Origin of the sequence: Sphingorhabdus sp. (assembly GCF_044338195.1) — a bacterium.
Classification (GTDB): domain Bacteria; phylum Pseudomonadota; class Alphaproteobacteria; order Sphingomonadales; family Sphingomonadaceae; genus Sphingorhabdus_B.
Genome location: NZ_JBIIMC010000005.1, coordinates 1 through 57,671, shown reverse-complemented (window position 1 = coordinate 57,671; position 57,671 = coordinate 1). Strand labels below are relative to the sequence as shown.

The 57,671-nt window shown below is 56.1% G+C and carries 52 protein-coding genes and 1 tRNA gene (1 of these 53 running past the window's edge); 18 read left to right on the top strand and 35 right to left on the bottom strand.

Annotated features, from left to right (window positions below; genetic code table 11):
* From ACIQZK_RS02760 to thyA, 3 genes are all read right to left on the bottom strand, one after another.
* On the bottom strand, positions 1-355 hold the 5' portion of the coding sequence (locus ACIQZK_RS02760; RefSeq protein ID WP_397574807.1) for an alpha-ketoacid dehydrogenase subunit beta. 674 nt of this gene lie to the left of the window's left edge; only the first 355 of its 1,029 coding nucleotides appear in the window; the start codon lies at positions 353-355; its stop codon lies off the left edge, out of view.
* Positions 355-1,641 carry a thiamine pyrophosphate-dependent enzyme gene (locus ACIQZK_RS02755; RefSeq protein WP_397574806.1) on the bottom strand — a complete coding sequence of 429 codons (1,287 nt, stop codon included), beginning with the start codon at positions 1,639-1,641 and terminating at the stop codon, positions 355-357. The genes ACIQZK_RS02760 and ACIQZK_RS02755 overlap by 1 nt, the downstream gene beginning before the upstream one ends.
* A 109-nt stretch (positions 1,642-1,750) precedes the next feature.
* Positions 1,751-2,683, bottom strand: coding sequence for a thymidylate synthase (gene thyA, locus ACIQZK_RS02750; protein ID WP_397574805.1), 933 nt, complete (start codon positions 2,681-2,683; stop codon positions 1,751-1,753).
* Positions 2,684-2,822: 139 nt separating this feature from the next.
* Here thyA and ACIQZK_RS02745 point away from each other — a divergent pair, with 139 nt between their 5' ends.
* The 4 genes from ACIQZK_RS02745 (at position 2,823) to ACIQZK_RS02730 (ending at position 8,752) form a co-directional block, all read left to right on the top strand.
* Complete coding sequence (locus tag ACIQZK_RS02745; RefSeq protein WP_397574804.1) at positions 2,823-4,964, top strand: putative bifunctional diguanylate cyclase/phosphodiesterase; 2,142 nt, start codon at positions 2,823-2,825, stop codon at positions 4,962-4,964.
* Positions 4,961-5,905: a response regulator gene (locus tag ACIQZK_RS02740; RefSeq protein WP_397574803.1), complete on the top strand. Its 945-nt coding sequence runs from the start codon at positions 4,961-4,963 to the stop codon at positions 5,903-5,905. The genes ACIQZK_RS02745 and ACIQZK_RS02740 overlap by 4 nt, the downstream gene beginning before the upstream one ends.
* Before the next feature lie 180 nt (positions 5,906-6,085).
* On the top strand, positions 6,086-8,299 hold the full coding sequence (gene katG, locus ACIQZK_RS02735) for a catalase/peroxidase HPI (protein ID WP_397574802.1): 2,214 nt from the start codon (positions 6,086-6,088) through the stop codon (positions 8,297-8,299).
* A gap of 123 nt (positions 8,300-8,422) precedes the next feature.
* Positions 8,423-8,752: a c-type cytochrome gene (locus ACIQZK_RS02730; RefSeq protein ID WP_397574801.1), complete on the top strand. Its 330-nt coding sequence runs from the start codon at positions 8,423-8,425 to the stop codon at positions 8,750-8,752.
* A gap of 43 nt (positions 8,753-8,795) precedes the next feature.
* Here the strand turns inward: ACIQZK_RS02730 and ACIQZK_RS02725 are convergent, their stop codons facing one another.
* A complete protein-coding gene (locus tag ACIQZK_RS02725; protein WP_397574800.1) occupies positions 8,796-10,469 on the bottom strand; it encodes a M20/M25/M40 family metallo-hydrolase in 1,674 nt (557 codons plus the stop codon).
* A gap of 127 nt (positions 10,470-10,596) precedes the next feature.
* Positions 10,597-10,686: transfer RNA gene (locus tag ACIQZK_RS02720), tRNA-Ser, on the bottom strand.
* A gap of 132 nt (positions 10,687-10,818) precedes the next feature.
* On the opposite strand from ACIQZK_RS02720, the gene hspQ reads away from it, so the two are divergent.
* A complete protein-coding gene (hspQ, locus tag ACIQZK_RS02715; protein ID WP_397574799.1) occupies positions 10,819-11,169 on the top strand; it encodes a heat shock protein HspQ in 351 nt (116 codons plus the stop codon).
* On the opposite strand, the gene ACIQZK_RS02710 is transcribed toward hspQ, so the two are convergent.
* The 6 genes from ACIQZK_RS02710 to ACIQZK_RS02685 form a co-directional block, all read right to left on the bottom strand.
* Positions 11,163-12,179 carry an SO2930 family diheme c-type cytochrome gene (locus ACIQZK_RS02710; RefSeq protein ID WP_397574798.1) on the bottom strand — a complete coding sequence of 339 codons (1,017 nt, stop codon included), beginning with the start codon at positions 12,177-12,179 and terminating at the stop codon, positions 11,163-11,165. The genes hspQ and ACIQZK_RS02710 overlap by 7 nt on opposite strands.
* On the bottom strand, positions 12,179-13,384 hold the full coding sequence (locus ACIQZK_RS02705) for a parallel beta-helix domain-containing protein (protein WP_397574797.1): 1,206 nt from the start codon (positions 13,382-13,384) through the stop codon (positions 12,179-12,181). The genes ACIQZK_RS02710 and ACIQZK_RS02705 overlap by 1 nt, the downstream gene beginning before the upstream one ends.
* 163 nt (positions 13,385-13,547) lie before the next feature.
* Positions 13,548-14,930, bottom strand: coding sequence for an NAD(P)(+) transhydrogenase (Re/Si-specific) subunit beta (locus ACIQZK_RS02700; protein WP_395635933.1), 1,383 nt, complete (start codon positions 14,928-14,930; stop codon positions 13,548-13,550).
* Positions 14,931-14,961: 31 nt separating this feature from the next.
* Positions 14,962-15,243, bottom strand: a complete 282-nt coding sequence (locus tag ACIQZK_RS02695; protein WP_397574796.1) for an NAD(P) transhydrogenase subunit alpha — start codon at positions 15,241-15,243, stop codon at positions 14,962-14,964.
* Between the two features lie 9 nt (positions 15,244-15,252).
* A complete protein-coding gene (locus ACIQZK_RS02690) occupies positions 15,253-16,383 on the bottom strand; it encodes an NAD(P) transhydrogenase subunit alpha (RefSeq protein WP_397574795.1) in 1,131 nt (376 codons plus the stop codon).
* Positions 16,384-16,518 (bottom strand): aa3-type cytochrome c oxidase subunit IV, encoded by a 135-nt coding sequence (locus ACIQZK_RS02685; RefSeq protein WP_395628427.1) that lies wholly within the window; start codon positions 16,516-16,518, stop codon positions 16,384-16,386.
* Between the two features lie 154 nt (positions 16,519-16,672).
* Here ACIQZK_RS02685 and ACIQZK_RS02680 point away from each other — a divergent pair, with 154 nt between their 5' ends.
* Entirely contained in the window at positions 16,673-18,091 is a 1,419-nt protein-coding gene (locus tag ACIQZK_RS02680; protein WP_397574794.1) for a sigma-54-dependent transcriptional regulator, read from the top strand.
* Here the strand turns inward: ACIQZK_RS02680 and ACIQZK_RS02675 are convergent.
* The 6 genes from ACIQZK_RS02675 to glmM form a co-directional block, all read right to left on the bottom strand.
* On the bottom strand, positions 18,088-18,507 hold the full coding sequence (locus ACIQZK_RS02675; protein WP_397574793.1) for a DUF2177 family protein: 420 nt from the start codon (positions 18,505-18,507) through the stop codon (positions 18,088-18,090). The two genes, ACIQZK_RS02680 and ACIQZK_RS02675, sit on opposite strands and share 4 nt — an antisense overlap.
* 75 nt (positions 18,508-18,582) lie before the next feature.
* Positions 18,583-19,674, bottom strand: a complete 1,092-nt coding sequence (gene folP / locus ACIQZK_RS02670; RefSeq protein WP_397574792.1) for a dihydropteroate synthase — start codon at positions 19,672-19,674, stop codon at positions 18,583-18,585.
* Positions 19,671-20,801: a DNA methyltransferase gene (locus ACIQZK_RS02665; protein WP_333569431.1), complete on the bottom strand. Its 1,131-nt coding sequence runs from the start codon at positions 20,799-20,801 to the stop codon at positions 19,671-19,673. The genes folP and ACIQZK_RS02665 overlap by 4 nt, the downstream gene beginning before the upstream one ends.
* A 211-nt stretch (positions 20,802-21,012) precedes the next feature.
* A complete protein-coding gene (locus ACIQZK_RS02660; RefSeq protein WP_397574791.1) occupies positions 21,013-21,594 on the bottom strand; it encodes a ribonuclease HII in 582 nt (193 codons plus the stop codon).
* Entirely contained in the window at positions 21,591-22,733 is a 1,143-nt protein-coding gene (gene thiD, locus ACIQZK_RS02655) for a bifunctional hydroxymethylpyrimidine kinase/phosphomethylpyrimidine kinase (RefSeq protein ID WP_397574790.1), read from the bottom strand. The genes ACIQZK_RS02660 and thiD overlap by 4 nt, the downstream gene beginning before the upstream one ends.
* A complete protein-coding gene (gene glmM / locus ACIQZK_RS02650; RefSeq protein ID WP_397574789.1) occupies positions 22,733-24,073 on the bottom strand; it encodes a phosphoglucosamine mutase in 1,341 nt (446 codons plus the stop codon). The genes thiD and glmM overlap by 1 nt, the downstream gene beginning before the upstream one ends.
* A 96-nt stretch (positions 24,074-24,169) precedes the next feature.
* Between glmM and ACIQZK_RS02645 the strand changes: the two genes are divergently transcribed.
* Together ACIQZK_RS02645 and ACIQZK_RS02640 are read left to right on the top strand one after the other, a co-directional pair.
* Positions 24,170-25,414, top strand: a complete 1,245-nt coding sequence (locus tag ACIQZK_RS02645) for a dicarboxylate/amino acid:cation symporter (RefSeq protein WP_397574788.1) — start codon at positions 24,170-24,172, stop codon at positions 25,412-25,414.
* Positions 25,401-26,396, top strand: a complete 996-nt coding sequence (locus tag ACIQZK_RS02640; RefSeq protein ID WP_397574787.1) for an aldo/keto reductase — start codon at positions 25,401-25,403, stop codon at positions 26,394-26,396. Before ACIQZK_RS02645 ends, ACIQZK_RS02640 begins: the two co-directional genes overlap by 14 nt.
* Here ACIQZK_RS02640 and ACIQZK_RS02635 read toward each other — a convergent pair.
* The 4 genes from ACIQZK_RS02635 to ACIQZK_RS02620 are packed head-to-tail and all read right to left on the bottom strand — an operon-like array spanning position 26,393 to position 31,407.
* Complete coding sequence (locus ACIQZK_RS02635; RefSeq protein WP_397574786.1) at positions 26,393-27,070, bottom strand: NnrU family protein; 678 nt, start codon at positions 27,068-27,070, stop codon at positions 26,393-26,395. The two genes, ACIQZK_RS02640 and ACIQZK_RS02635, sit on opposite strands and share 4 nt — an antisense overlap.
* 50 nt (positions 27,071-27,120) lie before the next feature.
* The gene (locus ACIQZK_RS02630; protein ID WP_397574785.1) at positions 27,121-28,413 is read right to left on the bottom strand and encodes an amidohydrolase family protein; all 1,293 of its coding nucleotides are present in this window, start codon (positions 28,411-28,413) and stop codon (positions 27,121-27,123) included.
* On the bottom strand, positions 28,410-29,807 hold the full coding sequence (locus ACIQZK_RS02625; protein ID WP_397574784.1) for an amidohydrolase: 1,398 nt from the start codon (positions 29,805-29,807) through the stop codon (positions 28,410-28,412). Before ACIQZK_RS02625 ends, ACIQZK_RS02630 begins: the two co-directional genes overlap by 4 nt.
* A 4-nt stretch (positions 29,808-29,811) precedes the next feature.
* Positions 29,812-31,407, bottom strand: coding sequence for a peptide MFS transporter (locus tag ACIQZK_RS02620; protein WP_397574835.1), 1,596 nt, complete (start codon positions 31,405-31,407; stop codon positions 29,812-29,814).
* Between the two features lie 108 nt (positions 31,408-31,515).
* On the opposite strand from ACIQZK_RS02620, the gene ACIQZK_RS02615 reads away from it, so the two are divergent.
* Positions 31,516-32,115 (top strand): nitroreductase, encoded by a 600-nt coding sequence (locus ACIQZK_RS02615; protein WP_397574783.1) that lies wholly within the window; start codon positions 31,516-31,518, stop codon positions 32,113-32,115.
* Between the two features lie 47 nt (positions 32,116-32,162).
* On the top strand, positions 32,163-32,504 hold the full coding sequence (locus tag ACIQZK_RS02610; protein WP_395635821.1) for a GntR family transcriptional regulator: 342 nt from the start codon (positions 32,163-32,165) through the stop codon (positions 32,502-32,504).
* Between the two features lie 35 nt (positions 32,505-32,539).
* Here ACIQZK_RS02610 and ACIQZK_RS02605 read toward each other — a convergent pair whose 3' ends face one another.
* Both ACIQZK_RS02605 and ACIQZK_RS02600 read right to left on the bottom strand, forming a co-directional pair.
* Positions 32,540-33,706 (bottom strand): sigma 54-interacting transcriptional regulator, encoded by a 1,167-nt coding sequence (locus tag ACIQZK_RS02605; RefSeq protein WP_397574782.1) that lies wholly within the window; start codon positions 33,704-33,706, stop codon positions 32,540-32,542.
* 262 nt (positions 33,707-33,968) lie between these two features.
* Positions 33,969-35,384 (bottom strand): short-chain fatty acyl-CoA regulator family protein, encoded by a 1,416-nt coding sequence (locus ACIQZK_RS02600; RefSeq protein WP_397574781.1) that lies wholly within the window; start codon positions 35,382-35,384, stop codon positions 33,969-33,971.
* A gap of 150 nt (positions 35,385-35,534) precedes the next feature.
* Between ACIQZK_RS02600 and ACIQZK_RS02595 the strand changes: the two genes are divergently transcribed.
* Positions 35,535-37,136 carry an isocitrate lyase gene (locus ACIQZK_RS02595; RefSeq protein WP_397574780.1) on the top strand — a complete coding sequence of 534 codons (1,602 nt, stop codon included), beginning with the start codon at positions 35,535-35,537 and terminating at the stop codon, positions 37,134-37,136.
* 13 nt (positions 37,137-37,149) lie between these two features.
* Complete coding sequence (locus tag ACIQZK_RS02590; protein ID WP_183940489.1) at positions 37,150-37,308, top strand: hypothetical protein; 159 nt, start codon at positions 37,150-37,152, stop codon at positions 37,306-37,308.
* A gap of 595 nt (positions 37,309-37,903) precedes the next feature.
* Here ACIQZK_RS02590 and ACIQZK_RS02585 read toward each other — a convergent pair.
* On the bottom strand, positions 37,904-38,689 hold the full coding sequence (locus tag ACIQZK_RS02585) for a 3-hydroxybutyrate dehydrogenase (RefSeq protein WP_324477221.1): 786 nt from the start codon (positions 38,687-38,689) through the stop codon (positions 37,904-37,906).
* Positions 38,690-38,814: 125 nt separating this feature from the next.
* Here ACIQZK_RS02585 and ACIQZK_RS02580 point away from each other — a divergent pair, with 125 nt between their 5' ends.
* A complete protein-coding gene (locus ACIQZK_RS02580; protein ID WP_397574779.1) occupies positions 38,815-39,963 on the top strand; it encodes an alpha-hydroxy acid oxidase in 1,149 nt (382 codons plus the stop codon).
* A 36-nt stretch (positions 39,964-39,999) separates the two neighbouring features.
* On the opposite strand, the gene ACIQZK_RS02575 is transcribed toward ACIQZK_RS02580, so the two are convergent.
* Positions 40,000-40,680, bottom strand: a complete 681-nt coding sequence (locus ACIQZK_RS02575; protein ID WP_397574778.1) for a LysE family translocator — start codon at positions 40,678-40,680, stop codon at positions 40,000-40,002.
* 9 nt (positions 40,681-40,689) lie between these two features.
* On the opposite strand from ACIQZK_RS02575, the gene ACIQZK_RS02570 reads away from it, so the two are divergent.
* Positions 40,690-41,697 (top strand): LLM class flavin-dependent oxidoreductase, encoded by a 1,008-nt coding sequence (locus ACIQZK_RS02570; RefSeq protein WP_397574777.1) that lies wholly within the window; start codon positions 40,690-40,692, stop codon positions 41,695-41,697.
* Here ACIQZK_RS02570 and sdhA read toward each other — a convergent pair.
* From sdhA to sdhC, 3 genes are read right to left on the bottom strand one after another with little or no spacing between them, the layout of a single operon-like run.
* Positions 41,672-43,474: a succinate dehydrogenase flavoprotein subunit gene (sdhA, locus tag ACIQZK_RS02565; protein WP_397574776.1), complete on the bottom strand. Its 1,803-nt coding sequence runs from the start codon at positions 43,472-43,474 to the stop codon at positions 41,672-41,674. The two genes, ACIQZK_RS02570 and sdhA, sit on opposite strands and share 26 nt — an antisense overlap.
* Positions 43,474-43,863: a succinate dehydrogenase, hydrophobic membrane anchor protein gene (gene sdhD / locus ACIQZK_RS02560; protein ID WP_397574834.1), complete on the bottom strand. Its 390-nt coding sequence runs from the start codon at positions 43,861-43,863 to the stop codon at positions 43,474-43,476. Before sdhD ends, sdhA begins: the two co-directional genes overlap by 1 nt.
* Positions 43,864-43,865: 2 nt before the next feature.
* Entirely contained in the window at positions 43,866-44,324 is a 459-nt protein-coding gene (gene sdhC / locus ACIQZK_RS02555; protein WP_306063246.1) for a succinate dehydrogenase, cytochrome b556 subunit, read from the bottom strand.
* 231 nt (positions 44,325-44,555) lie between these two features.
* Between sdhC and ACIQZK_RS02550 the strand changes: the two genes are divergently transcribed.
* The 4 genes from ACIQZK_RS02550 to ACIQZK_RS02535 are packed head-to-tail and all read left to right on the top strand — an operon-like array spanning position 44,556 to position 48,478.
* Entirely contained in the window at positions 44,556-45,896 is a 1,341-nt protein-coding gene (locus ACIQZK_RS02550; protein ID WP_397574775.1) for a methyl-accepting chemotaxis protein, read from the top strand.
* 41 nt (positions 45,897-45,937) lie between these two features.
* A complete protein-coding gene (locus tag ACIQZK_RS02545) occupies positions 45,938-46,630 on the top strand; it encodes an SDR family NAD(P)-dependent oxidoreductase (protein WP_397574774.1) in 693 nt (230 codons plus the stop codon).
* Entirely contained in the window at positions 46,620-47,507 is an 888-nt protein-coding gene (gene bla, locus ACIQZK_RS02540; RefSeq protein ID WP_397574773.1) for a subclass B3 metallo-beta-lactamase, read from the top strand. The genes ACIQZK_RS02545 and bla overlap by 11 nt, the downstream gene beginning before the upstream one ends.
* The gene (locus tag ACIQZK_RS02535) at positions 47,504-48,478 is read left to right on the top strand and encodes a 50S ribosomal protein L11 methyltransferase (protein WP_397574772.1); all 975 of its coding nucleotides are present in this window, start codon (positions 47,504-47,506) and stop codon (positions 48,476-48,478) included. Before bla ends, ACIQZK_RS02535 begins: the two co-directional genes overlap by 4 nt.
* On the opposite strand, the gene phhA is transcribed toward ACIQZK_RS02535, so the two are convergent.
* From phhA to rpsO, 7 genes are all read right to left on the bottom strand, one after another.
* Positions 48,448-49,335: a phenylalanine 4-monooxygenase gene (phhA, locus tag ACIQZK_RS02530; protein ID WP_397574771.1), complete on the bottom strand. Its 888-nt coding sequence runs from the start codon at positions 49,333-49,335 to the stop codon at positions 48,448-48,450. The genes ACIQZK_RS02535 and phhA overlap by 31 nt on opposite strands.
* A gap of 83 nt (positions 49,336-49,418) precedes the next feature.
* Positions 49,419-51,434 carry an NAD-dependent DNA ligase LigA gene (gene ligA, locus ACIQZK_RS02525; protein ID WP_397574833.1) on the bottom strand — a complete coding sequence of 672 codons (2,016 nt, stop codon included), beginning with the start codon at positions 51,432-51,434 and terminating at the stop codon, positions 49,419-49,421.
* 26 nt (positions 51,435-51,460) lie between these two features.
* A complete protein-coding gene (locus ACIQZK_RS02520) occupies positions 51,461-52,024 on the bottom strand; it encodes a hypothetical protein (protein WP_397574770.1) in 564 nt (187 codons plus the stop codon).
* Positions 52,021-53,676, bottom strand: coding sequence for a DNA repair protein RecN (recN, locus tag ACIQZK_RS02515; protein ID WP_397574769.1), 1,656 nt, complete (start codon positions 53,674-53,676; stop codon positions 52,021-52,023). Before recN ends, ACIQZK_RS02520 begins: the two co-directional genes overlap by 4 nt.
* A gap of 4 nt (positions 53,677-53,680) precedes the next feature.
* The gene (locus ACIQZK_RS02510) at positions 53,681-54,475 is read right to left on the bottom strand and encodes an outer membrane protein assembly factor BamD (RefSeq protein ID WP_397574768.1); all 795 of its coding nucleotides are present in this window, start codon (positions 54,473-54,475) and stop codon (positions 53,681-53,683) included.
* A gap of 269 nt (positions 54,476-54,744) precedes the next feature.
* Positions 54,745-57,069: a polyribonucleotide nucleotidyltransferase gene (gene pnp / locus ACIQZK_RS02505; RefSeq protein WP_395635803.1), complete on the bottom strand. Its 2,325-nt coding sequence runs from the start codon at positions 57,067-57,069 to the stop codon at positions 54,745-54,747.
* 250 nt (positions 57,070-57,319) lie between these two features.
* Positions 57,320-57,589 carry a 30S ribosomal protein S15 gene (gene rpsO / locus ACIQZK_RS02500; RefSeq protein WP_395637724.1) on the bottom strand — a complete coding sequence of 90 codons (270 nt, stop codon included), beginning with the start codon at positions 57,587-57,589 and terminating at the stop codon, positions 57,320-57,322.
* Positions 57,590-57,671: the final 82 nt, after the last annotated feature.

The following is a 57,671-nucleotide window of genomic DNA, read 5'->3' as shown; positions in this document are numbered from 1 at the left end:
TCATCGGACAAATAAAGTCATTGGCAGAACGATAGCGCATGCGCGCGGCCTCGCTGACCAACTGGTCAAGGCCGGGGTAGATGTAATCGGCAAACTGAATCTCGGGCACGGGGCGAAGGCCATAGGCCGCCATGCCGACGCCAACGCCGATGATTCCACATTCGCTGATCGGCGTATCAAAAACGCGTGTTTTACCATGCTTTTTCTGAAGCCCCGCAGTTGCGCGGAACACACCGCCGAAATAACCAACGTCTTCGCCCATGATGACAACTTCGGGGTCTTTCGCCAGCATCACATCCAAGGCGCTGTTGATCGCCTCAATCATGTTCATGGTTTTGGTCGCCGACTCAGACATCAGCGCGCCTCCCATTCAGGGCCGAATTTGTCGCGCTGTTCTTCTAGCATTTGTTCGCATTGCTCTTTCAAATGCCATGGCATCTCTTCGAACACATCTTCGAACATGCTTTCCATGGGGTGATGCAGGCCGTGGCCTAAAATCCCGTTCTGCTCCGCCTCTTTCTGGGACGCCTTTACGAAATCCGACAGCTCCAGAATGAGCGCCTCATGCTGTTCGTCAGTCCATGCACTGCTCGCTATCAAATGATCCTTTAGGCGCGTCACAGGGTCGCCAAGCGGCCACAATGCATATTCTTCCGCCGCACGATAGGCACCGGGGTCATCCGACGTCGAATGACCTTCGCCGCGATAGGTGAAATATTCGATCAAGGTTGGCCCACCGTTGGTGCGGGCGCGATTGGCCGCCCACTGCATGGCGGCAAAAACGGCCAGCGCATCATTGCCGTCCACGCGCAGTCCCGCGATGCCATAACCAATGGCACGGGCGGCGAACGTCGTCCGTTCACTGCCTGCAAAACCGGAGAATGACGAAATCGCCCACTGGTTGTTCACCACCTGCAAGATAACCGGCGCATTATACACGGCCGCAAATGTTAGCGCGCTGTGGAAGTCCCCTTCCGCGGTCGACCCATCACCACACCAAACCGCAGAGATACGGGTATCGGCGCGCGATGCAGACGCCATCGCCCAGCCCACCGCCTGTGGATATTGCGTTGTCAGGTTGCCCGAAATACTGAAAAATCCGTAATCCTTGGCCGAATACATGATGGGCAACTGGCGTCCCTTCAGACGATCGCCGCTGTTAGAGTAAATCTGGTTCATCATATCAACCAGCGGATAATCACGCGTAATCAGAATGCCTTGCTGGCGATAGCTTGGAAAACACATGTCATCCGAATGCAAAGCCATCGTAGTTGCAACCGACGTCGCTTCCTCGCCGAAAGACTTCATATAGAAACTGGTTTTGCCCTGGCGCTGTGCCCGGAACATCCGGTCATCAAAGGCACGCAATAGCAGCATCTTGCGCAGCATGGCGCGCAGCGTGTCGGCATCAAGCCCGGGGTTCCAGCTACCAATGGCCCGATTGTCGTCTCCCAAGACGCGGACAAGGCCATAAGCCAGTGCATGTATATCGGCCGGGTTAGCGTGCTCATCGGGTCGCGTTATGGCGTCCACTTCAGGGATAATGATGTCGCTAAAATCGGCCTTATCGCCAGGGCGGAACTTGGGTTCCGGCACATGGAGATGAAGCGGCGCGAGATTGCCCTTGATACCGTGCTCCATCACCATCTCCGCAGTTATCTACCCGAAACGACTCAGGTAGTTTATTATCCACGGCTGTTATAATATTTCAAACGATCGCTTAGGTCAATATAGCTGTCCTAATGCGCATTTAGACCGCAACCGGCGCAGAAATGTGTGACTGCGGTTGATAATCGGACACTTCAAAATCTTCGATACGGAAGTCGAAAATGCTCTCGGGCGTGCGCAAAAGCTTGAGCTTGGGGTTGCCGGACGGTGTGCGGCGCAACTGCTCCTCAACCAAAGGTGCGTGGTTCAGATACAAATGCACGTCGCCGCCCTGCCAGATGAGTTCGCCCGCCTTGTACCCACAGACGGCAGCGAGCATCCGCGTCAACAAAGCGGCAGAAAATGCATTGAACGCAAATCCAAGGCCAAGGTCGCACGAACGCTGAAACAAGATGCAGCTCAATACATTATCCGCGACATGGAACTGATATGTCTTGTGGCACGGCGGAAGCGCCATTTGATCAAGCTCGGCAACGTTCCACCCTTCGATGATGTGGCGGCGCGACCCCGGGTTATTCTTCAAACTTTCGACGAGCAGGCTGACCTGATCGATGCCCTTCTCGGCGCGTCGGAATAGTCCGTTGTCGGTGGCCTCATAACGCGGCCAGTTGACCCACTGCGCGCCATAGACCGGCCCTAAATCACCCCATTGCGCGGCAAAGGCATCATCTTCGACAATGCGCTGTTCAAATGCATCCTGCGTGATGTCTTCGCCCGTTTCGCGCCGATATCGCGCCAGAGGCCAGTCGGTCCAGATTTTGACATTCTGTTGAAGCAAGGGCTGAATATTTGTGTCGCCGGTCAAAAACCAAAGCATCTCGCGCGCCGCGGTTTTCCAGTACACACGTTTGGTGGTCAGCAGCGGAATAGCATCGTCGGCCAGCGAGAAACGCAACGTGGCGCCGAACAAAGCTTTTGTGCCCACGCCCGTCCGATCGCGCTGAACAGCGCCCTCGGTCCAAATGCGGCGCATCAACGATAGATATTGCTCTTCATAATGAGGCATATTGTGCATGCCCCTCTGCTAAGGCCAGACCATGTTTTTGGCAACTGTCGGAATCCAAACAGCTTCGGTTAGGTGCACGGGCACATAGCCCGCGAAATACGAATGGTGGTTTAACCATTCATTGAGGTTATGCCGATACCGCCGTGCTATGCATGCGCGCATTGTCATTGTAGACGACAGATCGACCAACTTACGCGTGTACGCGCAATATGTTGCGATGATGGGTCCGGAGTTCTCCGCGAAGTGTTTTCACAGCGCGATTGAGGCTTTGCAATGGCTTGAAACCGAGACCGCAGACCTGCTTGTGGTCGACTACCGCATGCCCGACATGAACGGTGCGGAATTTATCAGCAAAATCCGGTCCCGCACCGTTGGCGCGCATATTCCTGCGATCATCATTACGGCTCGGCAAGACCGGGAATGCCGCATTACAGCGCTGGATGCCGGCGCGACCGATTTTCTGCAATCGCCTGTATCGCACATTGAATTCCGCGAACGGGCATTATTGATCTTGGGCCAGCACTATCGGCAGCAGGAGCTCAAGCAAACGCTGGAGACCAATCGGACAGGCGCAGATAGCGCGGACGGCGACGATAAAGGCGGCAAGTCGATGCTGGAGCAAATCATCGACACGACGCCGATTTTAATCAACGCGACTGACCGAAACGGTAAATTCCTGTTTTTAAACTCCTATCAGGCAGCGCTTTTCGGTCGCGACCCCGACCAACTGGTCGGTCGATCCATTTCGGAGATCATGGAACCTGAATTGCTTGAGCGCGAAACGCGCCGGAATAACGTCATTTTGGAGACGGGAATCTCGATACCTAATTTCGAAGAGAAGTTTGTCAGTGAAGGCATTGATCTGATTTTTCACTGCAACAAATCACCGCTCCGGAACAAAGATAACCACACCATAGGCATCCTGACGACGGGCCTTGATATCACGGCGCGCAAATTCGCCGAAGAGCACCGGACGCACCTCGCCTTGCATGACATGCTCACGGGCCTTCCCAATCGCACATTACTTGCGCAACGGATGCGTACCGCAATCGATGAGAGCAAAGCAAGCGGCAAGGTTGCGGCGCTGCTGCTGCTCGACCTTGACCGATTTAAAGTCATTAACGACACGCGCGGGCACCAGACAGGCGATGTTTTGCTGCGCCAAGTCGCCGAACGTCTTACCTCCGCCCTAGACAGCAACGGCTTTGCCGCGCGCATCGGCGGGGATGAATTCGCCATTGTTCTTCAAAATCTCGAGGACAATAATAAAGCCGCCGCCGTGTGCACCAAGCTGCTCGCAACCATCGGTGATCCCTATATGATTGGCGGGGTTGAGCAGCTCATCGGCGCCAGCATTGGTATCGCGCTTATTCCCGAAGATGGTACCTCCCCCGACGAACTGCTGCGTCTGGCGGACCTTGCCATGTATGAGGCCAAATCCTCTGGCCGAAATTGCTTCTGCTTCTTTTCCCCGCACATGAACCACATCGCGCAATTGAATGCAGGCATTGAGAGCGACCTGCGTGACGCGCTCATCAGCGATCAGTTGTTCCTGGAGTATCAGCCGATCGTCGATACAGCGTCAGGCAATTATGTAGGCCTTGAGGCTCTATTGCGTTGGAACCATCCGGTCAGGGGACGCTTGTACCCGTCCGATTTTATCAAAGTGGCCAATGACTCTGGCTTAATTGGCCGTATCGGTAGTTGGGTCATTGAAGCCGTGTGCAAACAGATTGCGTTGTTTGCCGAAGAAGGCATTGAGCTTCCACATATAGCCATCAACGTATCGCCGAAGCAGTTTGAATATGCCGCCATGTGTTCCGAAATACTCGATATGGTCGCGAAATATGCCATTCCACCCGGCAAGCTGGCGATTGAAATTACCGAAGAGCTGTTAATTGACAACAGCCCAAAGGTGCGCGAGCAATTGGCAACTTTGCGCGCAGGCGGCATTCAAATTTCGATCGACGATTTTGGCACGGGCTATTCTTCACTTCAATATTTGCGCGACCTGCCGGCCACACGTTTAAAAATTGATCAAACCTTCATCTCGCGGGTCGAAACGTCCGCAACGGACCGTGCCATCATCTCCACGATCGGCCATTTGGCCCATGCGCTGAATATGCGGGTTGTCGCAGAGGGCGTTGAGACAGCGGCCCAGTTCACGCTGCTACGCGCTTCTGGTTGTGATGAGGTTCAGGGATATCTTATGGGTCGTCCGCTTTCTGTCGATAGCCTCCACGGTCTTTTTAAGGACGGTGCCGAACCATTCAGGCTGGCGGCGAAATGAGGTCGTTTCTGACAAAGCTGCGCGGTATTGTAACGCTTGGACAGGATATTCTGCGCAAACGAACCGCTATAGGCAGTACCAACCGCGTCGAACTACCATCGTCCACGCGCTACACGCCAAAAAGCGTATTGGTGGCGGATGACAACCGGACGAGCCGGAACGTACTCGCCGCCATTTTGGAAGCTGCGGGCCATATAGTTGTCATGGTGACCGACGGCGATGAGGCGCTTGAGGAGATGAAAAAGGGTGGCATCGATATATTGCTGATCGATGTGAACATGCCGCGACTTAACGGCATCGACACCTGTTCCATATGGCGTGCGTTTGAAGGCGGACGAAACCATCTGCCGATTATCGGCATAACAGCCGACGGGACTTCAGAAACGGAAAACAAGTGCCTAAACGCCGGAATGGATATGCGCATCACTAAGCCGGTGGACGCACAAATGCTTCTCAACGCCATCGAGAAATATTGCTGCGCCGACACGAATGAGGCGGCAATGCACCAGTCATTGCCGATCAATCCATTGCATAAAGTCGCACCCATCTTTGGAGATGTGCCATCAGCTGGAGCCCCAATCGACAAAGATCAAATCCAGTATCTTCTGTCTATCGGAGATCAGGCATTCGTGAATACGATGATCGAAGGCTTTGTCGAAGATGTCGAACAAACGCTGGGTCCCTTGCGTAAAGCCGTTGCGGAAGGCGATGTTTCGGAATTCCGCTTCTGCGCGCATGCGTTCAAAAGTTCGGGCAACAATATGGGCGCCCGTTCGCTATCGCGGCTATGTGGGCAGCTTGAAAAAGTCAGTGAAGCCGACTTCTTGGAACATCGATTTGTCTATCTTCAGAAAATGGAACAGGAAGCCGCAACCGCCGTCGATGCCCTTAACTCAGATGCGTATCTCACGCCCAATGGCATCACTGCTCAGGCGGGCTGAAGCGCAGAAGGCCGCGCTGCAGATTGCGTTAGCAACAATCAAAAATGCCCGCCTCGCGTTCGCCATCATCAACGCAATCGATTATTCTGACAAATCAATCTCGTTGGGCTTGGCGACGCATCGCCAGTAACTGCACACTACACCAATGGGGTGTCCAGAGTTAAACGGGAGACCATATTCATGAAAATACGCAACATCGCCCTCGTCGCGTTGCTTGCCGCCACATCACCTGTGGCCCTCGCATCTGCGGCACATGCCGAGACGGCTGAACCAAAAGCGGAATGGTGGCCAAAGAAGGTCGACTTGACCGCATTACGCCAAAATGAAGCGCGCGCGAACCCTTATGGCGACGATTTCAACTATGCTGCTGAATTCGCCACGCTCGACCTGGATGCCGTTAAGGCAGACATCCGCAAAGTCCTAAAAACATCGCAGCCTTGGTGGCCATCTGACTATGGCCATTATGGTCCGTTCTTCATCCGCATGGCGTGGCACAGCGCCGGCACTTATCGCACTGGTGACGGTCGCGGTGGATCTGACGGCGGCGAAATGCGCTTTGAACCGCTCAATTCTTGGCCAGATAACGTAAACCTCGACAAGGCCCGCCGCTTGGTATGGCCAATTAAGCAGAAATATGGCCGTAAGCTGTCATGGGGCGACCTGATGGTCCTTTCCGGCAATGTTGCCATGGAAGATATGGGCTTCAAAACCCTTGGCTTTGCAGGTGGTCGCATTGACACATGGCAGCCTGATCTCGTGTTCTGGGGGCCTGAAGCCAAATTGCTGACGGACCAGCGCCGCGATGCAAAGGGCAATTTGAAGGGTCCATTGGCGGCAACGCAGATGGGTCTGATCTACGTCAATCCAGAAGGTCCAAACGGCGTTCCTGATCCCCTCGCCGCGGCAACCGACATTCGCCGTGCATTTGGTGCAATGGCGATGAACGATGCCGAAACAGCTGCGCTGATCGCAGGTGGCCACACATTTGGAAAGGCACATGGCGCAAAGAAGCCAGAAGAGTGCGTCGCGGGTGATCCCGGCGTGTCGCCAATTGAACAGCAAGGCTTAGGCTGGACCAACAAATGCGGCAAAGGCCATTCGGAAGACACGATTTCCAGCGGCCTTGAAGGCGCATGGACGTCCAACCCAATCGCGTTCACCACGCAGTATCTCGACAATCTTTACGGCTTTGAATGGGTGAAGACGAAAAGCCCTGCTGGCGCCGTTCAGTGGATACCAAGCGATCCATCGGCCGCGAACATGGTTCCAGACGCACATCGTCCTGACGTGCGTCATGCGCCAATCATGTTCACCACGGACATTGCATTGCGTGAAGACCCCGGGTTCCGGAAGATTACGAAGCGCTGGCAGAAAAACCCGCAAGAGTTCGCGGACGCGTTTGCACAGGCATGGTTTAAGCTCACCCACCGCGACATGGGGCCACAAGCACGTTATCTCGGCAAGGACGCGCCAAAAGTGACCTTGAAGTGGCAAGATCCGCTACCCAAGGCGAACTATGCGCCCATCACTGCGCAGGATATCGCACAGTTGAAGGCCAGCGTTCTTGCGTCAGGGCTAACGACCGCTGAACTCGTGCGGACAGCATGGGCATCGGCATCGACCTTCCGCTCAACCGATATGCGTGGCGGAGCCAATGGTGGCCGTCTGCGCCTTGCGCCGCAGAAGGATTGGGCCGTCAATGACCCTGCCGAAGTCAGCAAGGTTGTGGCTACGCTTGAAGCCGTCCGCACCGTGTTCAACAAGAGTGCAAAGGGCGGCCAGCAGGTCAGCATCGCGGACTTAATCGTGCTTGGCGGCAATGCGGCCATCGAACAAGCTGCGAAGGCTGCTGGGCAGGACGTCATAGTTCCGTTCAAGGCCGGACGGGTCGACGCTGGACAGGACCAAACCGATGTGGAGTCCTTCAACCAGCTTCAGCCAAAGGCCGACGGTTTCCGCAACTATTTTGCGTCAGACTCCTACTTCGGTCCAACAGAAGCATTGATCGATAAGGCGGACTTGCTTGGCCTGACCGTTGCAGAAACGACCGTATTGGTTGGCGGTATGCGCGTTCTGGGTGCAAATGCGGGCGGTTCGACTGCCGGTGTCTTCACCAGCAAGCCAGGCACGCTGACCAACGACTTCTTCACCAACCTGCTGTCCATGGATACAGTCTGGGCGAAGTCCGCGACCAATGCCGGCCTATATGAAGGCAAGGACCGGGCAACCGGTGCAGCCAAGTGGACCGCAACACCGGTCGACCTCGTTTTCGGGTCGAATGCCGAGCTGCGTGCCGTCGCCGAAGTATATGCTTCGGACGATGCGAAAGAAAAGTTCGTGACCGATTTCATCGCGGCATGGACAAAGGTCATGGACGCAGATCGCTTCCAATAACCAACATTGAAGGCGACGGCGGGTCATCCTGCCGTCGCCTTTTTCTATCTATCAACTTCACTGGTGAGGCTAAGCGTGCGCTATTTCCCGCTATCAGTGGCTCTTGCCGCCTTTCCCATATTTTTGGCAGCAACCCCGTTATTTAGTCCGGCGACGGCGCAGCAAGCGCGCCCACCCGCATTTGCTGTATGCGCTGGCTGTCATTCGACACAGGCGGGAAAGACAGCCTTTGGCCCAAGCCTAGCCGGTGTCGGCGGCCGCCGCGCTGGCACGCTCGCAGGATATGCCTACAGCCCCGCGCTCAAGGCGTCTGGACTGACGTGGAACGCCAAAACATTAGACCGGTGGCTAGCTGACCCGAAGAAGACCGTGCCCGGCACCAAAATGCCCTTTAACGGCATTCAAGACCGCAAAGCCCGTGAACAGGTCATTGCCTATCTGCTGACTTTATGATGCTGTGACGGCGCAACGATGGCCGTGTAAAGCAAACCGCCGTTCACTGCTTGCTATCGGAATAAACAGCTCGGGTCGCGGCAGGCGCGTCCAGTAAAACCCACAATGAAACGGACGCTGCCCCAAGCAAGGCGAGAACGGCTATCGTCCGTGCCTTTCGAACCTCCATCCCGGGCCAAAGTGGTAGCGTCGACAAAACGGCCAATGCCAGTGGCAGGGCTGCGACGAAAGGAAGCGTCGGCCCTACCCCTTGCATCAACTGATGACCCAGCGCCAAACTGAAGCCTCCGACCAATGCCGCAATACCAATCCGCACAGCAGAATGCCGCACCCAAAGGGTAAAGGTGACGAGCACCATCGGTAGAACCACCACATAAGCTGCCGTCGGCGCAAATGCTTGCGCGGCAAGGCTGATGATGAGCAGTGGCAGCGCCGCACCGACGACACCGACGCGACTTGGCCGCCAGCTGGCAAAAACCGCGAGAAACACCGCCAGCGAACCCAACACCGCCATAACCTCTAGCCGGGGGATCGCGGCCAAACGGTCATAATAATTGGCGGGCTCAACCCCAAGGGATAAGCGGTTAAGCGCGAAGAGTATCGCCGCGCTGAGCAGGATCAGCCCCAACATACGTCCAGCGCCCGTGGCTAAACCGCCTGTTCCGTCTTGCCGCACGGCAAGACCCATTCCGCCCGCCGCTATGATGATCATTCCCCAACCAAGCCACGCTGGGTAAATCGCCGTGAATAAACCGAATACGTCAAAAAACACGGCATCAGGCGCCCTTTGGGGAAGCCTGTCTGTTTTTAGGAGCGCCTGCGTTAGATCGAGAACCTGCCCACCCATGTCCTGTAATGAGCCTTGATCAAGATTGCCCGGGGTCGCCATTGGTGAGTGGTAGAGGCCGGATCGCCCGATAAAGGCAAAGTTATACGCGGCGTAATCATCCTTGATGACCGGTGTCAGATCAGAATCATTGGGTAGGAGCGCGTAAACGAACGCGGCAAGTGAAGATGCACCGGGGCGACGGACCGCATCGGCGTAAACCTGCATGGCTTCACCATTCTGGTGTGACGTCTGGAACAGGGTGGTCCGTCCCCCGCCACCGCGTGCTTCCATATTGATAACCGCGCCGACGCTTTTGCGTAAAGGATGGTTCGCCCAGAATTGACGCGCGCCCTGAAGGCCAAGTTCTTCGCCATCGGTAACTAGCATAACCAGATCGCGCTCCTGCTGCCCCCGTGCGCGGATTGCGCGCACGACTTCCAAGCTTGCAGCGACGCCCGATGCATCGTCTGCGGCGCCGGGCGAGCCCCAAACCGTATCATGATGGGACATCAGGACGACCGACGTAGCGTTGCGATTTTTCCCGGGCAGAATGCCGATCAAATTGACCAGGGTTGCAGGTGGGTCATTGCGTCCGCTCCACTTATTGAGCCGTTTTGTTCCCTTAGCGTCGATGACACCCGTGCTGGTCGAAACGTCCATCCCGAGAGCTTCCATGCGGCGCAGGATATGATCACGCACGACTGCGTTCTCCGCCGAACCGGTGACGTGCGGATGTTTTGCCATTGTCCCCACATCGGCCATAGCCCGCATAGCGGAGAAGCTGCGCAGCGGTGCATCACTGGGTGTTGCCTCTGGCGGGGTCGTCGCGAAAATCGCCAACAGTGCCGCGGCAAGCAGCGCCATCAACATCGGACCAAAGCTCTTCATGCGCACACCCCCCGGTAAACAAACCTGCGGCCCACCCCATTCTCCTTGGGTCGGACAGGCTTTATGACTTCGTGTAAGTGGTGAGAGCAAATACGCGTTTTGTCAAAACATAAGGGTGCGCATAAAATGGCGGAGAGATAGGGATTCGAACCCTAGGTACCGTCACCGGCACGCCGCATTTCGAGTGCGGTGCTTTCGACCACTCAGCCATCTCTCCGCAAATCATTGGGACTGGTCGTTGCCGGTAAACCAGCGCGTCCCGATGACAGAGCGGGGCCATTAACTGATGTTTTTCGCTTTGCCAAGACTGAAGGTTGATTTGCGCGGCATTAGACATGATATTAGCCACATGACGTCACAAATACCCCTTCCTGAACAAGCTGAAGCAGCATTTTCCATCGGCGATGTGGTCCGCCACCGCATTTTCGACTTTCGCGGCGTCGTTTTCGACATCGATCCCGTGTTCGCCAACAGCGACGAGTGGTATGAATCGATACCCGAGCCCATTCGGCCGATCAAAAATCAGCCATTTTATCACCTGTTCGCCGAAAATGCCGAAAGCAGCTATATCGCTTATGTCAGCCAGCAAAATTTGCTGTCAGATAACGAACAAGGGCCGGTCAGTCACCCCGGCATCGGCGCGGTGTTTGAAGGTTGGGATGGCAACCAATATCAGTTAAAGCGTTTAATGCGTCAGTGAGTATTGGACGGCATGGCTGCTATCCATTGCCGCAACAATTCCACGCCTTCGTCATGCACCGTTGAACGCCCAAGTTCTGGCATTGCGATGCCCGGGTCGGTGCTTTCCATGCGTTTAATCAAAATGGACTGGTCAGGCTGACCGGGCGCGATGATGAAATCCAAATCCCCGCTTGCCCTGCCCGCCGCGACCGGCCGTTTGCCGACGCCTAGTGCTGCAATGCCTTGCGCAGAACCATCCAGAAACAGCCCGCTATTGCTTGCGGAGCCTTGGGGCGCATGACAATGGCCGCAATTCACCTTCAGATATTGTCGCGCCCTGTCGTCGAGTGAGCCCGTGCGGCTGTCATCCCATTTCGGATATGGCTGAAGCCGCGCCAGCGCTGGCGCTGCCTTTACGATAGCACGTGCGTCCGCTGGCCGTGAAAACACCATGTTTTGCCATATAGGGCCGATCGGCATGATATTTCCTGCTGCCGAGTGGCATTGCTTGCACTGGTTCTTATTCGGCACGCTGTAATTTACCGACAGGTCATTACCACCATGGGCAAAGGTGACGGGCACCCTGGTGCCGCCAACGCGCAAGTCCGCATCTTTACCATCCGCGCGCCACACATAGGGCAAGGCAACCCAGCCCTGCGCTTGATGCAACAAGACCCGGGTTTCAATGACATTCAGCCCACCCGACTTTGCCGGATAACCAAAGCTTTTGATAAGTGCGCTACCGACCGGAAAGATCAGCTTGCCATCTGCATCCGCACCAATTTGGCTGCCCTCGGGCACATAGATGAAACGTTGTTTTGCCGCATAATCACTGAACAATGGCGTGCGCAGTTCATAAGGTATCAGGCGGGACGATGGCCGTGCCGCGCCGCCGTCGAAAAATCCAAAGGCAGATAAAGTCGCCGGACTTTGCGGTCCCGCAATGGCAAGTGCGGCAGAGTCATCCGACGCGGCCGAAGTTGCCACGGCCGCCGCAAAAGCCAGCACAAACGGCACTACAAAACGCATTAGCGGATGGCAGCTTCCATTGCTTCGGGCAGAACTATCGCGGGCAATCCGGCAGGCCGCGATGTTGCACGGGCCAATGGTGCCGGTTGCGCCATGGCCGTGTCCGCGGCGACGTCTTTTAGCCCAAGCGATAAAGCTGGGACATTATCCTGAATGACCGGCGTATATTCGGCACCACCGGCGCCATCCCAGAATATCGCCGGAAAGCTTCCGCCCATAGCGGCTGCGATTTCAGCGCCGCCGGGAAATTTGGGGTCCCACCCTGCACGGCTATGTTGGTTGTCCCAGATGCTTACCTCGCGCGGCAACGGGTCATATTTGGGATCCTGAAAAGGAAAACGATAGCCAACGATCATGATGTTGGTCGTGCCGTTTTCACCAATGACATTGTCAAAGATTTCGATCCGGCGGTTGGCCATAACCATGACCCCCGTTCCGGTCGGAACGTTGGCCACGATATTCCCCTTCGGCGCGAAATTCGGGGTCATGTTGTTGACGATGATATTGTCGAATATGCGGACATTATGTCCGCCCATTTGCGGTAAATTGGGTAGGTCGAACACCAAAACGCCCCCCGTATTGCGGGTCGCGATATTATCATGAACATCTGCGTCAAAGCTGTTTTCGATTTCAATGCCTGCGACATTTTCAACGGCCGTTGAATGGCGGACAACAATATTGCGCGATTGCCCGACATAAATGCCCGCATCCGATGCGCCGCGCACAAATACCGAGTCAATCAGGACATCTTTGCTTTCGACCGGATAAATCCCATAAGCGCCATTTGTCGTCAATGGACCGCCCGTCCATTCAACGCGCAATTTGTGATAGACGATGCGGTCCGCGCCCTTTGACTTGATGCCATCGCCCTTGCTGTTCTCGACGGCAAAGTCTTTCAGCACAACATCATCGGAAGTTACCAACAATCCTTCGCCAGCGCCTTGCTGACCGGAGAAATCGAGGATGGTCTTTAACGCACCCTGCCCTTTTACCGTCACCTTGTTGACGTCAAGCGAGAGCCCGTCAGACAGCTTGAATCGCCCGGCGGCAAGCTCAACGACATCGCCAGGCTCCGCAGCAATCAGCGCCTCTTGCAAACGCTCCTGCGCGCCTTCACCGGGCGAGACGGCGATAGTCTTTGCCGAAGCAGGTTGAACGAGCGCGCAAAATGCAGCGCCAACGAATAGCAGATCTCTTATCCTCATCGGCCTAACATGCCTCAGAGAATGATAATTGCAAGCATGATTAAGCGTGACTGTCCAAGATCCCATCAACGCCAGTTTACGCATATTCGCTACCCCTGACATAAAACAAAACCGCCCCGAGATTGCTCAGGGCGGCCTTTGTTCGTCGTTAGCGTGAAGTGACCTAGTGTTGCAAAGCCTTGACGATGTCTTCGCACATCTTCTTGGCATCCGCGAGAAGCATCATCGTTTGGTCCATATAGAACACGTCATTGTCGACGCCGGCATAGCCCACACCGCCCATGGAGCGTTTCACGAAGAACACCGTCTTTGCCTTGTCGACATCAAAAACCGGCATGCCGTAAATCGGCGATGTCTTGTCGGTTTTCGCCGCCGGGTTCACAACGTCATTCGCACCGATGATGAACGCAACATCGGTTTGCGCAAATTCGCTATTGATGTCCTCAAGCTCGAATACCTCATCATAAGGCACCTGCGCTTCGGCCAGCAAAACGTTCATATGCCCGGGCATGCGTCCGGCAACCGGGTGAATGGCGTATTTCACCGAAACACCCTGCTTCTTCAGCACATCGGCCATTTCGCGCAGGATATGCTGCGCCTGCGCAACCGCCATGCCGTAACCGGGGACGATGATGACGCTTTCCGCCTGCTGCATCATATAGGCAGCATCTTCGGCGGATCCACGCTTCCATGGGCGCTGTTCTTTGGCAGGACCACCGGTCGCGGCAGCCTCTGCACCAAAGCCGCCAGCGATAACGCTAATGAAGCTGCGGTTCATGGCCTTGCACATGATGTACGACAAAATCGCGCCGGACGAGCCCACCAACGCGCCAGTGATGATCATTGCTGTATTGTGCAACGTGAAGCCCATGGCCGCCGCAGCCCAGCCAGAATAGCTGTTGAGCATCGATACCACGACAGGCATGTCCGCGCCGCCGATTGGAATGATGAGCAAGAAGCCGATCACAAATGCGAGTGCCGTGATCGTCCAGAATATCCACGGGCTTTGATCAACCGTGAAATAGGCGATGAGACCCAAGATCGCGGCCAGCGTGCCCAGATTGATCACATGCCGCATAGGCAACATGATAGGCGCACCAGACATTTTGCCAGCAAGCTTAAGGAACGCGATTACCGATCCGGAGAAGGTTATCGCACCGATCGCGATGCCAAGGCCCATTTCAACGCGGCTGACGGGGTTAATCAAGCCGTCCGCGCCATTGATGCCAAAAGCTTCAGGGTTCAAAAACGCGGCTGCGGCAACAAGCACTGCGGCCATGCCGACAAGGCTGTGAAATGCGGCCACCAGTTGCGGCATATCCGTCATCGCAATCTTGCGTGCCGTGACCCAACCAATGCCGCCACCGATAACAATTGCGCCCAAAATTTCGGGCAATGACGCGACTTCATGCGTTACCAACGTCGTCACAACGGCAATCAGCATCCCGGCCATTCCGAAACGGTTGCCCTGCTGTGATGTCGCTGGTGAAGAAAGCCCGCGCAAAGCGAGAATGAAAAAGACGCCCGATATCAAATAAGCGAGCATCACCCATGCGGGAGGAGCAGCATGTTCCAACTTAACGCTCCTTTTTCTTGTACATTGCGAGCATGCGCGCGGTAACCGCAAAGCCACCGAAGATGTTGACGCTTGCGAGTGCAACCGCAACCAGCCCCAGCCATTTTGCGGTCGGCGAACCACCTGCTGCCGACGCGATCAGAGCGCCCACAATGATAACCGAAGAAATTGCGTTCGTAACCGCCATCAAAGGTGTGTGCAGTGCGGGTGTAACCGACCAAACGACATAATAGCCCACGAAACACGCCATCACGAAGATGGATAAAATTGAAATGAAGTCCATGGTGCTCCCTTACGCCAACAGGCGATCATTCACGACCTTGCCATCTTTGGTCAGGCGGATTGCTGCGGTAATTTCGTCGTCATCGGGCAATACTGGCTTGCCCGCTTCCTTGTCCCAAAACGCGGATAGGAAGTTGTAAAGATTGCGCGAAAACAGTGCCGATGTGTCCGCCGCCAAATGCGCTGGTGTGTTTGAATAGCCGACAATCTTCACGCCGTGCTTAACGACGATCTCGTCGGGCTTTGAACCTTCGACATTGCCACCTTGCGCCACCGCGAGGTCGAATATGACGGAGCCCGGCTTCATCGTTGCAATCTGCGCATCCGAAATAAGGCGCGGTGCCGGACGGCCGGGGATCAACGCGGTCGTGATGACGATATCTTGCTTGGCGATATGTGCGGACACAAGCTCGGCCTGCGCTGCCTTATATTCGTCGGACATTTCGGTTGCATAACCGCCAGCGCCCTCACCTTCGATACCGGCGACATTCTCAACAAAGATGGCCTTGGCACCAAGCGATTCGATCTGTTCTTTGGTCGCGGAACGCACGTCGGTTGCGGAAACCTGCGCACCCAAACGACGCGCTGTTGCAATGGCCTGAAGCCCTGCAACACCAACACCCATGATGAATGCCTTCGCAGCACTTACGGTGCCCGCAGCAGTCATCATCATTGGAAAAGCGCGGCCATATACAGACGCGGCTTCGATGACAGCCTTGTAACCCGACAAGTTCGACTGCGACGACAATATGTCCATCGATTGCGCACGTGTGATGCGGGGCATGAATTCCATGGCAAGCGCATCCACGCCAGCCTTCGCATAGGCATCAACGCGGGACCGCTGCCCAAATGGATCAAGTCCCGCAACCAGCCAAGCACCGGCTTTCATGCCGACCAAGACCTTGGGGTCAGGACCCTGAACGCCAAGGATGATGTCGGCATCCTTCAGAACCGAAGACAGGCTTCCGATCGAAGCGCCTGCGCTTTCATAATCGCTGTTACCAATGGAGGCCGAGACCCCCGCGTCCTTCTCGACGGAGACCGACGCCCCCAATGCGATGAATTTTTTCACCGTTTCGGGCGATGCAGAAACCCGCGTCTCACCCGCAGCGATCTCTTTCAGTACAGCGATCTTTACCACTTAAGCCGCGCGGCTAGCGATGATGAGGACCACCAGAGCGGTGACAACAACGGCAGCGACAGTGCCCCATTTGAACAATGCGATGAAACCGGCATAGGTTTCTTTTGCAGGTCCCAGGTCGTGATCTTGTGCCAAAACAGCCTCCATATAAACTTTTATTACGTTGCAGCCTTAACTTGTGATTTTCCAATGCTCAAGCGGCATGGGCAAAGAAAATACATAGACTGCTTAATCGGGTCTTTACCCATTTGTCTTATCACGGCTGTCCATGAACATTGGCGGACAGTGAATGCAGGAACAAGAAACCAGATTGTTGATGCTTGTCGATGATGAGCCTGCCCAATGCAGGTTGGTGTCGGCTATCGCATCACGCGCCGGATGGAGAACGGTTTTTGCACGTGATGCAGAAACCGCGGTCGCGATGCTTGGCACGCAAGATGGCATGATGTTGGACGCTATCATCTTGGATCAATGGGTCCCGGGGGCGGATTCTGCCTCGCTGATTTCCGAACTTAAATCGCGTCGCCCTGCACTCCCGATCCTTTTGATGACATCCATCGGCTCGAACGAAGCGGCCATCGATGCAATGCGCGCCGGTGCCTCTGACTATATCATCAAGCCGGTTGGCCCAGAACGCCTGATTGCCGCGCTCAGCATAGCTGCGGACAAAAGCAAAGAATTGGGCGAACTTCACCCGCTGACCGAGAAAATTACCCAGCCATTGGCGTTCGAAGAAATCATCGGTTCCGCGCCAGCATTTCGCACAGCGCTGGCCATTGCGGCAAAAGCCGCACGCAGCCGTGCGCCGATCTTTATCGAAGGCGAACATGGGGTGGGCAAAGAAGTGGTGGCAGACGCCATTCAAGCCGCCAGCCCCCGCGCAAAGCTGCCCTATCTAAAGGTCAATTGCGGGGCGATTGCATCCAATCTACTCGATTCCCTATTGTTCGGGCATGAAAAAGACGCGTTCGCGGGCGCGTTTGACCGCCGCATCGGTATATTTCAGCAAGCTGAAGGCGGGACAGTGTTTCTGGATGAGGTGGATTTGCTGCCACCCGAAACACAGATCAGGTTGGTTCGTTTGCTCACCCAAGGTGAAATTTCTCCTCTCGGGGCCGCACATAGCTATCGCATTGATGTCCGCATTTTGTCCGCCAGCAACGCGTCATTGGCGAACAAATTGGCCGATGGTGAATTTCGCGAAGACCTATATTATCGATTAAATGTGGTGCAGCTGACTATTCCGCCCCTGCGCGAACGGACATCGGACATACCCGCGCTTGCCCGTCATTTTCTCGGTCGCATGGCCAACCAACCCGGACTGCGCAGCCTTGGCATCACCGATGAGGCATTGACCATGCTGCGCGGATATGACTGGCCGGGCAATGTCCGACAGTTGCAGAGCGCGCTGTTTCGCGCAGCGGTCCTGTGCGAGCGCGACGCGCTTACGCCCGATGAGTTTCCCCATATATCGGCGGCCGTTGGCGTGCCGGGATCGGGCGGCGCTGGCGCCAATGACGGCATCGGCGTGACGCTGTACGAAAACGATGGCAATATGCGTCCGCTCGAAGAAATCGAAGCGGACGTTATCCGGCTGGCTATAGGCCATTATCGTGGCAGAATGACCGAAGTCGCCCGCCGCTTGGGCATTGGACGCTCGACCCTGTACCGTAAGCTCGCCGACCTTGGGATCAGCGACGCTGCTTAGGCGCTTTTGCCAAGCAAAGCCTGCGTAACCCAAAATCCAACAAGCGAAGCAGACCCCGTCAAAAATGTACCCCAGATGATATCGAGTATGGTGACTTTGGTGCTCCACACTTTCAACGTGGCAAAGTTCGTCAAATCATAGGTCATATAGCAAAAGAAGCCGAGCATCGCGCCCCACAGCAACGCGGTCTGCCATTTGCCCGAATGCAGCGCGGGCCCCACGGCGAAGATCATCATGCCCAATATATATAATAAATAGAATATGATGGCCGGCCCCATGCGGAACCCGCCCTTCATCAGCAGCTCACCAATTTCTGGCTGGTAAAGCCGCGTATACATATTGCGCAACCAAATGCTGTCGATCATCGCGAACGCAAGCCCGGTGGCGATGTAACCTACTATATATTTCAAGAGCATCTCAGTTTCCTCCCTAAATCTGGTCCTTTTTGCGCGAAGGCACCCGCGTCAACAAGACAGCCAAATAACGGTACCTTAGGCGCTCGCTGTCAACGCCGCATCGCGCATGCCGCGCCATACCTGCACGGCTTGCACGGTTTCAGCGGCGTCATGCACCCGAATGATATGCGCGCCTTGTTCAACCGCCTTCATGGCCAGAAAAATGGACCCACCCAAACGGTGCTGCGCGTCCGCTTCATTGGACAACGCACCGATCAAACGCTTCCTGCTCGCGCCAAACAATATCGCGCAGCCCAGTCCGTGGTAGACAGACAGATTGTTAATGATCGCGAGATTTTCGGTCAGCGATTTGCCAAAGCCAATGCCTGGATCGACGAGTATTTTGTCACGCTTAATGCCCGATGCTTCGACGTCGGCGATGCGTTGTTCAAGCCAGTCAAAAACGTCTAAAACAACATCGTCATAGAGCCCGTTTTTATGCGGATCACTGCTCTGGCTAGGCGCGTGCATCAGAACAACGGGAACATCGCTGACGCGCGCGACTTCAAGCGCCCGATCGTCATACAATAATGCAGAAATGTCGTTGATCATCGCCGCGCCAGCGCGAACCGCGCCCTCCATGACTGAGGCTTTGCGCGTGTCGATAGAAACAGCAGTCCCTGCCCCCGACAATCTGCGGACGAGCGGTTCCACGCGGGCGAGTTCATCGCCTTCCCACACCAGTGGCGCGCCTGGACGTGTGGATTCACCGCCAATGTCGATAATCGAAGCCCCCGCGATCGACATCGCGAAGGCGGCCTCGGCGGCGACTTCTACGTCAACATTCTTCCCACCGTCGGAGAAGCTATCAGGCGTGGCGTTAATGATGCCCATCACGTGCGGCTGATCCAGCCTGATGGTCCGCGCACCCATGTGCAATGCTGGCCGGGCGGCGGTGATGCGTTCGAATAATATCGCCGCCTTTTGGCGCTCCTCATCAGGAAGTCCGGCAGCGAAACTATCCCATTGGCTGACGGATATCATCTGCCGCTGCGTTGACGATGCGGTTCGCTGGATAACTTCAAATTGCGAGAACCACAGCATATGGCCTGCGAGCCGCAAGCATTCACCTTCGTGCCGCTGCGGGCTTTCCACAAAGCCGGTGGGACGAAGATAGATTTTGTTCATGGTTCCGTTGCGAGCAAATAGGTCTGCCGTAGGTCGTCAATCGGTTTCAACGCGCCGTCAGCCGCGGCATAATGCCAGTACGTCCATCCATTGCAGCTTGGTGCATTTTGAATGGTCGAGCCAACCTTGTGGATGGAACCATCAACCGCACCGCACAGGATCGAACCATCCGCACGAACAACGGCTTCAAAATTACGCTTACGGTCAAAGATTTTCGTGCCGGGGTTCAGATAGCCGGCCTCAACCAATTGGCCAAAGGCGACCTTTGGTGCAGATTTTGGTGACTGCATGGTTTTGATGGCGCTTTCGTCCAACGGCAGCGCCGCGGCGATGCGCTCTTCAGCGACTTCACAATAAACAGATTCGCGTTCGCAACCAATCCAGTCACGGCCCAAACGGCGCGCCACGGCGCCTGTTGTCCCTGTGCCAAAAAACGGATCAAGCACGACGTCGCCCGGTTTCGTGCAGGCAAGCAATATGCGGTACAGCAATGCCTCTGGCTTTTGCGTTGGGTGCGCCTTGGTACCATTGCGCTTCAACCGTTCTTGTCCGCCACAAATGGGGATCAACCAGTCTGAACGCATCTGAAGTTCATCGTTCAGCGTCTTCATGGCACGATAGTTGAATGTGTATTTCGACTTCTCGCTTTTCGATGCCCAGATCAATGTCTCATGCGCGTTAGTGAAACGCGTTCCTTTGAAATTCGGCATCGGGTTGGACTTGCGCCAGACGATATCGTTCAAAATCCAATATCCGGCGTCTTGCACAGCGGTGCCGACGCGGAAAATATTGTGATAGCTGCCGATCACCCACAATGAACCATCGGGTTTCAAAATGCGCCGCGCCTCCGCAAGCCATTCGCGGGTGAACTTGTCGTAAATGGCAAAGCTGGCAAACTTGTCCCACTCGTCATTTACGGCATCAACCTTGCTGTTGTCGGGACGCAGCAAATCCCCGCCGAGCTGAAGATTATAGGGCGGGTCCGCGAAGACCATATCGATGGAGCAATCGGGCAACGAACGCATGGCTTCGATGCAGTCCATTCGCAAAATCTGGTTCCGCGGCAGGTCATGGACCTCAACCGGCTTCGACTTTACTGCTGGCCTGATTTTCTCGATGACGCCCACGGCTCACTCCTCAAAACTGAATGAAACTGCGATGAGTCAGCGCGAGAGCAAGGTCAAGGACGTTCATAATATAAGGATTCATGCCGAGTCGCACGATCTGGGGCCATTTAGGTGGAACGAAAGGAGTCCGGCACAACATATGGAGTCTGGCGATTCCAACGAGACTCAACCGGTGGTGGTGTTGCCCGAATGACTCACTGACACAAAAAACTCACAGCAAAAGCATTTGTGACACGGGCGCGAAGCTTTTGCGGTGCAGCGGCGTTGGTCCGTGCAAACGCAAGGCGGCCAAATGGTCCGGCGTTCCGTACCCCTTATTCCGTTCCCAACCATAATGTTGATGCTGCTGCGCCGCTTCGCACATCATCCGGTCACGATGTTCTTTGGCGATGATGGACGCCGCCGAAATGCAAGGCTCAAGGGCATCGCCGCCGACAATGGCGCGCGCATTCCACCGCCATTCGGGCCGACGACCCGACGGCGTCATATTGCCGTCGACAAGCACCTCAGTCGGATCGCTCCCAATTTTAGCGCACAAGCCCTCAACCGCGCGCGTCATCGCCAACATCGTCGCACCGAATATGTTCAACCGGTCGATGTCATCAACATCCACAATGCCTACCGCCCACTGGCACCGGCGTTTGATCGTTTCTTCCAACGCGGCACGGCGCGCGGCGCTGAGTTTCTTGCTGTCATCCAATCCAGACGGGCGCGGTTTGCATAACAATACCGCGGCCGCCACCACTGGCCCCGCAAGTGGCCCGCGCCCTGCCTCATCAACGCCGAAAATCATATACGCCAGGCCGGATATCTCCGGTTCTCGCCCGCATGGTACAGGCACACCATATTCCCGGCGGGATCAAGCAACCGCGCCTCGCGCCAACCCCAGCTTTCGTCCTGCGGCATTTGTTCGAAAATATATCCTTGGCTGGTGAGTTCCGTCACCCACGCATCCAACCGCTTGCTTTCAAAATAGACTACAGTCGATGTCGCGCAGTCATCATGTTGGTGGACCGAAAAGGTAACGCCATTTGGCATTTCAAACCGCGCGTAGCCATTGTCCGGGCTGTCGACGATCTGTTGAAGACCGAGCGCTTTGTAAAAATCGACAGAGGCGGCATAATTGCGGCATCCAACGGTGACGTGATTGAGCGACGGCCCGGCAACCATCGCATCTTCGCGCACGGCTTGGTGCGCCATGGGCCCGTGACCTTGACCAAGGCCCGGCGCGTCGAGCAGCGCCAAGCGTACGAACAAGCGCGCGCGTTCAATGGCTGGCACCAGTTCCATTCCCTGCCCCAACCCCGTCGCAATAGCCGTGGCCAAGGTGCAACCCGTTCCGTGGGCACTGCGCGTTTCAATCCGCGCGTCACTCCAGCTTTCGCTTTGGCCTAGCGCGACGTGCAGTTCATCCACAATCTGGTCGCCGTCCGCATGCCCGCCTTTGATAAGCAACGATATGCGCCGCCCCAGCAAGCTATCCTTTCCGCCGAGCGCCTGCAGTTCGGGCAGATTGGGCGTCGTCAGCGTCGCAATTCCCATAAGGCGCTCAAATGCGGAGATGGTATCGGCATCAGCGAGCACAGCGCCACTGGTCGCCACCATGACAGGGTCGAATATGATGGGACAAGAATGCTCCGACAGACTGTCTGCAACGGCATGTGCCGTGGCCGCATTTCCAATCATACCGATTTTTACGGCATCCACGCCAATATCGCTCACAACGGCCGCGATCTGGTCCATGACCATCTGCGTTGGCACCATATGCACCGCATCGACACCCAGCGTGTTCTGCGCGGTGATGGCCGTAATCGCGGTCATCGCATGCCCGCCAAGCATGGTGACCGTCTTAATATCCGCCTGAATACCAGCGCCGCCGCCGCTGTCGGACCCAGCGATGATAAGAATGCGCGCGGGTGCGTTGTGAGGCATCAGGCCGCAGCTACCCTCACAGCGTCGCATATGCCGTCAACGATGCGCTCAACCTGTGCAGCATCATCGCCCTCCGCCATAACGCGGATGACGGGTTCTGTGCCCGACGGGCGGATGACAAGCCTGCCAGTGCCGGCCAATTCGGCTTCAGCATCGGCGATAACCTGCTGAACGCGCACATCCTCCAATGGCTTACCGCCCGAGAAACGAACGTTTTTCAAAAGCTGCGGCACCGGATCGAACAGGTGCAACACTTCACTGGCTGGCTTCCCGCTCTCGACGAGCTGCGCCAATACTTGAAGCGCAGCAATCGTGCCGTCCCCGGTGGTCGCATGATCCAAAAGGATCATATGCCCCGATTGCTCGCCGCCGACGTTGATACCATGCTTGCGCATTTCTTCGAGGACATAGCGGTCACCCACCTTTGCACGGATGAGTTTTAAATGCTGGCTCTCCAAATAGCGCTCTAGGCCAAGGTTGGACATCACGGTCGCAACAATACCGTCGCCCGTAAGTTTGCCTGCGCGGCGCATGGCACAGCCAAGCAAAGCCATAATCTGGTCGCCGTCGACCACTTGGCCATGTTCGTCGACAACGATCAATCGGTCGGCATCACCGTCAAGCGCAATTCCAATATCCGCGCCCGATGCAACAACGGTTTCCTGAAGCGTGGCAACATGCGTTGACCCAACCTTGTCATTGATATTCTTACCATTTGGTTCAACCCCGATTGACGTAACCTTGGCACCCAGTTCCCAAATGGCCGTAGGTGCGACCTGATACGCCGCGCCATTTGCGCAATCGAGCACGACATGTAGTCCATCAAAACGGATATGTTCCGGCACCGACGCCTTCACCGCATGGATGTAACGCCCGCGGCTGTCCTCAATACGGCGCGCGCGGCCAATATCCGGGGCGTCAGCAAGCGTCAGCTTTTCGTCCAGCAAGGCCTCAATCGCCTGTTCATCGGCATCAGATAATTTATATCCGTCGGGTCCAAACAGCTTAATACCGTTGTCTTCATAAGGATTATGGCTGGCAGAGATCATCACGCCAAGGTCTGCGCGCATGGACCGCGTCAGGAGCGCAACGGCCGGGGTCGGAATCGGGCCGAACTGGACGACATCCATGCCCACGCTGGTAAATCCAGCCACGAGCGCATTTTCGATCATATAGCCCGAAAGGCGCGTATCTTTCCCGATGACGACCCGGTGTTTATGCCCGCCGCGCAGGAAATGCGTGCCTGCAGCCTGGCCGACCCTCATCGCCATTTCCGGTGTCATGGCGCCCGTATTGGTGCGCCCTCTGATACCATCTGTCCCGAAATATTTGCGCGCCATTTTGCTTCCTGCCGTTCTGCGGTTCACGTTGTGAATTTCCACGCTGTTAAGGCTCTCCCTTGCATAGGGAGCGATGGGCTGGCAAGACCCGATACTATGTCAAACGCTACCCGTATTCTTATCGCCCTCGTTATTGGCCTTGCCCTCGGCATTTTCGTGACCGCGCTATCACCTTCCGCTGGCGAAAAGCTGGATCTGATCCTCGATATTGTGGGAACATTATGGCTCAACGGCCTTCGCATGACTGTTGTTCCGTTGGTGGTCGCATTGGTTATCACTGGAATAGTCAAAAGCGCGGAAGCCGCGCGGGCCGGACCAATGGCCGCGCGCACCATCAGCTGGATAGTCGTGATGATGTTCATGTCGGCTACGTTGGGCGCGCTGTTGACCCCAATGGTGCTATCGCTTTGGCCCATGCCACAAGAAAGTGCGGACGCGCTTCGGTCGGCGCTGACAACCGCGCCAGCGGTAGCCGAACAACCCAGTTTGCGTGATTTCGTCGTTGCGTTGGTGCCAACCAATCCGATTTCAGCAGCAGCAAGTGACTCCATCTTGCCACTTCTGATTTTCACGCTCGTCTTTGCCTTTGCCGTGACGCGCCTTGCGCAAGAGCCACGGGCGCACATGGCTGGATTTTTCAGCGCGCTTGCCGACGCCATGATCCTCGTCATCGAATGGGTGCTAAAGCTCGCGCCTATCGGCGTGTTTGCGTTGGCATTTGTCGTTGGCGCGCGATCCGGATTGGCCGCGTTGGGCGCTGTTGCGCATTATATTGTCACGGTATCCATCGTCGGTATCATCGTCGGCGCCTTTGCTTATCCCATTGCGGTTTTTGCAGGCAAAGTGCGCTTCCGCGATTTTGCCCGCCAGATTGCCCCGGTTCAAGCCTTTGCCGTATCCACCCAATCATCCTTGGCCAGCCTTCCTTTGATGTTGAAGAAGTCAGAGGCGTTGGGCGTTCGTGAGTCCACTGCAGGCCTTGTGTTGCCGATGGCGGTGGCATTGTTGCGTGCCACTGGCCCTGCAATGAACCTTGCCGTCGCGCTGTATGTTGCAAACTGGTTCGGCATAAAGCTTGACGCGTTCGATTATGGCGCTGCAATTTTTATCGCCGCACTGACCTCAATGGGCGCGGTAAGCCTTCCCGGAACAGTCAGCTTTGTGACCTCAATCGCGCCGATATGTATTGCGCTGGGAATTCCGGTGGAGCCACTCGCTTTGTTAATCGCGGTGGAAACGCTGCCGGATATTTTCCGGACAACCGGCAATGTGCAGATGGACGTTGCGCTCGCTACCGCCATTGAAGCCCCCGAAAAGGAAAACGCCCATGCAATATCGTGAACTTGGCCACGGCCTGAAAGTCTCCGCCATTGGCGTCGGTTGTATGCCGATGATCAAAGGCGGCAACATCACTTATGGTCAAGATGCTGATCCCGATGAGGCAATCAAAACCATCCATCGCGCGATCGATATGGGCATCACCTTTTTCGACACGGCCCAAATTTATGGTCCATTCCAGAATGAAGAACTGGTCGGCGAAGCGATCAAAGGCAAACGTGACGGACTGATCATCGCAAGCAAATTCGGTTTCAAATTCGATGGCGGAAATATCGTTGGCGTGGATGGCTCGCCAGCCAATGCAAAATCAGCTGTTGAAGGCACATTGAAGCGCCTGGGCATCGACTGCCTGGATCTTTATTACCAACACCGCGTCGACCCAGCTGTTCCCATCGAAGAGACCGTCGGTGCAATGGCGGATTTGATCACCGAAGGCAAAATCAAGCATATCGGGCTGTCCGAAGCGGGACCAGAAACGCTCCGCCGTGCCGCAGCAGTTGCGCCAATCTCCGCACTGCAAAGCGAATATTCGCTGTGGGAACGCGATATCGAAGACGAAATCCTGCCAACATGCCGCGAACTTGGCATAGGCTTTGTGCCTTATTCGCCATTGGGTCGCGGTTTCCTGACGGGTTCGTTCCGTAGCCTTGACGAACTGCCTGACAATGACTGGCGACACCAGGATCCGCGTTTCCAAGGCGACAATTTTGCCGCCAACCTCGCGATTGTTGATGTCGTTGGTCAAATTGCCGCCAAACACAATGCGTCACACGCGCAAATCGCGCTGGCTTGGATATTGGCGCAAGGCAGCGACATTGTGCCGATCCCGGGCTTTAAGCGCCGCGTGACGATGGAGGACAGTGCACGGGCCGTTTATGTTACGCTGGATGCGGACGACCTTGCGAAGCTCGATTTAGCCGCTCCACGTGGCGGGACTGCTGGTCCGCGCTATGGCGAACGCGGTATGCGGATGGTTCGGCTTTAAAAGCTGAACCACCGGAACAGGCCAGCGCCAGCAACATTCCAATATGGGTGCGCCCAAGTTGCGGCGGCCCAGAGGAATATGCCTGCTAGCCACGGACCGATCCCGACCTGAAACAAGGCAACAGGTTGGATGGCGAAATGCGTCCTGCGCAGCCACCCGTCCCATTGGGCGCCCATAAGCTTGCGTTTCTTGATTTCCTGCGCCTTGGAACCCACCAGTGCGAGGAAAACCAAGCTTCCGGCAAAAATGAAATTGTCGATCCGCGGCGCCACCAAAATATGCGCAATGCCCCACAGCGCAAAGCCCCACATCATCGGGTGGCGGGTCGCCTTAAACACACCAAAGGGCGCTTGCCCAGCCATGGCGTCGGGCACACCCGGCAATGACGGGTTGCGGATGAACGATCCGGAAAACAAGACAGCGGCAACCAAAGTGAGCACGCTTGCCACTATCCACACCGCGTCGCTTGCTGGCCACAGTGCGTCACCCTTTGGCACACGCCCAAATTCAACAAGCATCCAGCCAAATGTTGCAAACGAGACGAGCGAATAAATCCCCAGAAACCCGTTTGCACCGAATCTCCTGACCATATCCGCGCGCCAAGGATGCGACATGAGGAAATGGCTTCCGACAAACAATATGGAGGCGGCAACCAATAACAGATAATCGCTCACAACATTACCTCCCGCTGTTGGATGTCCACACTCAATAGCAGTTCATTGCATCAACGATCATATGCCTTTGGCAAATTGCCTTCTGTTGGCCTTGCATAGCGGTCACGCAGTCGGTTTTGCCGGTTGTCGAGCGGCTGTTCGACGCCATCGATGATCACTGTCGTCGGCGCGGAGGACAGCTCAAGCGGATCGCCATCCCAAACAACGACGTCTGCGGCTTTACCGGCCTTGAGGCTACCCAAACGGTCACCAACACCCATAATATCGGCGGGAACCGAGCTAATGGCGGCAAATGCCTCATCCCATGTCAGACCAGTCGCACCGGGTACGCGCTCAAGGCTAACGATGTTGCCTGCATATTGCGTCGTGTACCGCAATTGATGCGAATCGCGGTCATTGATCATGCCAATGGCCACCTGCACACCGGCATCTTTCATGCGGCCGATATTGCTCTGCGTTGCACCCAGCATTTCAAACGATGCCGGCAAGTCGTTCAACGCCGACGCGATAACGGGAATACGGGCTTGCGCCAGCTGCGGTGCAACCCGCCAGCCCTCACTTACGCCGACAAATACCATTTTGATCGATGGGAAGTCGCGTTTCAACTCAATGAGCCGCAGCATGTCATTTGCGCCTTCGACATGAATCAAAAGACGCGTTTCGCCGCGCAGCACGGATAGCAACGCCTTGGCGTCTTCTGCCTTTAGCAAATCATCATCAAAGGTACCACGCCCAGCGGCGTAATCCTGCGCTTCGCGCAACATCGCGCGGAAATGCAGATGCGTTCCGGCGCGGCTTCCGCCAGCGGCAGCCGCACCCTCTTCACCGAATTCGGCAAATTGAAATGCACGTGCCTTGGTAACCGGGTTACTGTCCGCTCCCAGATCCGCAATGGCACCCTGCCCTGCAAAAATGGAAGCAGCGCCTTCAGGCGCAACGACTGCACGCGTTACGCCGGCGGAACGGTTAACCGCAAATGGCGACCGGAACGGATCAATCGCAGGCGCAACGTCGATCGCGGCCGAGAAACCGCTTCGACCGCCGCTTTTGTCGTTCGTGCCGTTAACGGCATCGACTTCAGCGAGGCCCAAACGGGTGAAGCCCGCGAAAACCCCTGGTGTTACCCATTTGCCCGATGCGTCTATGCGACGTGCGCCCGACGGGACCGAAACACCGGCACCAGCAGCAACGACAACGCCATCACGGACAACCACAGTGCCGCCTTCAATAGGTGCACTACCATCGCCAATCACGACGCGGCCGCCGGTAATGGCTATGGTTTCAGCGGAAACGGGTGTCGCAAAAGCCGCAAGCGCGGCAGCAGCATAGAGGAAATGCCTCATTTCACATCTCCTTCACCGGGCTGGCCAAGCTCAAAGTCGCTGACCGGACGTATTTTGGGGTTACTTGCATCAAACATCAACGCGCCGTCGATCCAGACCTTTTCAGGACGCGTGTATACGCTGAGCGGATTGCCATTCCACAGCACCAGATCGGCCATCTTACCGGGCTTCAAACTGCCGGTTTTGTCCGAAATGCCAAGCGCCTTGGCTGGGTTATATGTCAGCCATTTGATGACTTCAGCATCGCTGATATTAATGCCCATCCGGCGACCATCGGCCTGCGCCTTTGCCGCTTCTTGGTTCAGACGCTGGATCTGGTTCTCGTCGTCGGAGTGAATGACGACACAAGCACCCGTATTGTGCAATATCGCGGCATTTTCAGGGATAGCGTCATAGGCTTCCATCTTGAAGCCCCACCAGTCCGCCCAAACGGCGGAACACACGCCATTGTCGCGCAACAAGTCAGCGATCTTGTAGCTTTCAACGGCATGGTGGAATGTCGATACCTTGTAGCCAAATTCCTTCGCCATATCGAGAACGAGTGCCATTTCGTCGGCGCGGTAGCAGTGGTTCTGGATCGAGATGTCGCCATCCAAAACTCCAGCAAGCGTTTCAAGGCCGAGATCGCGGGTATATTCCTTACCGCTGTCGCGCCTTTTCTTGTAATCCTGCGCTTTAATCCATGTCTGACGGTTCACGGCGATGTTGCCCATGCGGGTGGAAGGCATGCGCCCCTTGCTGCCGTAAACGCGCTTCGGGTTTTCACCACAAGCCATTTTCATGCCGTACGGCGCGCCCGGGAACTTCATGCCCTGCACTGTGCGCGCATAGACATTCTTTAAGACAACAGAGCGACCACCCATCAGGTTAGCCGATCCGGGCAGAACCTGAAGCGCGGTGACGCCGCCATTGGCGAGTGCCCGGCTAAAGCCTGGATCCTGCGGCCACACGCTGTGTTCCGCCCAAACTTCGGGTGTAGTCGGCGATGTTGCTTCATTACCGTCGCTATGCGCGTCCACCGATGGCGTAGGATAATCACCGAGATGTGAGTGGATATCGATAATGCCTGGCGTCACAAACTTGCCTGCACCATCAATGACCGTCGTACCCGAAGGTATGAGGGTGTCCGGCCCACCGACGCTGCTAATCTTGCCGCCCGAAATGAAGACCACGCCATTTTCGATTTTGCCGCCTTCGCCATCATAAATGGTGACGTTACGGATGGCTGTGGCAACGCCGGGATATGCCTTATATGTCGACGGGAACGGCGCAGGTGCCTTTTCCACCGGCTTTACGACAGGTGCGACAGAAGCCGTCTTTGGGCCTTCCGCGTTTGAACAGGCGGCCAACGCCAGCGGAGCGGCCAGGATTGACCAGCGCAAATTGCTCTTCATATGCTTATGCTGCCTTTTCTTCTGCGGTGTCTTCGTCCTTAAGCGTGTCGAGATGCATCAAGCGTTTCACCAGAGGTGATACCAGAAGCACGACCACGCCGATGGCAATGGTGATGTAGCCGATCTGTTCATAGACGTTGATCAGCCCCTCACGGGTCATTGCACCATCATGCCCCCCCGTTGCAGCACCGATGATGCCAGCAAGGAAGTTGCCGCCCGCAGTCGCAAAGAACCATGCCCCCATGATCAGCGACGCCATGGTGGCCGGCGCAAGCCGATTCATCGCCGACAGCCCTACTGGTGAGAGGCAAAGCTCTGCAGTCGTGGCAAACAGGTAAAAGGCAAAGATGAACAACACTGGCACCAGCGTATCGGAACCAACGCTGTTCGCTCCCCAGACGAGAACGAGGTTGGCAAAGCCAATCTGCGCCAGCGCGATCCCGAATTTTGCAGGGGTCGAAGGCTCCAGTCCGCGTCGGCCGAGCCACACCCAAAGGCCGGCAAAGATAGGCCCTAGCAAAATGATATAGATCGGGTTGATCGACTGGAAGATCGACGCCGGCACGCCCTGACGATCAACAAAGCGGTCAGTGAACAGGTTCATGCTACCACCAGCCTGTTCGAACAACGCCCAAAACAGGGGCTGCAACGCCAACAGGAAGAGGATGGCGTAAATGCGATGGCGCGCCTCCACATCTAGCTTGAACGATTGTAGCAGAACATAGCCGAGCAACAGCACACCAAGGCCGAGCAGCAACCAGCCATAAAAGCCCTGATACTGGATCAGCAGCCAGATACCGGCAACAGCAGCAAGGCCGACGCCATAAATGCCATATTCGGTCGACTTGGTCATGGGTGCCGGAGCTTCGCCACGGCCCATGAGCAAAGGCTTGCCAAACACAAACACGATCAGGCCGAGCAGCATACCGAGGCCAGCTGCGCCAAAACCATAGGACCAGCCATAGGTTTCGCCAAGATAACCGGCAAAGATGGTACCGATCGCGGCGCCCACATTAATGCCCATATAAAATATAGTATAGGCACCGTCACGACGCACATCGGTGCGCGGATAAAGCTGGCCGACAATTACCGAGATATTGGCCTTGAGGAAACCCGAACCGACGATGATGAAGGCCAACGCCAGCCAGAATATGTTGATCGCGGGATCCGCCTGTTTCACCAACGGGTCCGTAACGCCCGCCAAACCTTCAAATGCCATCAGGACATGACCAAAGGTCAACAGGACTGCACCGAATGCCACTGCCTTACGCTGGCCTAAATAGCGGTCAGCAAGCCACCCGCCGAGAACCGGTGTGATGTACACAAGGCTGGTATAGGCCCCATAGATCAGGTTCGATTGGCCGTCGGAAAAGAGCCAGTGCTTTGTAAGGTAAAGGATAAGCAGCGCGCGCATCCCGTAATAGGAAAAACGCTCCCACATCTCTGCGAAAAAGAGAACGTAGAGGCCACGCGGATGGCCAGCAAATTCAGGCTCCTTGCGTGTAGCGATATATGCCCCGCCGAGCAGGAAGAAAGCCAGAACTGCAGCCGCGATCGCTGTAATCCAATCCTGCTCCTGCCAAAGCGCAATGTCTTTCAGACCCACGTGCAATCCCCTCGATAATCTTTAACTAGACGGTCTTCGCCGCCTGTTTCTCTGATGCATCATCTAACTGAAAAATTGCGCGTGTGAAGAATTTAATTGCGGATGCGGTCAAAATTCGTCGAAGAGAGTGGAATGTTCAACGACCTCACCTCCGTAACCCGCTATCTCGAAACCCGCCGGTCTGGCAAACCACGCGACATGGTGGAGCCCGGCCCCGACCAAGCCACACTTAATCGCATATTGCAGACCGCTATGCGCACCCCCGACCATGGCAAGCTATTTCCGTGGCGTTTTGTCGAGATCACTGACCGCACCGCCTTTGCTGAACTCCTCACGCACGCATTTACCGCAGCCAATCCCGATGCGCGGGATGCACAAATTGACGCAGCGGTATCTCCATCGCGTATGGCCCCAACGCTTGTCCTTTTGGTGTATGCGCCCCAGCCAAGCGCAAAAATTCCTTTGTGGGAACAGCAACTCAGCGTCGGTGCCGTCGGCATGAACTTGCTGCACGCAGCCCACGCACATGGTTTTGTCGGAAGCTGGATAACCGGGTGGGCGACGTACGACGACAGCGTGCGCAAAGCGATTTGCGTCGGCGACGAACAAATTGCTGGGCTGTTCTTCATGGGATCCCCGGCCCTGCCTCTTGAAGAGCGGCCACGCCCCGATCCGTCGAACATCATCCGCCAATGGCCGTAAAATAGCCGCCTTGACGCGCCCTACTGTATTATGGCAGTAAGCACGTAATGAAAAACGACGTAAAACCCGTATATTTGAAATTGCGCGATGTGATTGCCGCCGCCATTTTGGACGGTGCGTATAAGGAAGGCGACATGTTGCCGTCTGTCCGCGCATTTGCTGCAGACCAAGGCGCGAACCCATTGACGGTCGCTAAGGCCTATCAGCTATTTCAAGATAGCGGGCTCGTGGACGTTAAGCGCGGCGTCGGTTTGTTCGTTGCAACTGGCGCAATCTCAAAACTGCGCAGTTTCGAGCGCGACAATTTCATGAACAATATTTGGCCTGACGTAAAAGCCCAAATGCAGCGCGCCGGTATCGATCCAGCCGAATTACTGGCGCTTAGCTGACTTTTTACTGCAGCTTTTGGCTGATACAGTGCCCATCACAATTGCAGATCATATTGCTTCATCAGATCGTACAGCGTCGGTCGGCTAACCCCCAGTAACTTCGCTGCGCTGGAAATATTGCCCTCTGTCCGCGCAATCGCCCGCCCAATCGCCTTGCGGTCGGCGGCCTCGCGCACTGCCTTCAAGTTGAGTTGCAGATCTTCCGCATTCCCGTCGCCCAAGTCAAGGTCATCCGCCGTGACAAACGCTCCTTCTGCCATGATAACAGCGCGCTTGATGCGGTTTTCAAGTTCGCGGACATTTCCCGGCCAGGTCCATGCATCAATTGCCGCCAATGCGCCGGTCGACATGCCCTTAACCGTCGGATTCATCTCGCGTGCAAATTTGCTGACGAAATGCTTGGCCAACAAAATTGCGTCCCCGGTGCGCGCGGCAAGCGGCGGAATATTGACGGTGACTTCTGCCAATCGGTAAAACAAATCATCGCGAAAAGCTTGTTCCGCAATCATCTTGCTGAGATTGCGATGGGTGGCGCAGACCACGCGGACATCCACGTGAATGGCTTTGCGGCCGCCAATGCGCTCAATATTGCGTTCCTGCAGAAAACGCAGCAGCTTTACCTGCAGCGCTAACGGGATGTCGCCCACTTCATCCAAGAAGAGCGTTCCGCCATGTGCCAGTTCAATCTTGCCCTCGGTCGTTTTAACAGCGCCGGTAAACGCGCCTTTTTCGTGGCCGAACAATTCGGATTCCAACAAATTTTCAGGGATTGCACCGCAGTTGATGGCGACGAATGGCTGATCGCGCCGACCGCTGGCATTGTGCAGACCGCGCGCCAGCAATTCCTTTCCCGTGCCGCTGGCCCCCAACAGCAACACCGAAATATCAGCTGGTGCGATCCGCTCGATGGTGCGGGCAACCTTCACCATCTCCGGTGACCCAGTGCGTATGGTTCCCAGCAACAACGCGCCGTCGTTATCGGGTTGCTGCAATGCGGAAATGGCACGCAGCGCGCTTTCATGTGCGCCATCTCCCGACACGACAATGATTTTGGTGTCAGGCTCTACTTCGCGCAGCAAGGCGAGCGCTTCTTCACGACTGGACGCGCAAAAAACGTCGAAATCTTCATATGAGTATTTTAGATGCTTCTGAAGACCAAGGTCGTCTTCCACAATGATTAGCTTTTGCAGATGTTCGGTCATTTATGCTGCCTCCCGATGAGACACGCTGTCATCACGTCATGCACGCCCGTTGTTTTGATCCGCAGGAGATCATCCAGCGCCAGAAACGGCACCGCATAGGGTATGTAATGCCTAAAAAGCTGTATCATTGCGCCGCGTCCATGTCGGATGTGCTAACGGGCAATGGTAAAGTGTCGATTAACTTTACAGTCTGCAGCCACATCCCGTGAGACGCCTGCACAAAATGTAACATGCGCGATTTCGGCAAGGGCTGACACACCCATTAAACCGTCCGGTCGAATATGAATGGCGACAACCCTCGTTCGCGCTCATTGAATACCAGCACTCTGCCCGCTGGCGGCGCGCTGCGTTGCGGGCAGTCCGATCGCGTGCACGCAGGACAGCCCAATCCGATCGGCGTCGCTGCTGCATCGCGTAGGTCCCAGCCCCGCGCCGCGGCCAAGGGTGCCGCGAGCTTCGCATCGATCCCCAAACAAATGGCAAATTCAGCTTCCACACCGCCGCTCACAGCGGTTTGCGGGTGGACTGTGCGCGACAGGGTGAACCAGCGGCTTTTGTCCTCCAGCTCAACCAGATGCGGCATCAGCGTGCCCGGTCGTGCAAAGACATTGTGCACGTGCCACAACGGGCACCGACGGTCGGTCTCCACCAAAGGTGAAGCGCTCGCCCCGGCATAACGCTTACTGCTCTGCCCGGCCCGATCGATCCGCAGCATGAAAAATGGCAGTCCGCGGTGCCCCACCCGCTGCAACGTCGTTAGGCGGTGCGCGACTTGTTCAAAACCAGCGCCAAACCGGCGTTGCAGCAAGATGAGATCATAGCCCGTCGCCTCGCAAGCGCGCAGGAAACGTGCATAGGGCATCATGACGGCTGCGGCGAAATAGCTGTGCAAATGGCGTCGGTAGAGACGCTCCCCGGCCCGTTCGGCAAAGGACGCTCCGGAAACGAGCGCCTCAATCTCGGCTTTCGCCTCCAACATGCCAAGTTGCAAGGCGGCGGCGAATGTGCGGCTTGCTGGGTCCAACAGCTCCGAAAGCTGCAATTGCCGGGCATGTAGGTCTAGCCGGCGTAACCGGTCAGGCATCACATCGAACGGCAATATCCGTATCGACAGCTGATGCTTCACGCGCAGCCGTTCGGTAATCGCGCCGTAAAGGTCCGCGTTCGTGAGGCGCAGTTCATCCGCGAGGTTTTCAGCTTGCGCGTCCAAATCCGCAAAATGGTTGCGCCAGCGTTCAATCTCACGCCGCGCCGATGCGATGGATTCAGGTTCAATACTTGCGCCGCCTTGCATCGTGCCCGCGGCGCCATGCGAACCGCCGGACAAGCGGTCAAACGCGCGCGCAAAAGCTTCGGCTGCGTCAGGGCTGGCGGCGATCCATTCTTCCACCTGTGTTCGGTCGACAGACAGATCGGCAAACATGGGATCGCTCAACCGGCGGCGAATGGCCTCAACGCCGCCGCCGGGGGTTGTCCCAGTCAGTGTGCGTGGATCGAAATCATAGGACTGCGCGAGCTTCAGCAACAATGTGGCCGTGAGCGGACGTTGGTTGCGCTCAATCAGGTTGAGGTACGACGCGGATATGGTGAGCGCATCGGCCATTGCCCCTTGCGTCAGTCCGTTTGCACGACGGATTCTGCGGACGGCATGACCGGCAAATAGCTTTTGTTCACTCATGGCGACGCCTTGTACGTTATATTACAGATTTACAATTAAATCTTAACTTATCTGCACCATAACACAACAAATATTACAAGATTGACTCGTCCTTTGGCCATTTGTGTCGCAAAACTGCACGCATAAATCAGGTTACCGAAGGAATTGTAAATGTCATACCAGTCGCTCATTGCTGAAAACAGCACGCACATTGCCGCGAATAATGGCACATGGGACTCGATTAGCGCGGAGTCCGTGGCGCGTATGCAATTGCAAAACCGTTTCCAGACGGGCCTCGACATTGCACGCTACACCGCGAAAATTATGCGCGAAGACATGGCGGCTTATGATGCTGACCCCGCACAATACACGCAGTCGCTGGGCTGCTGGCACGGGTTCATTGCCCAACAAAAGATGATTTCGATTAAGAAGCATTTCGGCACCACCAAAAAGCGCTATCTCTATCTGTCTGGCTGGATGATCGCGGCGCTGCGCAGCGAGTTTGGCCCTTTGCCCGACCAATCGATGCATGAAAAGACAAGCGTCCCTGCCCTTATCGGCGAACTTTACACATTCCTGCGTCAGGCGGACAGCCGTGAGCTCAACCTGCTCTTTAAAGACCTTGATGACGCACGTGCGGCTAACGATGCGGCCAAGGAAGCGCAGGCGCTTGCCAAAATCGAAAACCATGAAACCCACGTCGTGCCGATCATCGCGGACATTGACGCAGGTTTTGGTAATGCCGAGGCAACCTATCTTCTGGCCAAAAAGATGATTGAAGCGGGTGCATGTGCCTTGCAGATCGAAAATCAGGTTTCGGACGAAAAACAATGTGGCCACCAAGATGGCAAGGTTACTGTCCCGCACGAAGATTTTCTGCAAAAAATTCGGGCCTGCCGCTACGCGTTCCTCGAACTGGGCGTTCCTGATGGCATCATCGTGGCTCGTACGGACTCCTTGGGCGCAGGCCTGACCAAGCAGATCGCTGTATCGAAAGAAGCTGGCGATCTGGGCGACCTGTATAACAGCTTCCTCGATTGCGAAGAAATCGACCCAAGCACAGCGCAGAATGGCGATGTCATCCTGAACCGCAATGGGAAGCTTTTGAAGCCAAAGCGTTTGCCGTCGAACCTTTTCCAATTCCGTTCAGGAACAGGCGAAGACCGGTGCGTGTTGGATTGCATCACATCGCTGCAGAATGGCGCCGACCTGATCTGGATCGAAACCGAAAAGCCACACATTGAACAGATTGCCGGCATGGTCGACCGTATCCGCGAAGTCGTTCCCAACGCCAAATTGGCATATAATAACTCGCCAAGCTTCAACTGGACGCTCAATTTCCGTCAGCAGGTGTTCGACGCCTGGGCTGCAGAAGGTAAGGACGTGTCGGCTTACGACCGTGCAAACCTGATGAGTGCGTCATATGATGAAACAGAATTGGGCACACAGGCCGATATGTGGATCCAGAATTTCCAACGCGATTCTGCAAAGCGTGCGGGCATATTCCACCACCTGATTACCTTGCCAACATATCACACCGCGGCATTGAGCACGGACAATCTGGCGAAGGATTATTTCGGCGAAATGGGCATGCTTGGCTATGTCGCCGGCGTCCAGCGCAAGGAAATCCGCCAAGGTATCGCTTGTGTTAAGCACCAGAACATGTCGGGTTCCGACATTGGTGACGAACATAAGGAATATTTCGCTGGCGAAGCCGCGCTCAAGGCCGGTGGTAAAGATAACACCATGAACCAGTTCAGCAACGCAGCCTAAGAAAGGTGAATCCATGAGCGAACCAGCACGCGCCCGCGCCGTATTGTCGACCGAGGACCTCACGCTTTTAAGGCAAGCCTTGGTCCACTATCTGGAAGCGATCAAGGATCAGCCGGAGTCGATCAAATTTGCCCGCCTCTACCACCGTTTGGGAAGTGCAGGCGGCAAGTAAGCGCACATCTATTTTACGAGTTTTCCTGGGGAGGAAAACACCTAACCGCCGGCAGCAATGTCGGCGGATTTTTTCTATGGGCCAACGCATTGTCGCTAATATTTTCTTAAGGCCGTTGGTATATCCCCCTTGCAACCAAACAGGCTGGGGCGCGTGGATAATACTCTAAAAATCTTGCTTGGGGTTCTGTCGGTCACCGGGTTCATCACCGTGGTCATTCCGCAGGGCGACCCCCTGGCGCCTAGCCAAGCCGCAGATGTAGCAAACCCCGAAGTTAACGCGCCGCCACCCGAGCCAACAGCACCGCTACCCTCGCCGCCGCCATCTCCGCCGCCTGTATCATTCGATTCTGGGGTTTCTGTTGGATTTATAACCGGCGCGCCATCGATTGACGGCCGGCCAATTCAAGCTGATTTCGGATTGCCATTTGGCGTATCCCCGCAATCAGAGAGGGAAAATCCGGACGCACCCCAAACTCACACAAATGGCTATAAGCCACCTGTATTTAGCATGCCAGGCGCACCTGCCCAAAAGGAGGAGGAAGAGGAAACGGAGACTAATGTCACCCTTGCGCAGTGAACCCAGAAACCAAGATTTATTGGGCGGTCCAGCCACCATCAACCGATAGGTTCGTTCCGGTAATCGCGCTGGCCTCATCCCGGCACAGGAACACCGCCAAAGCTGCCAATTGTTCAACCTGAACAAATTTCTTCTGCGGCTGGTTGGCCAGCAATACATCGTTGATGACTTGTTCGCGCGTCAAGCCGCGCGCTTTCATCGTGTCGGGAATTTGGTTTTCAACCAATGACGTCCACACATATCCCGGGCAGATATTGTTGACGGTTATGCCTTGCGTCGCGACCTCAAGCGCAACCGTTTTGCTAAAGCCTGCAAGGCCATGCTTTGCCGCGTTATACGCCGACTTAAACGGTGACGCGACAAGGCTGTGCATCGAACCGGTGTTGATCACCCTGCCCCACCCCTTTGCCTTCATCGCGGGCAAGGCAGCTTTCGTGGTATGGAAGGCAGACGACAAGATGATCGACATGATTGCGTCCCATTTATCTTCCGGGAATTCATCCACCGGTGCAACATGCTGGATACCCGCATTGTTGATCAAAATATCAGGCGATCCCAGTTTCTCGCTACATTCGGCGACCATCGCCCTGATTTCATCTGGCTTCATCATATCCGCGCCAGAATGGAGTGCTTTGCCACCGCTTGCGGCGGCGAGTTCCGCCACATACCCTTGTATGGCATCCGCATCACCGAAACCGTTGATCATCACATTGGCGCCCTCGGCCGCAAGGGCGCGCGCATAACCCAGTCCAATGCCAGATGTTGAACCAGTGATAAGCGCCGTTTTGCCTTGGAGGAACATGGGAGATAGCCTTTGCGTTAGGGTTGCGTTGTACATCGCTAAACGCAATATTGGTGCAGGACAATATGGCAGAATGCCAAGACCAAATAGGTGCAATTGTGTAAAAGGCCTGTCATAAGGTCCACATGCGTTTGAATGATTGCCATAATGTCGCCGATTTTCGCCAGCTGGCGAAGTCGCGCCTGCCGTCGCCTATCTTTAACTATATCGACGGCGCAGCCGATGATGAGCGGACGAAAGGGCGCAACAGCTCGTCGTTCGACGACTGCGACCTTGTGCCCAATGTGCTCGCGGGCGTTTCGGATATCGACACAAAAGTTCGGGTCATGGGCAAAGACATTGCGATGCCGCTCATGCTATCGCCGACCGCGTTGCAACGCTTATTCCATTGGCAAGGTGAACGCGCCGTTGCCGCTGTGGCGCAGCAGTTTAACACATGGTTCGGCATTTCCTCACTTGCCACGGTGAGCATCGAGGAAGTCGGTGAACGCATCAAAACACCCAAAATGTTTCAGCTGTATATTCACAAAGACAAAGGCCTGAACGCGTCGATGATCGAACGCTGTAAAGCCGCGAAATTTGATGCCATCGCGTTAACCGTCGATACGATCGTATCCGGCAATCGGGAACGCTGCCTGCGCAGTGGGTTCACATCGCCGCCGCGATTTACACCTGCATCGGTGCTCAGCTACGCCATCCATCCAGCATGGGCGCTGAACTATATGTTTCGGGAGAAATTCTCGCTTCCCAACCTGCAAACGCATGTGGACGCCGGGACCAATGTCGCGGTGTCTGTGGCCGAATATTTCAACACGATGCTCGACACGTCGATGGACTGGAAAATGGCGGAGAAAGTCCAGTCCGACTGGGGCGGCGAATTTTGTATAAAAGGTATCATGTCCGTTGATGATGCGAAGCGGGCTGTCGACATTGGCGCGACGGCGATCATGGTGTCAAACCACGGCGGACGGCAGCTGGATGGATCGCGGTCACCATTCGAGCAGATTTCCGAAATCGCCGACGCCGTGGGCGGGAAGATCGACATCATCTGCGACGGCGGCGTGCAGCGCGGCAGCCATGTATTGAAGGCGCTGGCAGCAGGCGCCACAGCATGCTCGGGCGGGCGGCTGTATCTGTACGCATTGGCCGCAGCGGGCCAACCGGGTGTTGAACGTATCGTTGGCAAATTGCGCGACGAAATTGATCGTGACATGCGGTTGATGGGTGTCAAATCCGTCGCGCAGCTTAACCGTTCTATGTTGCGCTATCGCTAGGCTTTTGCGCGTCCCTGCAAGGTCAGGAAAACAGGGTTAGCGCGTGCTCACCAAGAACCAGATTGCGACTATCGCTAACAGAACCGCAAAAACGCGGCGCACTTGGTTTCGGCGGTTACCCACAGTCATCCATCCATGCGCTTGGGCCGCCAACACAACTATGACGAGGTGTACCGCCGTCGCAATGGCAACATAGCTGGCGGACAGCAGCATGGTCTGCGGAACAACTGGCGCATTCGTTGCGATATAGGCTGGCAGGACCGTGACAAAAAACACCGCAGCCTTTGGGTTCAGCAAGTTTAGCAGCAAGCCGTGGCGGAACCATGCCGCCATGGCCGTCGCGTCTATGTGGCGGGTTGCAGCTTCTTTCTCCCCAACCCATGTTTGCCATGCGAGCCATAATAAATAGGCCACACCTGCGTAGCGCAGCAAGCTAAAGGCAACAGGTGCGCGGGCTGCGAGCGCGGCAAGCCCCATTGCCGAGGCCACAGCAAGAATCGCAAGGCCCGTTGCAATGCCCGCAACAGCGGCAAAACCGGGCCGCTTCCCTTGTGTGGCGCTGGTCAAAGCGAGCCATGCCATGTTCGGCCCTGGTGTCAGTTCAATCAGCATTGTGGTGATAAGAAAGGGAAGGAACAGCACGGTGACCATCCGCAATTTATACACGCCTTCACCCGATAGTCGATTGCGCTTGGCATTACGCTTCAACGCACCCATTTAGGGTTCATGACCAATTACTCCCTGCTTGATCTTGTTCCGGTTGTCGAAGGTGGTTCGGTGGCTGGCGCGCTGGCCAATGCCGCTGATCTTGCTGCCCACGCAGAAACTTTGGGCTTCAGCCGCTATTGGGTTGCCGAACATCACGGGATGCGCGGAATCGCCAGCGCGGCCACCAGCGTGGTCATCGGGCATATTGCCGCAGCGACCAAATCTATCCGTGTTGGTTCAGGCGGCATCATGCTGCCCAACCATGCGCCATTGGTCATTGCCGAGCAATTTGGCACTTTGGACGCGCTTTACCCCGGCAGGATCGACCTTGGATTGGGCCGTGCACCCGGCAGCGACCAACGCGTTGCCGCAGCAATCCGCCGCACATTGGACAGCGATCCGAACGCCTTCCCGCGCGACGTCATGGAATTGCAAAGCTATTTCGCTGATGATGGCAAAACCGGCATAGTCGCGACACCCGGCGCGGGTGCACATGTGCAACTCTATATCTTGGGTAGCAGCCTCTACGGCGCGCAAGTGGCCGCTGCATTGGGCTTGCCCTTCGCCTTCGCCAGCCACTTTGCACCGCCAATGCTCGACGAGGCCCTGCACATCTACCGCAGCCATTTCCGGCCAAGCGCGATATTGGACAAGCCCTATGCGATGGCGGCATTTAACATCATCGCCGGCGAAACCGACGCGGAAGCGGAGTTTTTGGCGAGCTCGCTAATGCAAAGCTTCGTCGCCTTACGCACCGGCAACCCCCGCCAAATGCCGCCGCCGGTCGAAGGCTATGTGGCGTCACTGCCCCCGCAATTTACGTCTGCGTTGAACGACATATTATCTGCCAGCGCAATCGGCTCCGCTGACACCGTAAAGGAGGGCGTCAAAGCGTTTTTGGCCCGCACACAAGCGGATGAAATCATCGTCGCCTGCTCAATATTCGATCACGAGAAACGAAAACGGAGCCTGGATATAACAGCCTCCGTTTTCGCGGAACTTAGTAAACGCGTGGCTTCGGCTTGATATACTCTGCCTCGTCGGTCAGCGTATAATCATGCACTGGGCGGTAGTCGATTTTCACCGCGCCGCCGGAGCCGCCCCAACCTTCAAACCATGAAGCGGTGTGCTTCATCCAATTTGCGTCATCACGCTCTGGATAATCCTCATGCGCATGCGCGCCGCGGCTTTCCTTGCGGTTGTTGGCGCTTTCGATGGTGCAGACAGCCTGCGCCATCAAATTGTCGAGCTCAAGCGTTTCAATGAGATCGGTGTTCCAGATCATGCTGCGGTCGGTGACGTGCACGTCGGCAAGACGCTGGTTGACCTTTTGCATTTCGGTAACGCCTTCGGCCAGCAATGCTGTGTCGCGGAACACCGCAGCATGCTTTTGCATTGTCCGCTGCATTTGCAAACGAATGTCTGCAGTCGGCGAACCGCCCTTTGCGGCACGGAACTTGTCGACGCGGGTCAGTGCCAAATCGGCAGCGTCTTTCGGCAGCGCCTTGTGCGGCGCACCGGGCGTCAGCGACGCTTTCAAATGCAGACCAGTTGCGCGGCCAAATACCACCAGGTCGATCAACGAGTTTGATCCAAGCCGGTTCGCGCCATGCACCGAAACGCATGCAGCTTCGCCAACGGCATAAAGGCCCGGAACGATGACTTCAGGATCGTCACCAACCTTGGTGACAACCTGACCATGATAATTGCACGGAATTCCGCCCATATTGTAGTGAACCGTTGGTGTCACTGGCAACGGTTGACGTGTCAGATCGACGCCAGCAAAAATCTTTCCGCTTTCGGTGATGCCGGGCAAACGCTGCGCCAAAACCTTGGGATCGATATGGTCGAGATGTAGGTAGATATGGTCCTTATGCGGGCCGACACCGCGGCCTTCACGCATTTCAAGCGCCATTGAACGGCTGACAACGTCGCGTGAAGCCAAATCCTTAGCCGATGGTGCATAACGCTCCATGAAGCGCTCACCTTCGCTGTTGGTCAGATATCCGCCCTCGCCGCGCGCGCCTTCTGTGATGAGAACGCCAGCGCCGTAAATACCGGTCGGGTGGAATTGCACGAATTCCATATCCTGAAGCGGAAGCCCGGCGCGCAGCACCATGCCGCCACCGTCACCCGTGCAGGTATGCGCCGAAGTGGCGGAGAAATAGGCGCGGCCATATCCGCCGGTTGCCAGCACGACGGCGTGGCTTTTAAAGCGGTGGATGGTGCCATCTTCCATGCACATGGCGATCACGCCGCGGCATTCGCCATTTTCCATAATCAGATCGAGCGCGAAATATTCGATGAAGAAATCCGCGTCATATTTCAGGCTCTGCTGATACAGGCTGTGCAGCATGGCGTGACCGGTGCGGTCGGCCGCTGCCGCCGTACGCTGAACGGGGGGGCCTTCGCCCATATTCTGCATATGCCCGCCAAAGGGGCGCTGATAAATTGTGCCGTCGGCATTGCGGCTAAACGGAACGCCGGCATGCTCAAGTTCGTACACCGCAGCAGGCGCTTCACGCACCATATATTCGATCGCGTCTTGGTCACCCAACCAGTCCGAACCCTTTACGGTGTCGTACATGTGCCACGTCCAATGGTCCGGCGAGTTGTTGCCAAGCGACGCCGCAATTCCGCCCTGTGCCGCAACTGTATGCGAACGGGTGGGGAAAACCTTTGTGATACAGGCTGTTTTCAAACCGGCTTCAGCGCTGCCCATCGTGGCGCGCAAGCCAGAGCCGCCGGCTCCAACAACAACCGTGTCATAGGTATGGTCGATAATCTTGTAAGCGTCTGACATCAGGCGGATGCTCCGGTAAATGCTAATTTTGCTACGACGAAAATGCCGAACACGGCGCTCGCGACGACATAGAAGTTGAGAAGTGCCATTGCGCCAAACTTCAATCCTTCGTCATGCACATAATCTTCAATCAAAACCTGAAGACCAAGGCGCGCATGCGAAAAAATGTTGACGATCATCAATATCATCGGGACCGCAACGATTGGCTGAGCCAGCCATTGCGCCAAAGTTGCCTGATCAAAATTCGGCATGAGAAGCAGCGAGACAACCAACCATGTGGTTAGCAAGATATTGCCAATCGCGGTCAGACGCTGTTTCAACCAATGTTCGCCGCCATGCTTTGCTGAACCCAGCCCGCGCACGCGCCCGATATATGTTCTACTGTCCATCATCAAACTCCCAGAAAGCGCGATGCCACAAACAGGACAACGAATGCAGTTGCAAAAAAGGCCGCAATGAATGCAGCCGAAGCCCAGGTCCGGTTAGCCTTCAACTCGTAACCAGCGCCAATATCCAAAACGAGGTGACGAATGCCCGAGGCGAGATGTTGGAAGAAGCTGAAGGTTACAGCCAAGCCCAAAAGCCGGAAGAACCAGTTTACCGCAGTTTCAAAACCGGTTGCGCTTTCGCCTGCGGAGACAACATATTTTTGAAAGGTCGCATAGCTTTCCGCGCCACCGCCAATTGCGGACAACCACCAAAGCAAAGTGATCATACCAACCGTCGCGAGAATGAATCCTGTTGCGCGGTGGAAAATCGAAATCGCCATCTGCGGTGACCAGCGATACACCTGCAAATGCGGGGATAACGGGCGGTTCGGGTTTTTCGCCATGATTTCAGCGTCCTTCATTTAAGCGCGGCCTGTATTAAGCGTCGCTCTTTAATCGTTTAATGGCGTGGCGCAAGGCCTGCACCGTCAGAATCACGCATACAGATAATGGATTTGTTCAATAACAACTTTGCACAAAATCTGCGCCAGAGCATCGGGGGTGTTCCGGCAATAACCCGCTATTAACCATTTACCGCTTAAACATGGAAAATCGATCCGCATTGCGGAAGACCATGACACAGGAACGCATCAATGGCAGAAAAACGGGACATTGAACAATCGGACGTCCAGGCGATTATTGATGTGTTTGTCGAAGACAAAAGCTTTGCGCCCCGCTGCCGCAAAGTCGGTAAGCTTTTGAAAGACAGGCTATACGACATCAGCAGCTATTATTGGGATTATTGGATCAGCATGGGCAAGTTTCCTGAAATGCAGGATCCCGAAAATGTAGAAAAAGCCCGGATCAAAACAGCGGCCTTTATTGGTAAACGCCTTAACGATATCGAAGGCGCGGAATGGTCCAAGTTTCTAACCCGCCAGATTATGGATTCTTGCCAACGGGGCATCCCACCCAAAACTGTTAATGCAGCGTCGATACGGACGAACGCCTACACGCTAAAGTTGCTCGGTGAAGTATATGGCGTGGAGCAAGAAGACTATCAGGACCTCGCAGCTGCCGTGCTGACCGCGACGGGTCTGGAACTGTCCATCATGGCAATGTGCCACACGGCATATCACGCCAATCAGAACGCGGCGCGCCGCCAAGAACAATCGGCGCAGTTTGAATCCGACATCGGCGTTACTGCACATGAGGTTGCCGACCGCACAGCCGTATTGCGCCAGCAAGCCGCGAGCAGCTCGCAAATGGCGAACGGCATGCTGTCCAAAGCATCTGAAGTTGCGGCAGCGTCTGAACAATCTGCCATCGCCATGCGCGAAGCGGCCCAGACGGCCGCTGGCCTCATCCGCGCCATTGAAGATGCACGGACAGAAGTGGAGACCGCCGCCGACGTCGCAAACCGCGCCGCCGATGTTGCAACAAAAGGTGCCGTGGCGACCGATACGCTGTCCGAACAATCACAATCCATCGAATCTATATTAGGCCTTATCCGCGACATCGCCGGGCAAACCAACTTGCTGGCGTTGAACGCCACGATCGAAGCGGCGCGCGCAGGTGATGCGGGCCGTGGTTTCGCCGTGGTCGCGCAGGAGGTAAAAAGCCTCGCAAATCAAACAGCGCAGGCAACGGATGAAATTGCGCAGAAGATTTCATCCATTCAAAGCGCGACCAAGGCGTCGGTTGAATCAAACGCATCCATCCGCGAAACCGTTGACGAAGTGCGCATGTCTGCCGAACGCATCCGGCGGGCGATGGAAGACCAAGCGCAAACAGTGACCATGATTACCGCATCCGTCGATGAAACCGCTTTGGCTGCCGATTTAATGTCAAACACCATCTCTGCCATCCGCAGCGATACGGAAAATGTGGTGTCGGAAATCATGCTGCTTGAGGGCGGGTTTAGCGAAGTAAATGAGAAAATCTCATCGCTTCAAGCCAATGCTACGCGCTTTGTTGGAAACCTCGTCCGATAACTTCGGTTGAAATTTTGTCGGCGCTGTGAAAAGCAGCGCGGATGAAAAAGCATATCCTTATCACCGGCGCATCACGCGGCATCGGCGCTGCCGCTGCGGCCAGCTTTGACCCCGCAACGACTTCCGTGCTGGCACTGTCCAGCACAGATGGCGATCTAAGCGATCCCACAACGCCACAACGGCTTTGGAACCACGCACTTGATCGCCTTGACGGGCGTGTGGATGTGTTAATCAACAATGCTGGGGTATTTGAGCAAAACCCGATTTCCGCCTCGGACGATGAATGGCTCGCCAATTGGAACCGGACCATGCAGATCAACCTGACGGCCAGTGCGGACTTGTGTCGCCGTGCCGTCCTGCATTGGCAAGAATCAAACGCGAGTGGCCGGATCGTTAATATCGCCAGCCGCGCCGCGCATCGTGGCGATAGCCCGGCCCATTGGCATTATGCGGCATCAAAGGCGGGCATGGTCGCAATGACCAAGACCATTGCCCGCGCTTACGCTGCCGACAAAATCTATGCCTTTGCCATATGCCCCGGCTTTACCATGACCGGCATGGCGGACGATTATCTCGCAAGCCGCGGCGGCGATAAGCTGCTCGCCGATATCCCGCTCGGCAAGGTCGCTGATCCCGAAGAAGTCGCGGCCATGGTGAAATTCTGTGCGCTGGATGCGCCGCCGTCAATGACGGGCGCTGTGTTGGATATAAATGGCGCGAGCTATGTACGCTAAGCTTGGCGCTCTATCGGTATTCGCCCTGACGGCCTGCGCCCCTGTCGCACCCGTCAAAACCATCAGCAGTGGAGCCACGCTCGCGTCACAGTGCCAAGGCCGTGACGGCTGGGGCGACCCTGCCCCGCCCGCGCACATATTCGCCAATGTGTATATGGTGGGTACATGTGGAATCGTGTCTTTGCTCGTCACGTCACCCAAAGGTCATATCCTCATCGACGGTGCGACAGCCGAAGCGGCCCCATTCATTGCCGACAATATCCGCAACCTTGGTTTCCAACCGAGCGATGTGAAATATCTGGTCAGCAGTCATGAACATTATGATCATGTTGGCGGGCTTGCAGCGCTAAAGGGCATTACCGGTGCCCGCATGTTGGCACGGACCGAAGCCCGCAAAAGTCTGGAGACCGGCATTTCGGACCCTACGGACCCGCAATTGGCAATCTTGCCGCCTTTCGCGGGCATAAAGGTCGACCAAATCGTCAGCGACGGAGAAACCATCACCCTTGGCCCGATAAAAATGACTGCCATCGCCACGCCCGGCCACGCCCCGGGTGGAACGAGTTGGACCTGGAAATCATGCGAAGGCGCGATCTGTCATCAGTTTGTTTTCGCGGACAGCCTTGGCGCTGTGTCTGCTGATGGTTACAGATTTACCGACCACCCCGCCTATGTTGCCGTGTTAAGGGCGACCATGAAACGCGTGTCTGAACTAAAGCCATGCGACGTCCTGATCGCACCGCACCCCGCGCAATCACGTTTCTTTGAACGCGTTTCGGGCAAGGAACCTCTCGCCGACCCTGCAGGCTGTGCAAATTATGCGAAAGCAGCGATGGAGCGGCTCGACGCCCGGTTAGCCAAAGAAGCCGCGCAATGAACTGGAAGGTGACCCTGCCCTGCACCCGCAGTGAAGCGGAGGCGCTGCACCATGACGACGAGTGGTTTGCGGCATTGGAACCCATGCCGACCATCGTTGCGGACGAAGTCGAAGCCTTCAACGACGAGAAATGGCGGCTTGAAGCCTATTTTAACGAGAAACCAAACGCGCAGGTGATCTCCGCCATCCAAATCCGTCTTCCCAGTGCCGCAGGCGCAAAGGCGGTGGTTGAAAAACTTCCCGATGCCGACTGGGTCGTCATGAGCCAACAAGGGCTTCAGCCGGTGCATGCCGGGCGCTTCTACGTCCACACAATGGCCAACAAAGGCACAGTGCCCGGCGGCGCAACCCCGTTCCAAATCGAGGCTAGCCGCGCCTTTGGCACGGGCGGACATGAAACGACCAGCGGCTGCCTTGATATGCTCGACAGAATGAAACGTGGCGGCAAACGGTTTGACCTGATTGCCGATATCGGGACCGGCACTGGCCTGCTGGCTTTTGCCGCCCATGCGCTGTGGCCGAAGGCATATTTGACAGCATCGGATATCGACCCAGTCAGCATTGATGTCACCGCGGCCAATGCTGCGGTCAACAACGTCCCTTGTGGCGTTGCGCAGGGCCAGTTGGCGCTGTGTGTGGCCGCAGGGACTGCGCACGATCTTATCACTGCCCGCGCACCTTATGATTTGGTCATCGCCAATATTTTGGCGGGCCCGTTAATCGAACTTGCGCCGTCGCTATCAGCCATATTGCGCGAAGGTGGTTCGCTCATCTTGGCTGGCTTGCTGAATACGCAGGCAGAAGCGGTCACGCGGGCATATCGCCTGCACGGGTTTAGAGTGCAAAAACGCAAGGATATGGGAGATTGGCCATGCCTGTGGCTCGTCAAGCGCCGCAATTATGGCTGGCAACGCCCGCTGCGCGCTTCAGGCCGCACCAGTCAGCCGCCGGGTGATTTCGGAACCTGGTAGCCCTTAAAATATGCCTGCGTGCCCTTGGTGATGAGCGCATCTTCGGCGATGATTTCGCCAACCACTATATCCGGCAAGGATTCGAGCCGCTCGTACAATGGCGCGAAATCGGTCTCGACGGTCACCTTAAGCAACTGTTCCATGCTGGAGACCACAAAGTAATTCTGCTGAAAATCATCAATGCGGTAATGGCTGCGCATGACGCGCAACAGATCGAATGCGATCCGGTTGGGACTTGGGTCCTCCAGCGCGAAAATGCTCTCTGCATAGCTTGAGACGATCCCAGCGCCGTAAATCCGTAAGCCATCCGCCTGCTGAATAAGGCCGAACTCAACCGTATACCAATATAGACGCGCGAGATGGTCAAGCGCGCCAAAGCCAAGCGAACGCAAACCGCCCTTGCCATAAGCGACCATATAATCCGCAAATACGGGGTCCGCCAACATGGGCACATGGCCGAACACATCATGAAAAACGTCTGGCTCTTGCAGATAATCCAGCTGCTCCGGCGTCCGGATAAAATTGCCTGCGGGAAAACGGCGATTGGCGAGATGGTCAAAAAACACGTCGTCGGGAACCAAGCCCGGCACGGCAACGATTTGCCAACCCGTGGCCGCCATCAATCGCGCGTTCAATTCGCGATAATCCGGAATACCGGGGCGCGTTAGCTTTAGAACATCGATACCGCGCATAAATGCATCGGCCGCGCGGCCCGGTAGCATCGCCGTTTGGCGGGCAAAAAGCCGGTCCCACATCGCATGCTCATCAGCGCCAAAGGCGTCCCAATTCTGGGACACGGTCCAATCGGCATTGGCACCGGCAGGCGGCGCGTCATAAACATGGCTCGAGCTATCCATGGGAATTGGTTACACTTGAAACCGTTTTGCATCAACCGCGTTGGCAGCGACCTCATCCCGCCCCAAGACCTCGCTAGTCCCCGTCAAGCCTCCGCCACGATGCGGGCCCATTCGGCCTCATCAATGACTGAAATGCCAAGTGCCGTGGCCTGTTTCAGCTTCGACCCCGCTCCGGGGCCCGCCACGACCAAGTCGGTCTTTGCACTCACCGATCCAGCAGATTTTGCACCAAGTGCCTCAGCCTGCGCCTTTGCCTCATCCCGGCTCATGGTTTCAAGCTTTCCGGTGAACACTATGGTTTTGCCGGTCCATGCGCTTTCACGGACGTTTGAAACATAAGCAGGCGGCGCGATTTCGTTCAGAAGATCATTCCACACCGACCTATTGTGCGGTTCGTGGAAGAAATCGCCAAGTGCCTCGGCAACCGCCCCGCCAACGCCGTCAATCGCGGTGATGTCCGCGACAGCCGCCTCATCACCCTGCGCCAAGCGCAGCCCGACCAGGCCAACGTCTTGTACCGTCCCAAAAGCCTTAAACAAATCGCGCGCAGTGACTGCACCAATATGGCGAATCCCAAGGCCAAAGAGCAACTTGGCACCATCTGGTGCGCGCTTCGCCTCAATCGCTGCCAACAGGTTATCCACAGACTTATCCTGCCATCCATCGCGCGATAAAATATCTGCCCGCCGCGACCGCAGCCTGAAAATATCTGCGGGACTTTCGAGCCAACCCAGATCGAAAAACTCTTGAATCGTTTTCTCGCCAAGTCCCTCAATATCCAGCGCGCCTCGGCTGACAAAGTGGATCAGTCGCTGGACGCGCTGGGCCGGGCAAATCAGTCCGCCCGTGCAGCGCACATCGACTTCGCCTTCCTCGGCAACGGCTTCCGAACCACACTCGGGGCATTGCGATGGAAACGCATAAGGCGCGCGTTCTGTGTCGCGTGTTAGGTTTTCGACGATCTGGGGAATAACGTCCCCTGCCCTTTGCACGACAATGCGATCCCCGGGGCGCACAGCCAATCGGGCGATCTCATCGCGGTTGTGTAGGGTTACGTTGGACACAACGACGCCGCCCACCGTTACGGGGGTCAGGCGGCCTACGGGCGTCAACTTGCCCGTCCGGCCCACTTGAATATCGATAAGCTCAAGCGTTGTTTCGGCCTGTTCGGCGGGAAATTTATGCGCAATCGCCCAGCGCGGGGATTTTGCGACAAAGCCAAGCCGTTCCTGCCAGTCCAACCGGTCAACCTTGTAGACGACGCCGTCAATATCATAGGGCAAGTCCGCCCGCCGCCGTTCGATGCTGGCATAATGGGCGAGCGCATCACCGCTATGCGCAACGCGGACGAGCAATGGCGACACGGGGATACCCCATGCCGCAATGGCCGCCATCACGCCGCTTTGCGTCTCGGCTGGCAAGCCACTGACCTCGCCCCATCCATGCGCAAAGAACCGCAACGGCCGTGACGCGGTAACCTTGGCATCTTTTTGCCGCAATGATCCCGCCGCCGCATTGCGCGGGTTGGCAAACAGCTTCCCGTCCTTCGCCTTTTGCGCTTCGTTTATCGCCGCAAAGTCAGACTTGGCCATATAGACCTCGCCGCGTATCTCGAAGATGTCGGGCACATCACCGTGCAACTGCTGCGGAATGTCCGAGATATACGCGACATTGGCGGTCACATCCTCACCCACGCTGCCATCGCCGCGTGTTGCCGCCTGTACCAGCTGGCCTTTTTCGTACCGCAAGGAAAGCGAAAGGCCGTCAATCTTGTCCTCCGCCGTCAATGCAACATCCGCATCGGGGGCAAGGTTTAGAAAGCGCCGGACCCGCGCCACGAAATCATGCACATCTTGCGCCTCAAACGCGTTGTCGAGGCTCATCATGCGCTTGGCATGCGTGATTTTCTTAAGCCCGGAACCGTCTACAGCAGCGCCAACCAAGTTATTGGGGCTGTCGGCGCGCACGAGATGCGGGAAAGCGGCCTCCAATTCATTATTGCGCCGCACCAACGCATCATATTCCGCGTCTGAAATTTCAGGCGTGTCTTCGGCATGGTAGCGCTTGTTGTGGTGGGCAATCTGCTTCGCCAACCGCATCAGCTCATTGGCAGCGTCTGCTTCTGTCACTCACCGGCTCCAGAAACCGGCTTCGTCAGGTCAAATGATACCCGGAACAACCGCCCCGGCCTTGCCAGTTCATATGTCAGGACTTGTCGTGGCGTGACTTCAAACGCCCAGATATTGGCATTTGATACAGTTCGCCCTTCTTTGGTGAACATGTCTTTGGAATAGGCATCCGCAGGGAATTCTTGCCGCATGACGCTGCCAGACGTCACGGTATCGCCGCCATATTGGGATACAGGGTCTTCGGTGCCATCCTTTAACATATGACGATGCTTCAGACGCAGGCCAGTGTCTGTCTTGCTGATAATCCATGTGCGCGATTTATCTTCGCCAACATCAAATGCGATCCGAACTTCGCGCGATGAACATTCGCGGACGTGCGCGCGCATCTTGGCCGAATTAAAGCTAGCGTCGCTTTCATCACCCGCCGCCAATTTGCCTTCAAATGACTTGCCGCACAGCGCGGAAAGTTCACGAAAAAAACCGTCGGCCGGCAGCGCTGCGGGTTCCGTGGTCGTGCAGCCAGTCAGCAGCACCGCAAAAATCAAACCTATTTTCTTCACACAACCTCCAAAAGACGTTTTGCTTGCGCGCGCGCTTCATCCGTCACTTCTGCACCAGAAAGCATCCGGGCGATTTCTTGGCTGCGCGCTTCATTATCCAGCAAGACCACGCCTGTGCGCGTCACCGTTCCTTGGCTGGATTTGGCGATAAAGTAATGCGCCTTGCCTTTGGCCGCGACCTGCGGGCTATGCGTGACCGCCAGCAATTGCGTATGTCGGGCCAAACGCGCAAGCCGCTCACCGATGGCAGCCGCCACCGCGCCGCCGACGCCGCGGTCGATTTCATCAAAAATGATCGTCGCGGCCCCGCCCTCTTCCGCCAACGCGACTTTCAGCGCGAGGATGAAGCGCGACAGTTCGCCGCCCGATGCAATTTTGGCCAGCGGCGCGAATGGCGCGCCGGGGTTCGTCGAAATCAAAAACTCTACGCGGTCCATGCCCGACGCCGCCCAGCGGTCCTCGGGAAGCTGCTCCACAGCCGTTTGAAACTGTGCCGCATCGAGCTTTAGCGGCGCCAATTCCACCTTAACCGCGGCATCCAGCTTCGCTGCTGACGCACGTCGCGTTTCCGACAGTGCCGTGGCGGACGCGACATAGGCCGCGTGCTTTGCAGCAACCTCAGCCTCCAACATAGCGAGCCCCTCGCCACCGGCCTCAATCGACTGAAGCTGCGCGGTCAAGCGCTCCTGCAGGGCAATGATGCCGTCCGGCGCGACATTGTGCTTACGGGCCAGCGCGCGCAATTCGAACAGCCGCTCCTCAATTTCATCGAGACGTGCGGGTTCATATTCAATTGCCCGCGCAGCCGTATTCAACTTGTCCTCGGCTTCGCTTGCTTCGATCACGGCACGGTCAAGCGATGTCAGCGCTTCTGCCAGCAACGGATGGGCATCAGCCAAGCGGTCAAGCTTGCGTGCCGCAGACCGGATAAGCGCAAGGCCACTTTTGGGGCCGTCAAAGCTTTCAAGTACGGCCTTCAAATCTTCGGCGATGCGCTCGCCCTTTTGCATGTCCGACCGCTCGCCAGCCAGTTCCTCTTCCTCGCCGGGCTGCGGATTAAAGGCGGCAAGCTCGGCCACCGCATGCTCAAGCCACTCTTGGTCGCGCGCGGCATTTTCCAATGCTTCGCGTGCGATATCAAGGCGCACTTTCGCCTCATGCCATGACGTAAAATTGGCCGCGACCGTTGCGGTGTCGCATCGGCCAAAGGCATCAAGCAGCGCCCGGTGCCCGCGCGGGTTCAGCAATCCGCGATCATCATGCTGCCCGTGTATTTCGACCAAAGATGCGCCGACATCGCGCAGCAAAGCGGCAGAGCATGGCTGATCATTTATGAAGGCCTTACTGCCGCCATCGGCCTTAACCGAACGGCGGATCAGCAGCGGTTCGCCAACGTCGATTTCAATATCATTGTCGCCAAGCAAGGCGACCACATTGGCTGGCGCATCAAAGCTTGCGGTTACTTGCGCCTTGTCAGCTCCTGCACGCACGAGGCCGCTATCGGCGCGCGCACCCAGCGCAAGGCCCAGAGCATCCAGCAAGATCGACTTACCAGCGCCCGTCTCCCCGGTTAACACACCAAGGCCGTTTGCGAATTCAAGGTCTAGCGCCTCGATCAGCACCACATCGCGGATCGACAGCCCCGTTAGCATATCATTACGCGGCGGGCGCGTTCTTCTGCATCAGGTCATAGGCGCGCTGATACCATATGCTACCGGGGTAGTTCGCACCAAGCACGGCCGCAGCTTTCTTCGCCTCCTCCGGCACGCCCATCGCCAAATAGCTTTCGGTCAGGCGGTACAACGCCTCTGGCGTATGCGTTGTCGTATCAAATTTGTCGATGACTTCGCGGAAACGCAGCGAGGATGCGAGCCACAAGGCACGACGTTGATAGAAACGGCCAATCTCCATCTCCTTGCCCGCCAAATGGTCGCGCACAAGATCGATTTTCAACGTGGCGTCGGCGGAATAGCGCGAATTGGGATAGCGACGCTGCACTTCACCCAACGCAGCCAATGCCTGCTCCGAAATCTTCTGATCGTGGGTCACGTCGCTCATCTGTTCGTAATAGGACAAGGCGATCAGGTAATAGGCATAAGCCGCATCTTTGTTACCCGGATGGATTGACAGAAACCGGCGCGACGATTGAATCGATTCGTTATATTTCTGCGCCATGTAATAGCTAAATGCGCTCATCAGCTGCGCGCGGCGAGCCCATGGCGAATAAGGATGCTGGCGTTCGACTTCGTCAAACAAAGCTGCCGCAACTTCATATTGCTTGTTATCCAGCTTGTCCTTTGCCGCCGTATAGAGCGTGTTGACGTCACGCGCGACATAACGGGTGTTGCTACCCGGCTTTGCGCCACCGCCGCCAAGGCCGAGCATAGCGCAACCCGAAAGCATGGAAACCGAAGCCAGCAAGCCAGCGGACACAAGGATTTTTCTGTTCATGGGATTGTCCTTAGATACTCTTGGGGCCGTCGCCAAGGGTTTTGCGCATGTTAGTGCGAGATGCTGTATCAGGCATGAACTGAAGGCGAGACGGCGTCGGCGACAACCGGCTTTGCCCATTGGCAGCGACCCATGCCCACAACGAAAAAGGGGTCACCGAAGCGACCCCTTTTCCTCTCCAATCCTTTTGCAGGATGTTCTGTTTGGATGGAAGCGCGCTGCGCGTGCCCACCCCTAACCCCTCCCGCCTGCGGGAGGGGAACTTAGGCTTAGTCCTTCAGGAATGCTGGAACATGGTCGGGATCGCCCCCGCCATTGTTTCCGCCTTCTGAACGCTCTTGGCGTGGACCACGGTCTCCGCGGCCTTCACCACGACCACCGCCATCACGACGAGGTCCGCGATCGCCACGGCCTTCGCCACGTCCGCCACCGCCGCCTTCACGACGGGGACCACGATCGCTGCGCTCGCTCTTTTCACGTGGCGGGCGTGTATCTTCCAGCTCTTCACCGGTTTCCTGATCTACGACACGCATTGACAGGCGAACCTTGCCACGTGGATCGATTTCAAGGACCTTGACCTTAACGTCCATGCCTTCGCTGACAACGTCGGTAACCTTCTCAACGCGCTCGTTGCGCATTTCGCTGACGTGGACGAGACCGTCCTTGCCACCCATGAAGTTTACGAACGCACCGAAATCGACGAGATTGACGACCTTGCCGTCATAGATTTTGCCAACTTCAGCTTCTTCAACGATGCCGGAAATCCACTTACGTGCAGCTTCGATCTGGGCAACGTCGGACGACGAGATCTTGATAAGACCTTCATCGTCGATGTCGACCTTGGCGCCAGTTGTGGCGACGATTTCACGAATAACCTTACCACCGGTACCGATGATGTCGCGGATCTTCGCTTTGTCGATCTGCATGGTTTCGATGCGTGGTGCGTGCGCCGACAATTCACCGCGGGCTTCACCCAAAGCTTTTGCCATTTCACCAAGGATATGCGCGCGGCCTTCCTTGGCTTGGTTCAATGCAGCTTCGAAGATTTCACGGGTAATACCGGCAATCTTGATGTCCATCTGCATCGTGGTGATGCCTTCTGACGTACCAGCAACCTTGAAATCCATGTCGCCGAGATGATCTTCATCACCCAAGATGTCGGAAAGGATCGCGAAATCCTTACCTTCAAGGATAAGACCCATTGCGATACCCGAAACCGGACGTTTGATAGGCACGCCTGCGTCCATCATGGCGAGGCTGCCACCGCAAACCGATGCCATCGACGACGAGCCGTTCGACTCAGTAATGTCGCTGGTCAAACGGATGGTGTACGGGAACTCGTCCTTGGTTGGCAGCACAGGGTGCAACGCACGCCATGCAAGCTTACCATGGCCAATTTCGCGGCGACCAGGCGCACCGAAACGGCCAACTTCACCAACACTGTAAGGTGGGAAGTTGTAATGCAGCATGAAGTTTTCATAATGCAGACCGCCAAGACCGTCGATCATCTGCTCTGCATCCTTGGTGCCCAAGGTGCAGGTGGCGATGGTTTGCGTTTCGCCGCGTGTGAACAAGGCAGAACCATGTGCGCGTGGCAAGAAATGCGTTTCCGAAACGATTGGACGGATTTGCGTGGTGCTGCGACCGTCGATGCGGGTGCCGTCCTTTAGGATGGCGCCGCGAACGATTTCAGCTTCCAGCTTCTTCATCAACTTGCCTGCGGCCAGCTGATCCTGAGGCGCTGCGTCAACAAACGCTTCCTTCGCCTTTGCGCGTGCAGCGTTCAACGCGTTGCTGCGTTCCGACTTGTCGGTCAGCTTATAGGCTGCAGCAATATCCTTGCCGATCAGCTTCTTAAGCTTATCCTTGGCAGCGGACAGGTCAGCCTGCTCCGCCATTGCCCAAGGATCCTTGGCAGCTTGTTCAGCAAGCTTGATGATTGCCTTGACGACTTCCTTACATGCGTCATGCGCAAACAGGACGGCACCAAGCATGATTTCTTCCGAAAGCTCATTGGCTTCGGATTCGACCATCATCACGGCATCATATGTCGCTGCAACAACGAGGTCGAGGTCACCTTCGGCAACCTGCTCATCCGTTGGGTTCAGGATATATTCGCCATTCAGGTAACCAACGCGTGCCGCGCCGATTGGGCCCATGAATGGTACGCCCGAAATGGTCATCGCAGCCGAAGCTGCAACAATTGCCAAAATGTCAGGCTCATTCTCGCCATCATAGCTAAGAACTTGCGCGATTGCGTTGATTTCGTTGTAGAAACCTTCTGGGAACAACGGACGCAATGGACGGTCGATCAAACGGGAAACCAACGTTTCCTTTTCAGTCGCGCCGCGTTCCCGCTTGAAGAAGCCACCGGGGATACGGCCAGCTGCCGAATATTTTTCTTGATAGTGAACGGTCAATGGGAAGAAATCCTGACCATCCTTTACCGACTTCGCCGCGGTAACCGCGCAAAGTACAACAGTTTCGCCCAAAGACGCCATAACAGCGCCGTCAGCTTGACGGGCAACCTTACCCGTTTCGAGTGTCAGGGTTTGTCCGCCCCACTCGATTGATACAGTTTTCGTATTAAACATAGATTTTCCTTTGACCCGCATGCCCTATGCGATGCGGGGCCTCAATTGAGCGGATGATCCGATCCGCAAACGGCCGGGGCATTTCAAAGCCCCCATGGCAGTCCAGCCTCATTGCCGGACACGCCCTTTTCCATTTTTCGTCATCCTGAACTTGTTTCAGGATAACAAGAAACGGTCATTTGATATCCTGAAACACATTCAGGATATCCCAATACGTAAACGGCCCGCCGAGGCGGGCCGAACGATTGTGTTACTTACGAAGGCCGAGCTTCGCGATGAGCGCCGCGTAACGGTCACCATCGATTTTTTTCAGGTAATCCAAAAGCGAACGACGCTTATTGACCATCTGTAGAAGACCACGACGCGAATGATTGTCCTTGTGGTGGTCTTTAAAGTGGTTGGTCAGCGTATTGATACGGTCAGTCAGGATTGCAACCTGCACTTCTGGTGATCCGGTATCATTTGGCTCGCGTGCGTGCTCTTTGATGACCTGTGCTTTACGTTCTGCAGTAATTGACATATTTTTCCTTCGAACATCATAGAGTTAGGTTAAAGCCACGGACGGTTTTTAAAGCACCGCCGATGTTCTCCACCAGTGCAAT

Excerpts from the sequence above, each read along its gene's own strand:
- ACIQZK_RS02755 (WP_397574806.1), bottom strand. The coding sequence starts at position 1,641 with ATGGAGCACGGTATCAAGGGCAATCTCGCGCCGCTTCATCTCCATGTG.
- thyA (WP_397574805.1), bottom strand. The coding sequence starts at position 2,683 with ATGCACAATATGCCTCATTATGAAGAGCAATATCTATCGTTGATGCGC.
- ACIQZK_RS02745 (WP_397574804.1), top strand. The coding sequence starts at position 2,823 with ATGCATGCGCGCATTGTCATTGTAGACGACAGATCGACCAACTTACGC.
- ACIQZK_RS02740 (WP_397574803.1), top strand. The coding sequence starts at position 4,961 with ATGAGGTCGTTTCTGACAAAGCTGCGCGGTATTGTAACGCTTGGACAG.
- katG (WP_397574802.1), top strand. The coding sequence starts at position 6,086 with ATGAAAATACGCAACATCGCCCTCGTCGCGTTGCTTGCCGCCACATCA.
- ACIQZK_RS02725 (WP_397574800.1), bottom strand. The coding sequence starts at position 10,469 with ATGAAGAGCTTTGGTCCGATGTTGATGGCGCTGCTTGCCGCGGCACTG.
- hspQ (WP_397574799.1), top strand. The coding sequence starts at position 10,819 with ATGACGTCACAAATACCCCTTCCTGAACAAGCTGAAGCAGCATTTTCC.
- ACIQZK_RS02710 (WP_397574798.1), bottom strand. The coding sequence starts at position 12,179 with ATGCGTTTTGTAGTGCCGTTTGTGCTGGCTTTTGCGGCGGCCGTGGCA.
- ACIQZK_RS02705 (WP_397574797.1), bottom strand. The coding sequence starts at position 13,384 with ATGAGGATAAGAGATCTGCTATTCGTTGGCGCTGCATTTTGCGCGCTC.
- ACIQZK_RS02700 (WP_395635933.1), bottom strand. The coding sequence starts at position 14,930 with ATGCTCGCTTATTTGATATCGGGCGTCTTTTTCATTCTCGCTTTGCGC.
- ACIQZK_RS02695 (WP_397574796.1), bottom strand. The coding sequence starts at position 15,243 with ATGGACTTCATTTCAATTTTATCCATCTTCGTGATGGCGTGTTTCGTG.
- ACIQZK_RS02680 (WP_397574794.1), top strand. The coding sequence starts at position 16,673 with ATGCAGGAACAAGAAACCAGATTGTTGATGCTTGTCGATGATGAGCCT.
- ACIQZK_RS02675 (WP_397574793.1), bottom strand. The coding sequence starts at position 18,507 with ATGCTCTTGAAATATATAGTAGGTTACATCGCCACCGGGCTTGCGTTC.
- folP (WP_397574792.1), bottom strand. The coding sequence starts at position 19,674 with ATGAACAAAATCTATCTTCGTCCCACCGGCTTTGTGGAAAGCCCGCAG.
- ACIQZK_RS02660 (WP_397574791.1), bottom strand. The coding sequence starts at position 21,594 with ATGATTTTCGGCGTTGATGAGGCAGGGCGCGGGCCACTTGCGGGGCCA.
- thiD (WP_397574790.1), bottom strand. The coding sequence starts at position 22,733 with ATGCCTCACAACGCACCCGCGCGCATTCTTATCATCGCTGGGTCCGAC.
- glmM (WP_397574789.1), bottom strand. The coding sequence starts at position 24,073 with ATGGCGCGCAAATATTTCGGGACAGATGGTATCAGAGGGCGCACCAAT.
- ACIQZK_RS02645 (WP_397574788.1), top strand. The coding sequence starts at position 24,170 with ATGTCAAACGCTACCCGTATTCTTATCGCCCTCGTTATTGGCCTTGCC.
- ACIQZK_RS02640 (WP_397574787.1), top strand. The coding sequence starts at position 25,401 with ATGCAATATCGTGAACTTGGCCACGGCCTGAAAGTCTCCGCCATTGGC.
- ACIQZK_RS02630 (WP_397574785.1), bottom strand. The coding sequence starts at position 28,413 with ATGAGGCATTTCCTCTATGCTGCTGCCGCGCTTGCGGCTTTTGCGACA.
- ACIQZK_RS02625 (WP_397574784.1), bottom strand. The coding sequence starts at position 29,807 with ATGAAGAGCAATTTGCGCTGGTCAATCCTGGCCGCTCCGCTGGCGTTG.
- ACIQZK_RS02615 (WP_397574783.1), top strand. The coding sequence starts at position 31,516 with ATGCGGTCAAAATTCGTCGAAGAGAGTGGAATGTTCAACGACCTCACC.
- ACIQZK_RS02610 (WP_395635821.1), top strand. The coding sequence starts at position 32,163 with ATGAAAAACGACGTAAAACCCGTATATTTGAAATTGCGCGATGTGATT.
- ACIQZK_RS02605 (WP_397574782.1), bottom strand. The coding sequence starts at position 33,706 with ATGACCGAACATCTGCAAAAGCTAATCATTGTGGAAGACGACCTTGGT.
- ACIQZK_RS02600 (WP_397574781.1), bottom strand. The coding sequence starts at position 35,384 with ATGAGTGAACAAAAGCTATTTGCCGGTCATGCCGTCCGCAGAATCCGT.
- ACIQZK_RS02595 (WP_397574780.1), top strand. The coding sequence starts at position 35,535 with ATGTCATACCAGTCGCTCATTGCTGAAAACAGCACGCACATTGCCGCG.
- ACIQZK_RS02590 (WP_183940489.1), top strand. The coding sequence starts at position 37,150 with ATGAGCGAACCAGCACGCGCCCGCGCCGTATTGTCGACCGAGGACCTC.
- ACIQZK_RS02585 (WP_324477221.1), bottom strand. The coding sequence starts at position 38,689 with ATGTTCCTCCAAGGCAAAACGGCGCTTATCACTGGTTCAACATCTGGC.
- ACIQZK_RS02580 (WP_397574779.1), top strand. The coding sequence starts at position 38,815 with ATGCGTTTGAATGATTGCCATAATGTCGCCGATTTTCGCCAGCTGGCG.
- ACIQZK_RS02575 (WP_397574778.1), bottom strand. The coding sequence starts at position 40,680 with ATGGGTGCGTTGAAGCGTAATGCCAAGCGCAATCGACTATCGGGTGAA.
- ACIQZK_RS02570 (WP_397574777.1), top strand. The coding sequence starts at position 40,690 with ATGACCAATTACTCCCTGCTTGATCTTGTTCCGGTTGTCGAAGGTGGT.
- sdhA (WP_397574776.1), bottom strand. The coding sequence starts at position 43,474 with ATGTCAGACGCTTACAAGATTATCGACCATACCTATGACACGGTTGTT.
- sdhD (WP_397574834.1), bottom strand. The coding sequence starts at position 43,863 with ATGGACAGTAGAACATATATCGGGCGCGTGCGCGGGCTGGGTTCAGCA.
- sdhC (WP_306063246.1), bottom strand. The coding sequence starts at position 44,324 with ATGAAGGACGCTGAAATCATGGCGAAAAACCCGAACCGCCCGTTATCC.
- ACIQZK_RS02550 (WP_397574775.1), top strand. The coding sequence starts at position 44,556 with ATGGCAGAAAAACGGGACATTGAACAATCGGACGTCCAGGCGATTATT.
- ACIQZK_RS02545 (WP_397574774.1), top strand. The coding sequence starts at position 45,938 with ATGAAAAAGCATATCCTTATCACCGGCGCATCACGCGGCATCGGCGCT.
- bla (WP_397574773.1), top strand. The coding sequence starts at position 46,620 with ATGTACGCTAAGCTTGGCGCTCTATCGGTATTCGCCCTGACGGCCTGC.
- ACIQZK_RS02535 (WP_397574772.1), top strand. The coding sequence starts at position 47,504 with ATGAACTGGAAGGTGACCCTGCCCTGCACCCGCAGTGAAGCGGAGGCG.
- phhA (WP_397574771.1), bottom strand. The coding sequence starts at position 49,335 with ATGGATAGCTCGAGCCATGTTTATGACGCGCCGCCTGCCGGTGCCAAT.
- ligA (WP_397574833.1), bottom strand. The coding sequence starts at position 51,434 with ATGCGGTTGGCGAAGCAGATTGCCCACCACAACAAGCGCTACCATGCC.
- recN (WP_397574769.1), bottom strand. The coding sequence starts at position 53,676 with ATGCTAACGGGGCTGTCGATCCGCGATGTGGTGCTGATCGAGGCGCTA.
- ACIQZK_RS02510 (WP_397574768.1), bottom strand. The coding sequence starts at position 54,475 with ATGAACAGAAAAATCCTTGTGTCCGCTGGCTTGCTGGCTTCGGTTTCC.
- pnp (WP_395635803.1), bottom strand. The coding sequence starts at position 57,069 with ATGTTTAATACGAAAACTGTATCAATCGAGTGGGGCGGACAAACCCTG.
- rpsO (WP_395637724.1), bottom strand. The coding sequence starts at position 57,589 with ATGTCAATTACTGCAGAACGTAAAGCACAGGTCATCAAAGAGCACGCA.